Source organism: Plastoroseomonas arctica (assembly GCF_018128965.1).
Lineage (GTDB): Bacteria > Pseudomonadota > Alphaproteobacteria > Acetobacterales > Acetobacteraceae > Plastoroseomonas > Plastoroseomonas arctica.
In genome coordinates, this window is the sequence record NZ_JAAEDH010000008.1 from 1 (window position 1) to 54,106 (window position 54,106).

The following is a 54,106-nucleotide window of genomic DNA, read 5'->3' on the forward strand; positions in this document are numbered from 1 at the left end:
GGCGGGCGGCCGCGCGGCAGGCGCTGGCGTCGGTGGCGTCGGTGGCGTCGGTGCGGCCGGGGCCGGGGTAGCGCTTCCGGGGCGCTGCGGCGGCGGCAGGGCGTTGGGGGTGCCAAGGCTCGACTGCGCTAGCGCGGGCGCCGCCACGGCGAGACAGAGAATCATGAGCAGGGCTGCGCGCATGGCTATCGTCTCGCCCGCGCGGCCCGCCCCGGTCAAGCGGCGCGCCGTGACGAAACCCGCGAGGGCGCCGAAAACCGCCCGGCGTGGCAGACCCGCGCCGCCGGCCCTCCCGCAAACCCCGCCCGTGGGTGAAGATGGCCCATGAACACCGCTCTCGCCGGCGTCGCGCTGCAACTCGCGGCGTTGGCCGTCTTCGTCCTGATGGACACGCTGATCAAGTTGCTGACGGCCGGCTTCGCGGTGCCCCAGCTCATGTTCGCGCGATTCGCCTTCAGCTTCGCCACCGTGGCGGTGTTCTTCTGGGCGACCACGGGCGGGCTGCCGTGGCGGTCGCGTGCGCCGTGGCTGCAGACGCTGCGGAGCCTGCTGTTGTGTTCCTGCTCGCTGCTGTTCTCGACCGCGCTCGCGCATATCCCGCTGGCCGACGCCACCGCGGTGGGATTCGCCTCGCCACTGTTCACCGTCGCACTCGCCGCGCTGCTGCTGCGCGAACGGGTCGGCTGGCGGCGCTGGCTGGGCGTGGCGATCGGGCTGTGCGGCGTCATCATCGTGCTGCGGCCGCCCTTCCTGATGGGCGGTGCTACGCCGCACTGGGCGACGATGCTGCCGCTCGGCACCGCGATCCTGTTCGCCTTCTACCAGATCCTGACCCGGCGTCTGGCCGCCCTCGATGACCCGCGCACGACCATCCTGCACACCGCCTTCGCCGCCTCCATCGTGGTCTCCCTGGTCCAGCCCTTCGTCTGGATCTGGCCCAGCGGTGGGCAATGGGCGGTGCTGGTGCTGCTCGGCGCTCTCGGCGGGGTCGGACACGGGATGCTGGTGCTGGCCTATGCGCGCGCGCCGGCCAGCATGCTGGCGCCGATCTCCTACACGCAGCTGGTCTGGGCGGTCCTGGCCAGCCTGCTGGTGTTCGGCGACCGGCCCGACCTCGCCACGCTGGCCGGCATGGCGGTGATCGCGACCGGCGGCGTGCTCGTTGCCCTGCCCGCGCGGGCGCGCACGGGTTCGTGACACTTGCGTGAAAGCGCGCAAGGGTCTAGCCCCGTCGCGATCAACGGGGTGCACATGGCGCATATCGATCGCGTGGAAGGCGGGGTGGCCGTCAAGGCACACCCCAGGGCGGCGCTCGACGCGGACGGCGTCCGCGACGCCTATCGCCGCTGGGCCAACGTGTATGACGCCGTCTTCGGCGGCGTTTCGGCCTACGGCCGCCGCCGCGCCGTCGCCGCGGTCAATCGGCTGGATGGTCCGCGCGTGCTGGAAGTGGGCGTCGGCACCGGCCTGGCGCTGCCGCATTACCGCCGCGGCCTGACCGTCACCGGCATCGATCTCTGCCACGAGATGCTGGAGAAGGCGCGCGAGCGCGTCGCCGCCGACCAGCTCGTCCAGGTCGACGGCCTGCACGAGATGGATGCCGAGGCGATGGAATTCGAGGATGGCCGCTTCGACGTGGCCGTCGCGATGTTCACCGCGAGCGTGGTGCCGGATGCGAAAAAGCTGTTTGCCGAGATGAACCGCGTCGTCCGCCCCGGTGGGCACCTGCTGTTCGTGAACCACTTCGCGGCCGAATCCGGGCCGCGCTGGTGGATCGAGAAGGCCATGGCGCCGCTGTCGCGCGTGCTCGGCTGGCACCCGGATTTTTCGCTCACCGACCTTCTGGATCCGGATCAGGCGCCCGCCCTCAGCCGGGAGAGCTGCCCGCCCTTCGGGTTATTCACGCTTGTGCAGGTGCGCAAGCTGGGCTGAATTGCGCGCCATGCGCACCCTGACCCTGCTTGGCTTCCTTTTCCTCGCCGCACCCGCCCTGGCGCAGCCGGCGCCGGAGCGCACGCTTGCCGCCTTCGGCGACTGGGTGGTGCGCTGCGAGCGCGTGGCCAGCGGCCGCAGCTGCGAGATGGCGCAGACCATGGCAGACCAGCGGCAGCAACCGGTGGCCGTCGTCGCCTTCGCGCGCGGCACCCCGCTGCGCATCGTCGTGCAGGTGCCGGTGAACATCGCCGTGGCCGAGCCGGCGCGACTGACCGTGGAGCCGGCGCTGGTGCTGCCGTTCCGCAGCTGCGTGCCGCAGGGTTGCTTCGCCGAACTGGCGCTGTCCGACGCCGCCGTGGTCACCCGGATGCGGGCGCGCGCGGCCGATGCCTCGGCGCGGCTGGAATGGCGCGATCCGGCCGGGACGCAGCAGATGGTGCCGGTGTCGTTCCGCGGGTTTTCAGACGCCCTCGACGCGCTCAACCGCGAAGCGCCCTGAGGCGGCTTCGCGGCCATCCTCGATGGCCGCTCGCCTCAGAACAGCAGGCCCTTCTTCAGCTTGCCGTGCACGCCCTTCTCGCCGTTCACCGTCTGCGTCACCGCGAAATCCACCGCCAGTGAGCAGAACTGGTAGGCATCCGCATCCGACAGGTTCGAACGCGAGCAGATGAAGGCGATCATCTCGCGCAGCGCCTGCTTCATCGCGAGGTCGAGGTCCTCGTTCAGCCCCATCGTGATGTAGTGCGTCGGCGTCTCGGCGCGCGGGAAACGCAGGATCGGGTCATGCGCGCCGCCGCCCTTCACCACGGACAGCGTGAAGGTGCCGGTGAGGTTGATCTCCAGCGCGTTGATGCAGACCTCGCCATCGCCCTGCACGCCATGTCCGTCGCCAGCCGAGAACATCGCGCCCTCGGTGAAGACCGGCAGATACAGCGTGGTGCCCGCGACCAGTTCCTTGTTGTCGAGGTTGCCGCCATGGGCGCGCGGCTCCTTGGTGTTGATCATCCCCCACTCGCGCGGCGGGGCCACGCCCATCACGCCGAAGAAGGGTGCCAACGGCAGTTCCATCCCGCCCTCGGCGGGGCCGAAGGGCAGGCGGCAGACCATGCGCTCGCGGTCGGCAGGGATGTGCAGGGTGCGGCGATAGGGGAAATCCTCGGGCAGCGTGCCGAACAGCGGGCGGAAGCCGCAGAAGCCCCAGTCGGAGCCCAGTTCGATCTTGTCGATGTCCACGCGCAGCATGTCGCCCGGTTCGGCGCCGTTGACCGCGACCGGGCCGGTGATGACGTGCGCACCCAGGCGCGGCGTCTTGGCGTGCACCTCACGCAGCACCGGGTGGACGGCCATCATGCTCTCGCGTGGCGGCATCACCTCGGGGCCGCCGGAGAGGCATTCCAGGACCACCGTATCGCCGCTGTCGATCTCGGCCACGGTCGGGAAGCTGGCGTCGAAGGCGCCCCAGCGGATGACGTCGACGCTGGCATCGACACGGGTGGTCTTCGGCATGGCGAGGTCCCCTCTTGCTCGGCCGACCTCAACCGCCGCGCGGCCGCGCGTCAAGACGCTACGGGCAGGGTTTCAGCGCACCGGCGGCAGGCGGCGCTGATCGCCTGGGCAGATGCGCGCAAGGCGGTCATATTCGGCGACCGTGTCGATGCGGGCATGGCCCTCGACGCGGGCCCGCCGCATCGTCGCGAGGTGCGGCTCCACCGCCTGGCGCAGGCTGGCCTGCAGCACGCCGGTGGCGGCTTCCGCATCCGCCGCGCGCGCGCTCGCGCGGCGCGCCCATTCGGTGACCGCCCCACGCAGCGCCTGTTCCGCCTGGGCGAGCGTCGCGCGGTTCACCGCGACATGGCGCTGCTCATGCACAAGCACCTCGCGCCAGAGGCACCCTTGCGGCGGGATCTCCTCGGCGATGCGGATCGCGTGCTCGACATGCGCGAGCACGATGGAGACCCGGTCGGCCACCGCGCAGACCCGACCGTCGGGCTCGCGGAGGTAGCGCGCGGCGAGTTCCATGCGCCATTCGACGCGGGAGGCGGTGACGCCCAGATGGTCCCCATGGGTGCGCTGGGCGGCGGCCTGCATCTGGTTGCGCAGCGCCGTCATCGGCGCGGTGCCGATCGCGGGCTCGGGGTCGTCGCGGGCGACGCTGACCGCGGCGCCGGTATCGGGGCAGGCGGCGCGCGCCGCGCCGCTCGCCAGCAACACGCCCAGGATGAGGGCGAGCCGCAGCACCTGCGTCACAGCCAGCCTTTGCGCCGGAAATACAGCACTGGAAGGATCGCGGCTGCAAGCATCAGCCCGATCGCCATGGGGTAACCGTACTCCCACTGCAGCTCCGGCATTTCCTTGAAGTTCATGCCGTAGATGCTGGCGATCAGCGTCGGCGGCATCAAGGCCACGGCGGCCACCGTGAAGGTCTTGATGATGGAGTTCTGCTCGACGTTGATGATGCCGAGCACGGCATCGAGCAGGAATTGCGCCTTGTTGTTGAGGAAGTTCGCGTGCTCGACGAGGGAGCGCACGTCGCGCACCAGCGTCTTGATCAGCACTTGGTTTTCCTTGCGCACCGCGGTGCCCTTCTCCGCGCCCACGAAGGTGAGGATGCGCGACAGGCCGAGCAGGGTTTCCGAGGCGCGGGTGGTGACCTCGCCGACCTGGCCGAGGGTCAGCAGCGTCTCGCGCAAATCGGCATCGCGGCGGTTCGCCTTGACCTTGCCGCCGGCGCGCGCGCTGGCGAAGGCGCTGTGGCTGGCGCGGTCCATGTCGGTGCTGACGCGCTCAAGGATATCCGCGAGGCGGTCCACCACCTGCTCGAACAGGTGCAGCATCACCGCGTCGGCGGAGGCGAGCAGCGTGCTCGGCACCCGCTGGGCGCGGGCGTTGAAGACGGTGAAGGCCTTGGGCGTGGCGTAGCGCACCGTGATCAGGTGTTCGGGCGTGAGGACGAAGGTGATGGCGGTGGAGCCGTATTCACCGCCATCGACGCCGTAGAGGAAGTTCGCGGTGAGGAACAACGCCTCGCCTTCGCGATACAGGCGCGAGGAGCTCTCGATCTCCTGCATCTCCTCGCGCGTCGGGATCTCGAGGCGCAGGGCGGTCTGCACCGCAGCCTCTTCCTCGGGCGAGGGGTTGAGCAGGTCGATCCAGACGGCGCCGCGCAGGCTGTCGGGATCGACGACTGCCGCCGCGGCCCGGCTCTGCGCCTCCGGCAGCGCGACCGTGATCTGCGAAACGGCGCCCTCGCGAACCAGACAATGCCCGTCCTTGACGCTCCAGCTGGTCAGCATCGTCAGAGGGCCTCCGCCTGCATGGATGGGCTTCTAGACGCGGCCAGCGTGGCTGACCAGCGACAGAACCGCGTCGCATGACGGGACTGTAAGATGTGGAACCCGGCGCACGCGCCGCGCGCGAAACCGCCGCGGCCGATGCTGATAGCGGGCCTGGTCGTCGCTTCGGCGCTGCGCTCAGGCCGCCGGGCGCGAGGAGGTCGACGCGGTATGCGGCGCGGCGGTCGCAGTGCTGCTCGCGCCCGCGGGACCGGGGATGGTGCCCGTGGCGGCCGTAGGCGGCGTCGCCGGCGGGGTCATGGAGGCGTCGGGCTCTTCCTCCTTCATGTTGTTCTTGAAGGACTTGATGCCCTTGGCCAGATCGCCCATGAGCCCGCTGATCTTGCCGCTGCCGAACAGCAGCAGGACCACGAGCAGCACGACAAGCCAGTGCCAGATGCTGAAGGAACCCATCGTGACGCCTCGATAATGTGTGACGGACCGCCCCGGCGGCGGTCGCGCTTCAATGTCGCAATTCGGCGCACCCTAATCGTGGAGCGCGCGTGGCGCAAACGGCAGGTGGGGGGCCGCGCCGCCGGCTGCAACCGGGGTGCGCCGGTTCTGCGATCTTTCGATGGAAAACCGGCCTCAGCCTTCCGCCCGGATACCCAGCCGGCGGATCAGCCCGCCCCAGCGCGCCGCCTCGGCGGCGAGGAAGCGTGCGGCGGCGTCGGGATCGCTTCCGACCACCTCGAAGCCGGCGCGCTCCAGCCGCAGCCGCGCCTCAGGTTCGCCGAGGGCCGCGACCGCGGCCGCGTGCAGGCGGGCGATGCGGTCGGGCGGCGTCGCGGCCGGTGCGACCATCACCTGCCAGCCGTAGGAGTCCGCCTCGGCCAGCCCGAACTCGCCGAGCGTCGGCGTCTGCGGCAGCCCGGGGAAGCGCGCCGCGCCTGTGGTGGCCAGCGCGCGGAGCTGCCCGGCCTGCAGCGGCGCCAGCACCGCCGCGGCCGTCACCATCATCGCCTGGATTCGCCCGGCGACGAGGTCGAGCGTCGCCTCGGGGAAGCCGCGATAGGGCACGTGCAGAAGCTCGAGCCCGCCGAGCCGGTCGGCGAGGTCGAGCATCGCCAGGTGCCCGCCGGAGCCGGCCCCGACCGAGCCGAAGGCAATGCCGCCCGGCCCCGCGCGCGCCGCCTGCGCGAAGCCCTCAAGGTCGCGCGCCGGCACGTCCGGATGCACCACCAGCGCCTGTGCCCCGCGCACCAGCAGCGACACGGGCGCCAGGTCGCGCGCCGGATCATACGGAAGGGTCGGGTAGAGCGCCGGGGCGGTGGAGAGCGGGCCGTTGATCGACAGGCCGAAGCCGTGCCCGTCGCTGGCCCTGGCGATCGCATCGGTGCCGATGTTGCCGCCGGCGCCGGTGCGGTTCTCCACCACGCATGGCTGACCCAGCGCCGAGGCGAGCCCGGCGGCCACGATGCGCCCGGTCAGGTCCGGGGTGGAGCCGGCCGGAAACGGCACGATGAAGCGCAGCGTGCGATCGGGCCAGGCCGGCTGCGCCCGGGCAAGACCCGGCGCCGCGAGGGCGGCGCCCAGCAGCGCGCGCCGGGGCAGGCTCACGCCCGCGCCGGGTGGATGAAACCCCAGGCGGGGAAGGGGGTGACGCCGTACTGCCCCACGGGCGGGTACCAGACACGCAGCACCGACCAGTCGCCGGCGTCGGAGATGTCCTGCACCGGCTGGTCGCGCGCGATCATGCCGCGCGCGCTGGTGCCGGCCGGCGCCCAGTTCGCGTGGTCCACCAGGATTTCGCGCCCCGACACCACGCGCGAGACGACCGAGAGATGCCCCGTGCGCAGCCGCGCGGTGCGCGCGAAGACCAGCACGCTGCCATGGCGCGGGGCGTTGCCGCGCGCATAGCGCCCCTCCGCCTCGCTCCACCATTGCCAGGCGTCGCCGCGCAGCGTGATGCCGGAGCGCTGCCGCGCGAAGGGTACGCAGGATTGCCCGCCGCCGCCCTCATAGCCCGGCACCGCGCGGCCCACACCGCGCGTGCTCGAGCATCCCGCCGCGACCAGCGGCAAGCCAATAACGAACAGGCTGCGTCGCAGCATCCCCCGATGCCCCCCGCGTGAATCCCCTGCGATTCTTATGCGCCGCGCCCGATGAATTTTTCAAGCACCGCACATGGAGAGATCAAAGGTGCTGGTTTTCGGATACACCCCAGTCCATGGCCCTCGTCCCATCCTGCGCGTCGTCGGCGGCTCGCATGGCCTGCCTGCTGTCGCTGCTGGCGCTGGGCGGATGCATCGCTGGCACCATCCACGTCATCGGCCGGGCCACCGGGCTCAAGCCGCCGGCCTGGGACGGCTATGTGCAGGTGGCGACGGAGCCGCCGGGGCAGCGCTGCACGGCCGAGCGCGACGGCCAGGTGCTGGCCGTCCTCGCCGCGACTCCGGGGCGCCTGGAGATCCCGCGCTCCGCCTTCCCTTATGAAATGCGCTGCGTCGGCCCTGGCACGCTCGAGACAGTCCACGTCTTCCGCCCGGAACCCGACCCGGGCGCTTTCGTGCCGCTGCCGACCGGCGTGGTCGGCATCGCGATGCTGACCGCGGCGGTGGCCAGCGGCTCCATCAACCGTTTCCCGCCCGAGGTCGCGATCGTCTCGCCCCCCGCCGAGTTCGATGACGCGGCGGCGCGCGATGCCTGGTTCGCGCCACGCGCGGCAGCGATCGCCGCCCGCTTCGGCGAACAGGAGCGCGAGGCGCGGCAGCCCTGCCTCGGCCAGCCGGAGAGCACCGTGTGCGAGCCGCGCCTGGCGCAGATCGCGCTGCGCCGCGCCGACGTGGAGGCAAGCCTCGCCGCGCAACGCGCCGCCGTGCGCCTCGCCTCGGGGCCGGAACTGGCGCGCGCCGACTAAGGCGCCGGCGCCGCGGCGGTGCTGGTGGGTGCGGGCAGGTCGTTGTCGCGCGGGATCTCGAGGCCGCGCACCGGCGTCGCGGCCGCCCTGCCGTCCCGCCGCTCGGGCATGCCGCCGGCATTGCTCACCACGCGCTGCACGCCGCCCGCCGCCTCCTGTGCGGCAGCGAAGGCCACATCGCCCCAGAACCGGTCCAGGCTGCCCGACGGGATCTCATTCAGCTGCAGCACGCGGCCCAGCTCCTCGCCGTCGCGGCGGGAGACAACCCACAGGATCTCCACGCGCTGGACGCCCTGCGTGCCGCTCGGTGCCACGCTCACCAGCCCCTGGACGGCGAAGCTTGCCGCGGTGGCGCTGTCGGAGATCAGGAAGCCGGCCTGGGTGAGGAAATCGCTCATCCGCGCGGTCAGCGCCGAATTGCCGTCCCCCGGCGCGCCGCCCACCGGCACCAGTCGGATGCGCGGCGGCCCGCCGGCCGCGAGGGCCGCAGGATCGGTCGCCTTCCGCGCCGCCTCGGCGCGCAGGATCATGGTGGCGAGGTTGCGCGCGGCGACCCGCGTCGCATCGCGGCGCATCTCGTCGGATTGCTCGGCCCAGGTGGCGCGCGTCATCGGCGGCACCTCGGCGCTGCCGAGCTCGCCGCCATCCGCGTCGCGCAGGGTGTAGCGGAGCACCACGTCGCTGCCGCGCCGCGTCACGGCCAGGCCCACGCGCCAGTCGAGCGGCAATGGCTCGGCCGCCACCGCCGGCACTTCCGCCACGCGCAAGGCATCGGCCATGGTCTCGGCGAAGCGGTCGGCGCCGATGGTGTCGAGCATCAGCGCATCGGAGCGCGGCACCGCGACGCGCACGCCCGGCGGTGCGGCGAGCTGCGCCGCGTTGCCCCCCGCGCGGCCGCGAAAGGGCTGCGGCAGGTCGCCGCAGGCGCCGAGCAGCACCAGCATCGCCACGAGCAGAACTCTCATCACGCGAAGCAGCTCGCGAGCATCGTCAGCAGAATCAGCACTATGAACATCACCATGTATGGCATCGGTCATCCCAACCCCGCGATCGCGGAGATCTGGTGCCCGATCGCGCCGCCGCCAGCCAGCGTCCGCCGGCGATGGGAGAAGAACAGCGCCTCCTCGGCCAGGGTATCATGCGCCACGATCCGCACGTTGACGCCGCATGCCGCAAGCCGCGCCGCGCAATAGCCCGCGAGGTCGAATTGCCACCGCCCCGCCCGAACGCCATCGGCGAAGAACCGCGCATCGTCGGCATCGCGCGCCAGCACCGCGTCACGCAGATCGGCCGCGACCTCATAGGAAGGCTGGCGGATGCAGGGGCCGACCACGGCCATGATGCGCCCCGGTTCAGCACCAAGCCCGACCATCGCCGCCACCGTCGCCTCCAGCACGCCATCCACCGCGCCGCGCCAGCCGGCATGTGCGGCCGCAACCACGCCCGCCGCGGAATCGGCGAACAGCACAGGCCCGCAATCCGCGGTCACCACGCCCAGCGCCACCGCCGGCAGCCGGGTCGCCAATGCATCCGCCTCCGGCGGCGTGTCCCAGGGCGCCTCCAGCACCGCGCAGCGCACCCCATGCACCTGGCGCACGCCGAACAGCGCCCCCGGCGCCACGCCCAGCGAGGCCGCCACGCGGGCGCGATTTTCGGCTACACGCGACGGATCATCCGCACCGCTCGTCGAGCAATTCAGGCTCGCATAGCCACCCTCGGACACCCCGCCCTGCCGGGTGAAGAACCCATGCGGCGCGCCCAAATCCTCATCAGCGATGCGTGGCAGCGTCATGCGTCAAACCCCGGCGGTGTCGGCAGCGCGGCATCGCACAGCGCCAGGGCCTTGAACAGCCGCCCCATTGCCTCCGGCGCCAGCAGCCTCTGCGCCGCCGCCAGCTGCCGCCCCGCCCCCGCCGGGTCCGCCCGCGCCAGCATCGCCGCCCGGCTCGCCAGCCCCAACCGCTGCAAGAACACGCCCTGCGGCAAGGGCCCATGCGCCGCGGCACCCACGCCGCGCGCCGCCTCCGCCAAGGCCGCGAAATCCACGTGCGCCGTCACATCCGCATCCCCCGGCGCCACCAGAGGGTCCACCGCCTCCCCTCCCCGCATCGCCTGCAAACTCTCCCCCACCCCGCTCTCCGCCGGCCCGTAATCCAGCATCAGGGCCACGCACCCGCCCCGCCGCATCAACGCCCGCACCACGTCAGCACCCGCTTCCCCCACCTCCCGCACAGCACCCTCCGGGGCGTCCCCCAACGCCACCTCAGAGCCACGCTCCACAAACACCCCGTCCGCCACAAACCGCTCCACCCACCCCGCCCCGCGCCGCACGAACTGCCGCACCGGCAATGCATCGAAAAACTCGTTTGCCAATACCACCGCCGGCCCCGCCGGCAGCCCCGCCACCCCATCACGCCAGGTCACATCACCCCCCAGCCGCGCCGCCTGCTCCGCCCGCAACCTCGCGGACGCCTCCACCAGATGCACCCGCGCCGCCCGAGCGAAATCCGGCGCCACCTGCGCCACCGCTCGCCGCGCGTCACTCATGAGCGTCCCCCGCCCCGGCCCCAACTCCGCCCACACCAGCGGATCCGGACGACCCATCCCCTCCCAAACCACCGCACTCCAGACTCCCAGGCATTCGCCAAACGCCTGGCTGATCTCCGGCGCCGTCACGAAATCCCCATACGGATCCTGCCGCGCATAGTAGGCAGCCACCGCCCGAGCCATGAACGCGTCCAACCGCTCCATGGTCAGGAGAAAGCAAGGCCAGGGGCGCTGCCCCTGGACCCCGCGAGGATCGTGTCGATCCTCGACCTCCCCTTGTTGGTTCTTGAATTTCGGAGGGGTGCGCTTGTCGAAGGGGCCGGGTTGGGGAGGGGGCGCGTCGTGGCCCCCCCCGAGAAGCACGCATTCCGTGCGCCCCCTCCCCAACCCGGCACGCCTCCAGCGAGGCTCAAACCCCTCCAAAACCCAGGACCACGAAGGGGGGTCCAGGGGCCACAGGCTCCTGGCGGGGGTCGAGGGGGCGGAGCCCCCCGCCTTGCTTCCTCCCTGATCATGCCACCGGTCGGGCGCGTGCCATGAGCCAGGCGCCGGCCGCGAGCATCGGCAGGGAGAGCAGTTGGCCCATCGTGGCGCCGGCGAAGAGGAAGCCGAGGTGGGCGTCGGGCTGGCGGAAGAATTCGCCGATGATGCGAGCGCAGCCGTAGCCGAAGAGGAAGGCGCCGGCGATGAAGCCGGGGCGGGCTCGGATGGATGGGCGGGACATGAGGAGCATCAGGAGCGCGAAGAGTGCAAGGCCTTCCATGCCCGTCTGGTAGAGCTGGGAGGGGTGTCGCGGGTCGGGCCCTGCGCCGGGGAAGACCATGGCCCAGGGCACGTCGGGCGCGACGCGGCCCCAGAGCTCGCCGTTGATGAAGTTGGCGATGCGGCCGAAGAAGATGCCGATCGGCACGACGGCGACGACGCGGTCGCCAAAGGCGAGGAGCGGCAGCTTGTTGATGCGGCAGAAGATCCAGGTGGCGATGATGACGCCGAGCATGCCGCCGTGGAAGGCCATGCCGCCCTGCCAGACGGCGAAGGCTTCGAGCGGGTTCTCCAGGTAGTAGCCGGGCCGGTAGAACAATACGTAGCCCAGGCGCCCGCCGAGGATGATGCCGAGCGTGACCCAGGTGACGAAGTCGTCGATCTGTTCGGTTGTGGAGACGACGGGAGTGAGGCGCACTAGGTATCGTGCCAGGCGCCAGCCGAGCACGATGCCGGCGATGTAGGCGAGCGCGTACCAGCGGATGGCGAGCGGCCCGATTTCGACCAGCACCGGGTCGATGACCGGGAAGGGGATGACGAACATCGGCGTATGGGCCTCTCAGCGATGCGGGTCGCCGCTCGCGAGATGGTCCCGCACGTAGTGTGCGACGCCGTCTTCCAGCGGGATGGTGGCGGCGTCGTAGCCGACGGCGCGCAGGCGATCGAGCTTCGCCTCCGTGAAGTATTGGTATTTGCCCTGGAGGTCTTCGGGCATCGGGATGTAGCGGATATCGGGTGCCTGGCCGAGCGCGGCGTAGATGGCCGTGGCGAGGTCGGCGAAGCTGCGCGCGATGCCGGAGCCCACGTTGAACAGGCCCGAGACGCGCGGGTGGTCGGCGAGCCAGAGGCAGACATTCACGACGTCGTCGACATGGACGAAGTCGCGCTGCTGCCCGCCATCGGCGATGCCGGGGCGGTCGGAGGCGAACAGTGTCGCAGCCTCGCCCTTGGCGATCTGCGCGTATTTGTGTGCGACGACGCTCTGCATGCGGCCCTTGTGGTACTCGTTCGGGCCGTAGACGTTGAAGAAGCGCAGCCCGGCCCATTGCGGCGGCGCAGGCATGCCGCGGCCGAGCATCTGCGCCACGCGCCGGTCGAAGGCGAGCTTGGACCAGCCATAGAGGTTGAGCGGCCGCAGCACGGACAGCGCTGCGGGGGTGGCGTCATCGTCGAACCCCAGAGCGCCGTCGCCGTAGACGGCTGCGGAGGAGGCGTAGATGAACGGCACGCCCTTCTTCGCGCACCAGGCCCAGAGCATCAGCGGAAGGGTCAAATTCGAGGCGGCCACCCAATCGCCATCGGTCACCGTGGTGTCGCTCACCGCGCCCATGTGGAACACCGCCTCGATCGGGCGGCCGCGGTCGAGGAATTGTTCGAGATCATCGGGCGGGAGGATGCCGGCGATGGTGTGTTTGGCGAGGTTGCGCCACTTCTCGGCGCCGGGCGTCCCCTTGCGCAGGCGGTCCACCACCATCACCTCGCCGCCACCCGCGGCCAGTGCCGCCGTGAGGTTGGAGCCGATGAAACCGGCGCCGCCCGTGACCAGATACATCGCATGACCTCTCGCTCATCGCGGGATATACGGCGCGGCGTGCGCCTTGGGAAATGGAGAGCGACATGACCGAGACCGGCACCGGCCCCAGCGGTGGCAAGCGTTCCTTCCTCGACGATATCGCCGGCATGGCAGGCGGCGCCTTCTCCGCGTTGAACGGCATGAAGGCCGAGGCGGAGGCGATGATGCGCGCCCAGATGGAGGCGATGACCCAGCGCCTGGACCTGGTGAAGCGCGAAGATCTGGACGCCGCCATGGAGGTCGCCCGCCGCGCCAGCGAGGCGGCCGAGACCCTCGCCGCACGGGTGACCGCCCTGGAGGCCAGGATCGCAAGCATGGATATGGCGGCATCTCCTGCGGTTTCCGGGGCTTATCTCGAAGACCCTAAATTATGAATTGAAGAAACCGGCCCAAAGGGTCGTTTTGACGAAGGCATGTCTTGCGCCCGGCTTTGGCGCTTGAGTAGTCTACCTCTAGTGTTCCGATACCGTGGCGGCCTACCAGACTCGGTATCGAAGCATGGGGAGCGGAGGTGCTTGGCCGGGGGGGCCGGGTGCCATGCCGCCCCTCAACCCCAGGCGGGGCAGCACGCCCCGCGGGAAGGAGGTCCGCATGTCCGCCTCACTCAGCGTCCGCAGCACCCGGGCGCAAAATCCCCTCGACGTGGTCGAGCAGATCGTCATCGCCAATGATTGGGCGTTCGACCGCCGCTCGGATGGCGAGATCGCCGCCGAGGCGCCCGGCAAATGGTGCGACTATGGGCTGCATTTCGCCTGGTCCTCCGAGATCAGCGCCATGTCCTTCACCTGCGCCTTCGACCTCAAGGTGCCGGCCGAGCGCCGCGAGAAGCTGTTCGAGCTTCTGAGCCTCGCCAACGACAAGCTCTGGATCGGGCATTTCGGTATCGACGTGGATGAGGGCATGCCGGTGTTCCGCCACGCGGTGTTGCTGCGCGGCACGCCCGGCGCCTCGGCCGAATCGCTCGAGGACATGGTCGACATCGCCATCACCGAATGTGAGCGCTTCTACCCGGCCTTCCAGTTCGTGCTCTGGGGCGGCAAGTCGCCGGCCGAGGCGCTGCAATGCGCCATGCTGGAATGCGTCGGAGAAGCCTGACTTGCCGCTGACTGGCACAAGACTGGCATAGCCCCGCGGCCAGAACCCGCCGGGAGGCCCCCATGTCCCTCACCCTATCCCGCCGCGCCCTCCTCGGCGCCGGCGTCCTGACACTTGCCGCCCCACGCATCGCCCGCGCCCAGGCCGTGACCCTCGCCGCGCTGCGCGCCTCGGGTAAACTCCGCATCGGCATCGAGGCCACCTACCCCCCCTTCACCATGCGCGAATCCGGCGTCATCACCGGCCACGACATCGAACTCGGCACCATCATGTGCCGCAGCCTCGGCATCACCCCCGAATACGTCGACGTCGTCTGGTCCGGCGTCATCCCCGCACTCTACGCCGGCCGCTTCGACATGATCATGTCCGGCATGAGCTACACCCGCGCCCGCATGGAGCGCGTCAGCTTCTCCATCCCCTACGCCGAAGCCGGCCAATCCCTCCTCATCCGCAACCGCGACACCAACACCATCCGCGCCATCGAGGACATGTCCGGCAAGGTGCTCGGGATAAAACTCGGCAGCCCCGGCGAAACCCTCCACCCCCGCCTGGCCGAGCGCATCACCGCCGCCCGCGGCCGCGGCTTCGCAGACGTAAAGATCTACGACGACCACCCCGCCGCCTACCTGGCCCTCAACCAAGGCACCGTCGACGGCGTGCTCAACACGCTCCCCACGCTGGCCTACGTCATCCGATCCCAACCGACACGCTTCGCCGTCATCCGCGGCATCGGCGCCGACAACTACGCGGGCTTCGCCTGCCGCAAGGACGACACGGAGATCCACGCCTGGATGGACGAACAGCTGCGCACGCTGCGCGCCAACGGAACGCTGCGCGAACTGCAACTCAAATACTTCGGCCTCGAGTTCAACCTGCCGGAGACCATCCCAGAGCCGGTGGCGTGATGGGAGCAAGCATGGGGGGCTTTGCCCCCCAAACCCCCTACCAGGATCGTGTCGATCCTGGACCTCCATCTGTTGGTTCTTGGGTTCGGGAGGGCAGTCTCGCCGGAGGCGAGCCGGGTTGGGGAGAGGGCGCGTCAAGGGAGCAACCGTGCCGCAGCGGCGACCCCGCGCCCTCTCCCCAACCCGGCGCTTCCAGCAAACTCACCCTTCCCCAATCCCAGGACCAGCACACGCAGGGGCCCGGGGATCGGAGCGATCCCCGGCGGGGGTTTGGGGGCAGCGCCCCCATGCTTTCTTCCTTCTCCGCCCCCCGGCACTAGGCGATGGAATTCGACTGGTCGGTCGTGCGTTATGCGGCGCCGTTGTTGGCGGCGGGCATTGTGATGACCTTGAAGGTCAGTGTGGTGGCGTGTGTGTTGGGGTTGGTTTTGGGGCTGGCGGCGGGGTTGGCGTCGTTGTCGTCCAGCCGGGTGCTGCGGTTCCTGGTGCGGGCCTATGTGGATTTCATTCGCGGCACGCCGCTGTTGATCCAGATTTTTCTGGTGTTCTTTGCATTGCCTGTTGTGGGGGTTCGCCTGCCCGAGTTTTGGGCAGGCGTGGCGGCTTTGGCGATCAACTCGGGGGCCTACATCGCGGAGATCACGCGCGGGGCCGTGGGCGGGGTGGAGCGCGGGCAGACCGAGGCGGCGCTATCGATCGGGATGACGCAGCGTGGGGTGCTGTGGTGGGTGTTGTTGCCGCAGGCGTGGCGCCCGATGATCCCGGCGCTGACGAATGACTTGATCACGCTGACGAAGAACTCGTCCCTGCTCTCGGCGATCTCGGTTTATGAGCTGACGCGGGCGGGGCAGGCGGTGATCTCGACGCATTTTGCGCCGTTCGAGATCTATCTGCTGCTGGCGCTCTACTATTATCTGCTGATCACGGCGCTGTCCTTCGCGTCGCGGCGGATCGAGCGGGCGCTGCCGACATGGTGAGCGACGAGCTGCTGGTCGCCACGCACATCAGCAAGTCCTTTGGCGAGAAGCTGGTGCTGGACCGTGTCTCGCTGACGGTGCGGCAGGGCGAAACGGTGACGATCATCGGCGCCTCGGGGTCGGGCAAGACGACATTCCTGCGCTGCCTCAACCGGCTGGAGACGCCCGATGCCGGCAGCATACGGCTGGGCGAGGAGGTGATCGGCGGACCGCCCGCGACGGAGGCGAATCTCGCGCGCCAGCGGAGGCTGTTCGGTTTCGTGTTCCAGCGTTTCAACCTGTTCCCGCATTTGACGGCGCTGCAGAACGTCGCGCTCGGCCCGCGCCGGGTGCTCGGCCTGCCGCGCGCAGCGGCGGAGGCGCGAGCGGCGCGCGACCTCGACCGCGTGCAGCTCTCCGAACATGCGCACAAGCGGCCGAGCCAGTTGTCCGGGGGGCAGCAGCAGCGCGTCGCCATCGCCCGCGCGCTGAGCATGGAGCCGCGCATCATCTTGTTCGACGAGCCGACCAGCGCGCTCGATCCCGAGCTAGTGCAGGAGGTGCTCGACACCATGCGCGCGCTGGCGGCGGATGGCATGACGATGGTGGTGGTGACGCACGAGATGCGCTTTGCGCGCCATGTCGCGGACCGCGTGGTGTTCATGGCCGACGGCCGCATCGCGGAGGAGGGCACGCCGGCCGCGCTGTTCGACACCCCGCGCGACCCGCGCCTGCAGCGTTTCCTCCGCCACCTCGAACCCGCCGTCTGACCGGAGAGCGCCGATGACGCCACCCATCGTTTACGACCTGCTGGTCGAGGGCTGCATCCTCATCGCCTCCGCGCACGAGGCGCCGGTACTGGACGCGGCGATCGGCATCACCGGCGGCCGCTTCGCCTTCGTGGGCCGCGCGGTGGATTTGCCGCCGGGTGCGACGGCCGCGGAGCGGCTGACGCTGCCCGGGCATCTCTGCCTGCCCGGGCTCATCAACGTGCACACCCACACCATCCTCTCCATGGTGCGCGGTAGCGCGGAGGATATGGGCTTCGCGCCCGCCTATACCCCCGGCGTGCCGCAGGGTCACATGGTCACCGAGGACGAGGCCATCGCGCTGGCCCGGCTCGGTGCGTGCGAGGCGATGCTGTTCGGCTCGACGCTGATCAACGACACCTATGTGCACACGGATCTGACCCTGCCGGCGATGGCCGATCTCGGGCTGCGCGTCTTCTCCTGCAATCGCATCCACGACGTCGATTTCTCCGGCATCGCGCATGGGCGGTGGGAGTACGACGCGGCCGCCGGCGACAGGCTGCTCGAACAGGCGGAGGCGCTCGCCCAGCGCTTCCACCACAAGCCCGGGGCGCGCACCGGCGTACAGCTCGCCGCCCACGCGCCGGACACCTGCTCGCCCGCGTTCCTGCGCCGCATCGCCGCGCTGTCGCGCCGCCTCGACATCCCGGTGCAGACGCATCTCGCGCAGAGCAAGGTGGAGGTCGCGCATATCCGCGAGCGCGACGGCATGACGCCGGCGGAACTGCTCGACGATGTGGGGCTGCTCGATGACGGCCTGGTTGCCGCGCACTGCATCCACGTGACGGAAGGCGACATCGCTCGCATCGGGCGTGCGCGCGTCAATGTCGCGCACATCCCCAAGGGCAACGCCACCGGCGGCACAATCGCGCCCACCCGCGCGCTGACCGAGGCTGGCGCGCGCCTCTGCCTCGCCACCGACAACATGCATGCCGACATGGTGGAGGTGATGCGCTGGGCGCTGTGCATGGGCCGCATCCAGCGTGGCGCCGTCGAGGACAGCTGGGCGCCGGAGCACATGCTGGAAGCGGCCACGCTCAACGGCGCCGCGGCGATGGGCATGGCGGGTGAGCTCGGCGCGATCCGCACCGGCTGGCGCGCGGACCTGGTGTTGGCCGATCTGCGCCGGCCGCACCTTACGCCGCATCAGGATCCGTTCGGCAGCTTCCTCCACACCGGCCATGGTCGCGACATCACCCATGTCGTGGTGGAGGGCGAGGTGATCGTGCGCGATGGCCGGCCGGTGCGCGCCGATCTCGAGACCATCTGCCGCGAGGGTGCCGCCGCCGCCGCGGCCCTCTGGGCACGCGCGGGCACCGGTCGGTAGTCTGGGCGTCCTGATGCGGTTTCGCTCACCGGCTCCCGACGATCGGCAGGTGCCTCGCATACGCCCCGGTCAGTCCCGGCGCGGATGCTCCAGGAAGAAGCGCAGCATCTCGCGCGACGCATCCGGTCCGCGCGGATCCGTGTAGGTCCCGGCCGGGCTGCCGCCGGACCAGGCGTGGCCGCCGCCATGCACCAGCCATTGCTCCAGCACCGCCTGCCCCGACGCATCGGCGTGGATGGTGCGGCGATACGGGTGGCCGCCCGCCACCTGGCCTTCCACGACCTCGACCCGCAGCGCGCCGGCTGTCGCCGATTGCGCGATCACCTGGTCGCCGTTGCGCGGATGCACGGTGGTGTCCTTGTCCGCGTGGAAGACGATGGTCGGCACGATGCGACGCCCTTCCTCGGGCTGCACCAGCACCGTCGCGCCGCGGCGCATCGCCGCGAAGGCGGAGGGCACGTCGCGGGCCGCGCCGCAGGCGAGGCCCGAATGCACGCCGACCGCCGCGTAAAGGTCCGGGTAGGCCTGCGCCATGATCGCCGCGGCCGCACCGCCCGCCGAGAGCCCGGCGACGTAGACGCGGCGCGGGTCGACGCGGTGCTCGGCCATGATGGCGCGGGTGATGCCGGCGATCAGCGCCGGCTCGCCCATCTCGCGATGCTGGTCAGCCGGGCTGAACCAGTTCCAACATTTCTGCGCATTTGCCGACTTCTCCTGGGCCGGGTAGGCGACGAGGCAACCATGCTCCTCGGCCAGCGCGTTCATGCGGGTGCCGGCGGCGAAGTCATCGGGTGACTGCGTGCAGCCATGCAGCATGACGAGGAGCGGCGCCGGCGCGTCGCGCAGGGTGCTCGGGATATAAAGCTTGTAGCCGAGCCGTCCGGCCGCGCCGGCATAGCTCCGGGCCAGGAACTGCCCGCCGATCGGCGGCTGAGCGGCATCGGGCGCGCCTGCCCGGGCGCGCACGGGCCGGCGCCAGCCAAGGGGTGGGGCGGCCGGCGTGGTCGGTGACGCGGTGTCCGGCATCGACGTGGCTTCGCCGTCGATCACGTTCGGTGGCGTGTCGCGCGCGGCCTTGCCGGCCAATCCGCCGAGCACGCAGCGCAGCAGTGCCGTGGCTTCGCCGAGGCGGCCGCCGCGGGTCAGGCGCGTTGCCTCGCGCATCGCGTCTTGGGAGAGAGGGGTCATGGTACGAACTTTCAGGGCAAGGAGAGACAGACCCGCCGGGGGGATGGCCGGTCGCGGATGTTGGTTTGTGGGGGCTGGGTCAGCGCATGCGATCGGCGAGCGCGGATTTCACCGCGGCGCTCGCCTGGAACGCGCCGAGCACCGAGACCGTTGCGATGGTCGCCGCCGCCAGTTCGGGTGTGACGTCGGCGGCGATCGAAGCAAGGCCAAGCACGCGGATATCGAGGCGGTGTCCCGCGTCGCGCACCGCCTCGAGGTCGGCGCGGGTGAAGTGGCGCAGGCCGAGATCGAGGTTCTGGCGCGCGACCGAGCGCTTCGCAGCCTCGGCGTGGCGCTCGATCTGGTTGCGGATGGCGGTGCGGATGAAGTCGGTGCGGTGCGTGTAGAACCCGTCCTGGACGAGCAGGTCGATATGGCCGAGGTCGACATAGCCGAGGTTGATGGTGATCTTCTCGCTGTCGGCGCCGGACTTGGGCCGTAGCTCATGAACGTTCCCTACCATCTGATTACCATCTCCTGACCATCTGCGTGGATGGTAAATGGGGTGGCAGATTGAGGATTCAAGTCGCTCCGTGCGTGATCCTCAGCGCGATCCGGCGTTGTGCTGCCTGAGCTTCGTTAAGCCCGCCGCCGACGGTAAAGAAGCAGGAGCCCCCTTGCTTCCGCACAATTTTAGAAACGAATAGAGGGACTTGGCATCCAGGGCCCGATAAGGTGCCCTTGTTCGCTTACTCCGAGGCTGCCAGCAGCCTCAGCGCCTCGTCGAGCAGCGCCGCGTCGCCCACGGCCAACACATGGCCCGCGGCGCCCAGGCACAGCGGGGCGCCCGTCCAATCCGTCACGCGCCCGCCGGCACCCTCGATCACCGGCACCAGCGCCGCCCAGTCCCAGGGCTTCAGGCCGCTCTCCGCGACGACATCCACGAGCCCGAGCGCGACCAAGCCATAGCCATAGCAATCGCCACCCCAGGTCACCCGCCGCGCGGCCCGCCGCAATCGGTCGAAGCGGGCATCATCGCCCGGCGCGAAGAGGTCCGGCGCAGTGCAGGACAGCTCGGCCTCGGCCAGGCGCGCGCACGGCCGGCAGCACGGCGTCCCGCCCATGGGGGAGGTGAAGCGCGTCGGCTCGCCCACCACACCGGTCCAGCGTTCGCCGGTCACCGGCTGGTCGATGATTCCCAGCACCGGGACGCCGCGATGCAGCAGCGCGATCAGCGTACCGAACAGCGGCCGGCCGGTGAGGAAGGCGCGCGTCCCATCGATCGGGTCGAGCACCCAGAGCCATTCGGCATCGGCGCGCTCGGGCCCGTATTCCTCGCCCCAGATGCCGTGGTCGGGAAACGCGGCCGAGATCAGGTCGCGCATGGCGCGCTCGGCGGCGCGGTCAGCCTCGGTGACGGGGCTCGCATCGCCCTTCGCCTCGACCAGCAGGGCGGAGCGGAACAGCGGCCGGATGACGGCGCCCGCCACCGCCGCCGCCTGTTCGGCGATGGCGAGGAAGGCCGCCGGCACCGCCCCCATCAGGGCGCGGGCGCGTTCGGGCTGATCGAGCGCAGGTAGGCGATCACGTCGGCACGCTGCTGCGGGCTGTTGATGCCCGCGAACGCCATGCGGGTGCCGGCAATGGCGCGAGCCGGGGCCGCGATGAAGGTATTGATGTCCTCATAGCCCCAGGGCTCGGCGGACTTCGCACGCAGACCGGCCGAGTAGTTGAAGCCCTCGATCGACGCGTGATTGCGACCCACGACGCCGTGAAGGTTCGGACCGACGCCGGCGCGCCCACCCTCGTTGAAGCTGTGGCAGGAGGAGCAGAGACGGCCGGCCAGGGCCTGGCCCGTCTGCGCGTTGGCGGCGGCGAGCAGCGGACCGACCGGTTCGATCGCCGGGGCGGCGGGCGCGGCGGCGGCGGCCGGCGCGGCGGCACCGGCGATGTTCAGCACCGGGTGGTGCAGGCGTTCGGGCGAGACGAGCAGCTTGCCCGCCAGCCCGGTGAGCCCGAAGACGACCCCTGCCGCCAGGATCGAGGCGTAAATCTTGGTGGGACCGAGACTATCCATCCGACAAGCCCTTCGCGAACCGAAGCCACCGCAACGCCGCCTGGGCGCCTGGGTCTTCATCCAAGCCAAAGCATCGCGCCGGCGCACGGGAACCCCGCCGGGGTTCCAGCCTTGCGTCGGCTGCTCTAGAACGGCGCGGACCATACTGGCCATGGTGCATTGCGGCAACCGATTTGCCGCGCCTTTCGCGTTCGGATCCCTGCCCGTGAACCCCATCATTCTGATCCCGGCCCGCATGGCCTCCACCCGCCTGCCGGGCAAGCCGCTGGCCGTTATTGGCGGGCGCCAGATGATCCTGCACGTGCTGGACCGCGCGCGGGAAGCTGCGATCGGCCCCGCGGCGGTGGCCGCCGGCGAGCCCGAGATCGTGGCCGCGATCGAAGCCGATGGCGGCACGGCCGTGCTGGTCGCCGACGACGTGCCGAGCGGCACCGACCGCATTCACCTGGCATTGCGCGCGCTGGACCCCGAAGCGCGCCACGACGCGGTCATCAATCTCCAGGGCGACCTGCCGACCCTGCCGGCGGCGCTGCTGCGCACGCTGCTCGGGGCGCTGGAGGATTCCAACGCCGACATCGCGACCCTGGTCGCACCGATCACCACGGATGCGGAGGCCGCCGCGTCGCAGGTGGTGAAGTGCGCCTGCGCCTTCCCGCCCGGCGTCGCGGTCGCACCCGCACTGTACTTCTCCCGCCTGCCGATCCCCTGGGGGGATGGGCCGCGCTACCACCATATCGGCGTCTACGCCTATCGCCGCGCCGCGCTCGAGCGCTTCGTGACACTTCCCGCTTCCCCGCTGGAGTTGCGCGAGAAGCTCGAGCAGTTGCGCGCGCTTGAGGCCGGCATGCGCATCGTCGCCGCGCTGGTGGACCATGCTCCCTTCGGCGTCGATACGCCCGAAGACCTCGAACGCGCCCGAACAGCGCTGGGACAGCATCCGTGAGCATCATCGCCTTCCAGGGCCTGCCTGGCGCCTATTCCGACCTCGCCTGCCGCGCCGCCTATCCCGGTTGGACCACCCTGCCCTGCCCGAGCTTCGAGGCCGCGATGGCAGCGCTGCGCGACCACCGCGCCGACCTCGCCATGCTGCCCTGCGAGAACTCGCTCGCCGGCCGCGTGCCCGATATCCACCGGCTGCTGCCAGAATCGGGTCTCTCGGTGATCGGCGAGCATTATGAACGTGTGGAGCACTGCCTGATGGCGCCGGCGGGTGCCACGCTGGACACGATCAAGCGGGCCCACAGTCATCCCGTGGCCCTGGGCCAGGTGTTGAATATCCTGCGCGAGCGGAAGCTCACCCCGGTGATCGAGGCCGACACGGCGGGTGCCGCGGCGCTCATCGCTGAGCGCGGCGGTGTGGAGGACGCGGCCATCGCCAGCGCGCTCGCTGCCGAGATCTACGGCTTGGAAATCCTCGCCCACAACGTCGAGGATGCCGATCACAACACCACCCGCTTCTACGTCATGGCCCGCGACCGCCAGGACCCGCCGCCCACTGCACCTGACACCGTCACCACCTTCGTCTTCCGCGTGCGCAACATCCCCGCCGCCCTGTACAAAGCGCTCGGCGGCTTCGCGACCAACGGCGTGAACATGACCAAGCTCGAGAGCTACATGGTCAATGGCGCGTTCACCGCGACGCAGTTCCTCTGCGACGTGGATGGTCATCCGGATCATCCGGGCCTGGCGCGCGCGCTCGAGGAGCTCACCTTCTTCTCGGCCGAACTGCGCATCCTCGGCGCCTATCCGGCGCACCCGTTCCGCACCGCGTCGCGCTAGTCTCAGGCCGCCGGCGCCGGGCGTTTCTCCTGGCGATGGGTGCTGTTCGGCGTGGCGTGGCCGCTCATCTCGAACAGCTCTGCCGTGCGGGTCTCGATCACGTTCTCCATCATCGTCATCATCGCCTCGCGCCGAAGGCCCGCGGGCAGCGGCGGCAGGATGGAGACGGTGATCGTCCCAGGCGTCTTCCAGAATGCGCGCCGCCCCCAGAGCCGGCCGCTGTCGGTCGCGGCCGGCACCACGATGGCCCCGGTCGCCGTCGCCAGCGCCGCGACGCCGGGCTGATAGGCCACGCGCTCGCCGGGCAGGGTACGGGTGCCTTCGGGGAAGATCACCACCGCGCGTCCCTCAGCGAGCACCTCGCGCCCCTGCTTGACCAGGCCGCGCAGGGCCGAGGCCCCGGCGCCGCGGTCCACGGCGATGATTCCCGAATGCCGCGCCAGCCCGCCCCAGAGCGGCAGGTCGAGCAGCTCCTGCTTCAGCACGTAGCAAGGCTGGCGCAGCACCATCAGCCAGATCATCGTGTCGAAGGCCGATTGATGCTTCGCGGCCAGGATGAAGCCGCCATCGGGCAGGTTCTCGCGTCCCTCGATGCGGATGCGGATGCCGCATACGATGCGCACGATCGCCATCGCCCCCATCGCCCAGTAGCGGACATACAGGCGCGTCCAGTGCGGCCGGCCCAGCCGCAGCGGCTGCCCGAACAGGCAGATCAGCGCCGTGAAGGGGAAGAAAAACAGATTGAACACAACCGAACGCAGATACGTCATCGACCAAATCGTCCCACCAGCCACGCGTCGCCACGCAACCTATCGTTCGCGCGCGTCGCCACGCATACTATCGATCGCGCGCGTCGCCACGCGCGGGCACCAGCGCGGAAATCCCCGCCTGCGCCGCGAGCCATTTGCCATATTCCGAGGCCAGCAGCGACATCCGCGGCCACGCGCCATCCCGCGCCTGCACCGGGTGCGGCACCACGCGCACGCCCTCCGGCAGGGCACGCCAGACTTCGAGCCTGGCGCGTGGCATGTGATAGCCCGAGGTCACCAGCCGCACCGAGCCGAGCCGTTCGGCGACAACCCAGGCGGCGATCTCGGTGGCATTGCCGCGCGTGGTCGCCGCCGCGCGCCCGAGCGTGACGCGCGCGGCGAGCGGCGTGGCATCGAAGCCGGCCGCTCCCAGCACCTCGGCCAGGCTCGCGCCGCGATGGGCGCCGGTGACCAGCAGCACCCGCGCCTGCCCCGCCGCGAGCAGGCGCAGCCCGGTCTCCACGCGCTCGGCACCGCCGGTCAGCACCGCGATTCCATCGGTCATGGCGAGTGGCTGCTCTGGCACCAGGCGCGCCTCGCCCAGGAACCACGCGAAGCCGGCGCCGGCGGCCAGCAGCGCCGCCAGCGGCACGCTCAGGAGGATGCGCCGTCTCACGGCAGGCGCGCGAGCCAGACCCGCACGACCGCCTGCGCGGTGAGCCAGCCGATGGCGCCGGCCGCGACCGGCACCATTGCGATGTCGCGCCAGGGCAGGCTCGCCCAGGGCAGGCCTGATAGCGCTTCGGCCATCACCTCGCCGCCGAAGGGCTGCGCCAGCCGGGCGAGCAGGAAGAAGGCCGGCACCGCCACCAGCACCCCGGCGACGCCGCCGCCCAGCGCGAGGATCATCGCACGGCCGGAAAAGCGCCCGGCGATCTCGCGATCCGTCGCACCCAGCTGGTGCAGCACGGCCACGGAATCCTGCCGGGCAATCAGCGCCGCGCGCGTGGCCACCGCCACCACCGCCACCGCGATCAGCCCCACCAGCACGAGCGCCGCGTAGGCGACGCCCTGCACGGCGGTGGCGAGTGCTGCAAGACGTCCGACCCACAGCCCATGCGCCTCAGTCACCGCGCCCGGCACCGCCTCGGCGACGCGATCGCCGATCAGGGCCACGTCGGCGTCGAGGTTGCGCAGCCGCACCTCGATCACGCCGGGCAGGGCCAGGTTCGGCTGCTCGCCGAGCCAGGGGCGCAGCAGCTCCGCCAGGCGATCGGGGTCGACGGGGTTGGCATCCGCCACCTCGGGCAGCGTCGCCAGCACGCCGAGCGCGAGGGCGATGCGGGTGCGCGTCGGGTCGGGCACTTGGATCGTGACCGCGGCTTCCGCGCCCTGCCGCCAGCGCTCGCCCAGCGCCTCGACCCCGCGCGCGGCGGCGAAGCCCAGGCAGGCGAGCAGCGCCATCGCCGCGATCAGCGCCTGCAGCAGCCGGTCCGACATGGCCCGGCGCAGGCCCAAAGGGTCGCGGCGCGTGCTACCCGCCATGCGCGCTACTCGTCATGGTCGAGGATCCGCCCGCGTTCGAGCCGCATCATCGGCGCCGGAAACCGCCCGACCAGATCCTCGCTGTGCGTCGCGATGACGATGGTGGTGCCGAGCCGGTTCATCTCGGCGAACAAAGCCAGCAGCCGCCGCGCCTGCGCCGCATCGACATTGCCGGTGGGCTCGTCGGCCAGCAGCAGGGCCGGGCGCGAGACCACGGCGCGGGCGATGGCGGCGCGCTGTTGCTCGCCGCCCGAGAGCTCCTCCGGCCGCGCCTGTGCGCGGTGTTCGAGGCCGATCCAGGTCAGCATCTCCGTCACCTCCTGGGCGACGCGCGCCTCGGGGCGGCGGGCGAGGCGTAGTGGCAGGGCCACATTGTCGAAGGTGGACAAATGCGGCAGCAGGCGGAGGTCCTGGTGCACCACGCCGATCTTGCGGCGAAGCACGGGCAGCGCGCCGCGTGCGGCCGGGCCCGTCGCCACACCGAGCACTTCGACCGCACCTCGCGTGGGCCGCAGCGCGGCGTGCATCAGCCGAAGCGCGGAGGTCTTGCCCGCGCCCGAGGGTCCCAACAGCCAGGTAAAAGAACCGTCATCCAGCGCGAGCGACATGCCGCGCAGAACTTCGGGGCCCCGCCCGCCGCCGGGGGCCGGATAGGCAAAACCGACCTCATCGAATCGGACAACCGTGCCGGATGGCTCCATGCGCATTGGCATGGCATGGGGCAGGGCATCCGCTCAACCTCTGACAACGCTTGTTCGAGCCATGAGGCGGGGCCATGTCCCGGCCATGCACCTCTCCTGCCCCGCCTGTGCTGCCGTATACGAGGTGCCGGAGGCTGTCCTTTCGGGGCTGCACCGTCCCATGCGCTGCGCCCGCTGCCAGCATGTCTGGACGCCCGATCAACCCGCCCCTGCCGCGCCCGTGCGGGAGGAGCCAGTCGCCTCCACCTGGACCGAGCGCGCGGAGCCGGAAACCCGGCTCGCATACGCCGCCCCGCCGATGCGCGCCGGACTCGGGGTCGCGTGGTTTGCCACCATCGTGGTGGTGCTGGGGACGTTGATTGCCGCTCTCACGCAGCGCGAGGCCGTGATGGCGGCCTGGCCGCCGGCGGCGCGCGCCTATGCGGCGCTGGGCCTGCACTGAGCATTCGGCGCCGGAGCATCGTCGCGCGATGCGCCGGCGCCGGGATCCATCCTAGCTGCGCAGATCGTCCGGTACGTTGCCGCCATTCTCCGCAAGCTTCGCCATGACCTGCTCGTGCAGCCAGATGTTCATGCGCGCCGAGTCGGAGACGTCGCCGGCATAGTGCAGCTCGCGGGCCAGCGCCTGGCGCGCCTGCAGGCTGCTGTCGATGCCGACCAGCTTCATCAGGTCCACGATGGAGGTCTGCCACTGCAACTCCTGACCATGCGCTGCGGCGAGGCTGGTGAGCAGCGCGTTCACGTCGAAGGGGTTCATCGCGGGCGCCTGGCCGGCGGCGATCTCGGGCTCGGCGGGGGCGGAGAGAACGGCGGAATCGGGGTGCGGGGTCGGCGCGGTGACCGGGCCGCGGCCGAACACGCGCGACAGGATGGAACCGAAGATGCTCATGACGTTGCCTCCAAAGGTGAGCCCCTGGAACGGCTCGCACGCCGGTTCGTTGCCCGCGCCGTGCGTGTTTCGAGCAAGTCGGCAGGTACGGGGCAGGCCCCGTACCCTGCCAACGCGGTTGCTCAGCCGTGCAGCTCGGCCGGCACGCGGCCGCCATTCTCGGCGAGCTTCTGCATGACCGCCTTGTGCAGCCAGACGTTCATGCTCGCGGAATCTTCGAGGTCGCCGGCGAAGTGCAGCTCCTTGGCGAGCTCCTGGCGCGCGTGGAGGCTGCTGTCGATGTCGAGCAGCTTCAGTAGGTCGACGATCGAGGTCTCCCAGCGCAGCGTCTCGCCATGGTTCGCGGCCAACCCGGCGAGCATGGCGTGGACGTCGACGGCCTCCATGGTGGAAGCCGGCGCGGCCAGGTCGGCGGCGGGCGTGCCGGGGGTGGCGGCGGCCGGGTGGGTGCCGAAGATGCGCGAGACGATGGAACCGAAAATGCTCATGGGCAAGCGATCCTCACAGGGGTGAAGCCGCTTCCTAGCCCGCCGCCGGCCCTGCACGGTGTGACGTCTTGACGCAGGCCGCGCGTCAGAAGCGGCGCAGCAGCCGCTCGATGTAGTCGAGCTCGGCCGGGGCGCGCTCGCGCTCGCCGCCGCGGCGGCGCAGCTCATCCTGCAGGCGACGGGTGCGCAGCAGCTCCGCCTCCTCCGGCACCCGGGTATCGGAGCCATTGTCCTGGGCGCCGGTGTTCTCGCGCTGGCGGCGGCCGAGAGGGTCGCGACCCTCGCCCTGCTCCTGGCCCGGGGCCTCGCCCTCGCCGCCTGGCTGGCCCTGGCCGGCGCTGTCCTGCGGTTCGCCTTCGCCCTCGCCTTCCTGGCTCATGCCCTGGCGCTGCATCTGCTGGGCCATCTGGCGGCCGCCCTCCATCAGCGCGCGCATCGCGCGGCCCTGCGCATCCCGGGCATCACGGCCCTCGCCGAGCGCCTCGCCGGCCTCGCGCATCGCCTGGTCGGCGCGGCCGAGGCCCTCGGGCACTTCGCCAGTGAGGTCACCGAATTGCTGCATCATCTCGCCCAGGGCGCGGCGCAGAGCACGCTGGCGCCGCGCATCGGCGGCGGGGTCGGCACTCGCCTGCGGCTGCGCCTGGGGCTGCGGCTGGGGCTGGGTCTGGCGCTGGTTCGAGCGGCGTTCCTCACCGCGCCGGCGGTCGGTATCCTCCTGGCGCTGGTGGCCGCGGTCGAGCATCTCGCCCTGGCGCTGAACCATGTCCTGCACGGCGCCCATCTGCTGGCGGCCGCGCTGCTGACGCTCCTGGCGCTGGCGCTGCTCGGGGCTGGCGGTGCGGCCCTGCTCGAGGTTGCGCAGCATCTCCTCCAGCTCGGCCAGTTCGCGCGCGGCATCCTCGGTACGGCCCTCACGCGCGGCGTCGCGCATGCGGTCGGAACGGCGGTCGACTTCGCGCTGGTCCATCAGCCGGTTGCGCGGGTCGAACGGCATCGCCTCGGCGTTTTCCTGCTGCAGCCGCTCGGCCATGGCCTCCAGGTGGCGGCGGATCGCTTCGCGCAGCGCCTGCACGCGGCGCTCCATCTCGGCGCGCTGCTCCGGCGTGGCGCCGGGGTCTTCGCGCTGCGCCTGCTCGATCGCCTCGCGCAGCGCGTCGCGCGCCGCGGCAAGTGCCCGGGCGGTGCGGTCGGCACGGCCTTCCTCGAGCGCTATGGCGATCTCCCACAGGATAGCCTGGGTCTCGTCGACGGCCACCGGGCGGCGGTCGCGGATCAACCGGTGGCGCGCCGAACGCAGCGCCAGGTAGGTGCCGGTATCTTCCTCGAAGGCTTCCGGCGCGGCGGCGATGACGTCGAGCGCGCGCAATGCCGGCTCGCGCGCCGAAGGGTCGAGCGAGAGCGCGCGGCGCACCGCGATCACCTGGCGCGCAACGGGGTGGTTGAAGCTGCGCTCCGGCAGCGTGAGTGTGACGCGTTCGGAGCGGCCTTCCTGCTCGGCGCCGTCGCGCGCGGTCAGCTGCAGCTCGACCTCGAGGCCGGCCCAGGGGTGGGCGGAGAGGTCCGGCTGGGCGGTGCCCTGTGCCTGGCGCGGATGGGTGCCGGGCAGCGGGATGTCGAGCCGGTGCGGCTCCGCACCCGGCCGCGCCCGCAGATAGAAGGCGCCATCGAGCGAGACGACGCCCCAGTCATCCTCGACCCGCCAGGGAATGCGGATCGCGAGGCCGCGCGCGGCGCGTGCCGGGGGTTCGGAAAAACTCACCCGCGGCGCGGTGTCGGCCTGCACCGTCAGCGTCCAGGCGGCGATGTCGCGACCTTCGCGGCGCAGCCGCAGGCGCCCGCCGCTGTCGAGCACCGCCTCGCCCGCATAGCTTGCGCGGTCGAGCGCGCGCATCGGGATGTCGGTGGCATCCAGGCTTAGCACCGGGGCCTCGCCGACGCCGCCGGAGACCGAGACCTGCAGCCGGCTGCCGGCCGGCAGGGTCACGGCACCACCACCGGCGGCGAGGAAGACCGGCGCCGCGCCGGTATAGGCGGGCGGCGTCGCCCAGGCTTCAAGCCGCAGCGCCGGCGGCAGGGCGGCGGCCGCGAAGCCGGGGGTGAAGGCCCGGCGAAGCCGCTCGCCGGCACTGTCGCCGGCGATGATGAAGCCGGCCAGCACCGCAACGCCCAGCCCGGCACGCAAGGCCCGGGGATCGCGCGCCGCGAGGCCCGGGCGAGGACGCGTCGTGCGGGTGGCGGCCAGTTGCGCCGCGGCGCGGATGCGATGCGCGGCCCAGACCGCGTTGTGCTCCGGATCATTGCCGGCCGGCTGGTCGGCCAGCGTCGCGAGCGGCAGGTGGCGCAGCCGGCTGTCGCGCTCGATCCGGCGATCCGCGTCGGCGGCGTCCGGCCAGCGCAGGCGGCGGGCGCTGCGGAGGATGGCGAAGGCAAGCGCCCCGGCAAAGCCCGCGAGAAGGGCCAGGTGCAGCGCCGGGTGCAGCAGGTTCGGGACGCCAGCCAGCGCCACGAGCAGGAACACCCCCAGCACCGCCAGCGGCGGCCAGAGCGCGGGCCAAACCGCTTCCCACAGCAGCGCCGCCCGCGCCGCGCGGCGCAGCCAGGCGATGCGGGGCGGCAGCGGCTCCGGGCTCATGCACCGATCCAGTCGGGTATCCGCTGGCCATGGGCGAGCGCGGCGTAGGATTGCCGGTCCCGCACCACCGCGAACCGGGTGCCATCCACCAGCACCTCGGGTGCAAGGGGCCGCGCGTTGTAGGTGCTGCTCATCGTCGCGCCATAGGCGCCGGCGTCGAGGAAGGCGATCAGCTCGCCCGCCGGGAGGGCCGGCAGGGCGCGGCCGCGGGCGAAGGTGTCGCCGGTTTCGCAGACCGGCCCCACCACATCGGCGGGCGAGAGCGGCGCATGGTGCGCGATGGGCGAGATCGGCAGGATGCCGTGCCAGGCGTCGTACATGGAGGGGCGGAGGAGATCGTTCATCGCGGCATCGGCGATGACGAAGCGCCGCGCGCCCTGCTTCTCGATCACGACGGAGGCCAGCAACAGCCCGGCCGGCCCCGCGATCCAGCGGCCCGGCTCCAGCATCACCGGAAGCCCCAGGCCGCCGAGCGTCACCTTGATCGCGCCGGCCAGGGCCTCGGGCATCGGCGCCGGCTCGTCGCGATAGGTGATGCCGAGGCCACCGCCGCAATCGACGCGCAGGATGGGCAGGCCCACGGCGCGGATCGCGTGCACCATCTCTGCGAGGCGCGCATAGGCGGTCCGGTAGGCGGCCATCCCTGCCGTGATCTGGCTGCCGATGTGGGTCGCGATGCCGACCGCCTCGATCCCCGGCGACGCGGCCATGCGGGCATAGAGGACGAGCGCGTCATCGATGGCGACGCCGAACTTGTTCTCGGCCCGGCCGGTGGTGATCTTGGCGTGGGTCCTGGCGTCCACATCCGGGTTCACCCGCAGCGCCACGCGCGCGGTGCGGCCGAGCGCGGTGGCCAGCGCCGAGATCATACCGATCTCCTCGGCGCTCTCGGCGTTGATCTGGAAGATGTCCTCGGCGAGTGCGAGGCGCAGCTCGCGCTCGGTCTTGCCCACGCCGGAGAAGACGATGCGCGAGGCCGGGATGCCGGCCGCGCGGGCCAGGCGCAGCTCACCCTCGCTCACCACGTCGACGCCGAGACCCTCGCGGTGCAGCAGCGCGAGCACCGCGAGGTTGTCATTGGCCTTCATCGCGAAATGGACGGAGGCGTCGAGCCCGGCGGCGCCGAGCGCACCGGTGAGCGCGCGCGTGCGCCGGCGCAGGCTGCCGGCCGAATAGACCCAGGCCGGCGTGCCCACCACCGCCGCGATGCGAGCGAGCGGCACGCCCTCCACCATCAGCCCGTCGCGGGCGTCCATGCGAATGTGCGGGCGCCCAGCGATCAGCTCGGCGAAGGTCGGATCGGGATCGTTCGTGACGGGGAGTGGCGCGGCCATCGCCCTATATTCAGGGCGGGGGCGGCGTTGCACAAGCGCGGCGTGCAGCGGTTATTTGGTGCGGGGGCCCAGCCGGTTTGTGGCGGTCAGGTCGCGGCACCGTGAGCGCGGGATCAGTCGGCGCCTTCGACGTCGGATAGTGAGATGGCGAAGCGCGGCCAGCGACCGGGAATGCCGGATCGATGGCCGCGCCTCTTGCGCTGCGGCTGTGGTTCAGCGCGCCTCGATGCCGGCCTGCGTCGCGGTGATCTCGCTCGTTGTGCAGATGTCGACGCGCATCAGCTCGGCCGTCTCGCCATTGGACCAGACGATGCGGAAGTCATGCGCACCCGGGCGGCCCGTTTCGAAGCGCGCGGTACGGCCGGCGGGCAGCACGTTCTCGCCAAGGCGGTCACGACCCCAGTTGGAGTTCGCCGAGGGACCGAAATAGAACTCGTTCACCTGGACAGAGGAGCGGTTGACGAAGTTGAAGCGGGTGTCGCACTGCGCCATGGCGGGCGCAGCGGCGGCGGCCAGGAAGGCAGAGGCGATGATCAGGCGACGCAACATGGGATGTTCCTTGTTCGACCAGGCCAGATGCCAAGCCGAAGCGGGTGCTAACGCGGAACGGTACGCCTTGGCAACCGCTGGCCGGAGCCGGTTTCAGCGGCTCGGATAAACGCGTGGGAAGGTGATCTCCTCGGGCGGACCAGGGGCGCGGACGGGACCCACCTTGCCGCAGGCCGTCGCGAGCAGGATCGTCGCCAGAAGCGCGCCGATGAGCCTCGTCATGCCAGCTTCTCCTGCCATTCGGCGGCCATGCGGGCGACATTCTCCGGCGCCGTGCCGCCGTAGGAGACGCGGCTCCGCACCGAGGACGCCACGCTCAGCACGTTGAACACATCCTCGGTGATGCGCGGCTCGACCGCGCGCATGTCGGCGATGGTCAGGCCGGCGAGGTCCACGCCCATCGATTCGGCCTTGGCGACCAAGGCGCCGGTCGCGTGGTGCGCGTCGCGGAAGGGCATCTTCAGCGTGCGCACCAACCAGTCGGCGAGGTCTGTGGCGGTGGAGAAGCCGGCACCGGCGGCCTCGGCCAGGCGGTCCACCTGGGGCTGCATGTCGCGCACCATGCCGCCCATGGCGGCCAAGCAAAGGGTGAGGTTCTCGGCGGCGTCGAAGACGCCCTCCTTGTCCTCCTGCATGTCCTTGAAATAGGTCAGGGCCAGGCCCTTCATGACGGTGAGCAGGCCGATGAGCGACCCGTTCAAGCGGCCGGTCTTGCCGCGCACCAGCTCCGCCGCATCAGGGTTGCGCTTCTGCGGCATGATGGAGGAGCCGGTGGTGAAGCCGTCGGACAGCTTCACGAAGCCGAAATAAGGGTTGGTCCAGATGACGATCTCTTCCGCGAGCCGCGAGAGATGCGTGCCGCACATCGCGCAGGCGAAGAGGAATTCGGCGGCGAAGTCGCGGCTGGCGACCGCGTCGAGAGAATTGCGCATCGGCGCGTCGAAACCCAGTGCCGTCGCGGTCATGTGCCGGTCGATCGGGAAGCCGGTGCCGGCCAGGGCCGCCGCGCCGAGGGGGCATTCATTCATGCGCGTGCGGGCATCGGCGAAGCGCGAGAGGTCGCGGGACAGCATCTCGACATAGGCGAGCATGTGGTGGCCGAAGGTGACCGGCTGGGCCGGCTGGAGATGGGTGAAGCCGGGCATTACAGTGCCGGCGTGCTCGGCCGCGCGATCGGCGAGCGCGCGCATCACGTCGCGGATCTGGCCCGAAAGGCCGTCGATGGCGTCGCGCACCCACAGGCGCACGTCGAGTGCGACCTGGTCATTGCGGCTGCGCCCGGTGTGCAGGCGCTTGCCGGCCTCGCCGATGCGCTCGGTCAGGCGGGCCTCGATGTTCATGTGGATGTCTTCAAGGGATTCGACGAAGCCGAAGCGTCCGGCCTCGATGGACTCCGCGATGTCGTCGAGGCCTTGTCGGATCGCCCTCTCGTCCTCGGCCGAGATCACCCCCACATGCGCCAGCATGGCGGCGTGGGCCAGGCTGCCGCGGATATCCTGTCGCCACATCTTCTGGTCGAAGCCGATCGAGGCGTTGATCGCGCCCATGATGGCGCTGGGGCCTTCGGCAAAACGCCCGCCCCATTGCAGATTGGCGGTTTTGGGAGTGGTTTCATGGCTGGACAAGGGTGAAGGACTTCCTCGAATGCGGGCCACGCGACGTGGTTTTTCTGCCCTGGCGATGGGCGCGACCCTAGCGGCGAGCCTCTTGCCCAAGCAAGGGCGCGCCGCCGGCGGAGCGTTGCGGCGCGGCGTGCAGGCGCTGCCCGAATTCGGCTTCACCGATGGCGACGGCGTCGCCCGGCGCGTCGCGGATTTCGGCGGCCAGGGGCTGCTGCTGAATTTCTGGGCCACCTGGTGCCCGCCCTGCGTCGCCGAGATGCCTGCGCTCGATCGCCTCCAGGCCGCACTCAAGCCAGAGGGATTTTCGGTGCTGGCGCTATCGTCGGATCGCGGCGGGCGGGCGCAGGTGGCACCCTTCTATGCCCGGGTCGAGCTCAGCCATCTGGGCATCTGGCTCGATCCGCGCGGCGCCGCCGGGCGCGCGCTCAGCGTACGCGGCCTGCCGACGTCGGTCATCGTGGACCGGGAGGGGCGGGAGGTCGCGCGGCTGGAAGGCGCAGCCAGTTGGGACGCGCCGGATATGGTCGCCGCCATCCGCGACCTGATCGGGCCGGCCGCGGCGCGGCCAGCGACCGACCGAGCCTGATCAGCCGCCCAGGCTCAGCATCCGCTGGAAGACCGGCAAGGCGCGCTCCAGCTCCGCCAAGGATACGCATTCGCGTGGCGTATGCGCGGTTTCGATGGTGCCCGGGCCCAGCACGACGCAGGGGGCGAGCTCCTGCAGCTCGGATGCATCGGTGCCGTAGGGGGCGGTGCGGGCGGGCGTGTTGGTCATCGCAACGGCGCGTGCGATCAGCGGGTGGTCCGATGGCAATTCCGGCGGCCTGCCCTCGGCACGCTCATGCAGCGCGATGCCATGGCGCTTTGCCGCCGCTCGCACGGCCTCGACGACCGGCTGCCAATCCACGTTCCGGCTGCGACGGAATTTGATGCGCGCAGTGGCCTTGGCGACGGTGACGTTCACCGCCGTGCCGTGGTTGTCGAGCACCAGGTTGAAATCGGAAAACGGCGGGTCGTAGGCGGGGTCCTGCAGGTTCGTGTCGCTGCGCAGCCGGGCATGGATCTGTTCGAGTTCGACCAGGAACGGGATCAGCGCCCAATTGGCGTTCTTGCCTTGCCCAGTCGAGGAATGCGCCTGCACGCCGCTCGCCACCGCGGTGAACTCGATCTGGCTGCGATGTCCGCGGACGGGGATGAGCCCGGTGGGCTCGGCGACGATGATGCCCTGGAGGCCGAGGGCCTTGGCGGCATCGGAATTGGCCAGGGCGATGGCGCCGAGCTTCGTCGTCTCCTCATCGGTAGTCAGCAGCAGGGTCACCGGGCAATCGGCCGGCATGCCGCGCGCGGCGAGGATGCAGGCGGCCACCTGGCCCTTCATGTCCACGCTGCCCAGGCCGTGCAGCACGCCATCCGCGATGCGGCCGGACCAGGGGTCCTCCGTCCAGCCGGTATCGGGCACCGTGTCCATGTGGCCGGACAGCGCATAGCCGCCGGGCGGGCCGCGATGCGCGACCAGGGCGCGCTTGGCGACACCGGCCGCATCGGCATAGTCGATGCGGGTGATGGCGAAGCCGGCGAGCTCCGCCTCGATCCGGTCGGCGACGGCGAGGTTGGAGACAAAACTGCGGCTGTCGATGGCCACGAGGTCGGCGGCGAGGCGGGCGAGGGCGTCGGTCATGCCCCATCCCTTGCAGGGGCGCGCACGGCGGGCAAGTGTTCGCGCCATGACCGAGTATCTCGACCCGCGCTCCGGCGCCACCTATCCGCTCGACGCACCGCGCTGGTGCGGGGATGACGGCGCGCCGCTGATGCTCACGCCGATGCCTGGGATCGGGCGAGACGCCATCGCGCGCGACCGGCGCTCCATCTGGCGCTACGCCGCCGCGCTCCCTTTCGCGCCCGAATCGCCGATCACGCTGGGCGAGGGCTGCACGCCGCTGGTGCCCGCGCGCATCGGTGGCGGGTCGGCCCTGCTCAAATGCGAATGGTTCATGCCCAGCGGGTCCTTCAAGGATCGCGGCGCCTCGGTCATGCTCTCCCTGCTGCGCGCCCAGGGCATCGACCACGTGCTGGAGGACAGCTCCGGCAATGGCGGCGCGGCGATCGCCACCTATGCGGCGGCCGGCGGCATGCGCGCCAAGATCCTGGTCCCCGACAGCACGAGTGCGGCCAAGACCGTGCAGTCCTGTGCCGCGGGAGCGGGCATCCAGCTCACGCCTGGTTCGCGCCAGGCCTGCGCGGACGAGGCGCTGCGCCAGGGCCGCGCGCGCGAGGACGGCATCTTCTACGCCAGCCACAACTGGCACCCCTTCTTCCTCCAGGGCACCAAGACGCTGGCCTATGAGCTGTGGGAGGACCTGGGCTTCCGCGCGCCGGACAACGTCATCGTGCCCTGTGGGGCAGGGTCCAACGTGCTCGGCTGCGGCATCGGCTTCCTCGAGCTGTTGCGCGCCGGCGAGATCACCCGCCTGCCGCGCATTTTTGCCGCGCAACCCGCGCATTGCGCCCCGATCGCGCGGGCCTTTCTGGGGCTGGACCCGGTTCCGGCTCGACCCACCATCGCCGAGGGTACCGCCATCGCGGAGCCGCTGCGCACCGCCGAATGCCTGGGCGTCTTCGCCGAAAGCGAAGGCGGCGCGGTGATGCTCGAGGAAGCCGAGATCGCCGCCGCCGCGCTCTCGCTCGCCCGTTCGGGCTTCTACGTGGAGCCGACCTGCGCCCAGGCGGCGGCGGCCTTCGAAAAACTGCTCGCCGCCGGCACCATCCGTGAGGGCGAGACCACCGTGATCGTGCTCACCGGCACGGGGCTCAAGGCGACGCCGCGCTTCGCGGAGATGCTGGGGGTGGCGCTGTGACGCTCGACGATCTGCCCACACCCTGCCTGGTGCTCGACATCGGCATCCTCAAGCGCAACCTCGCCCGCATGCAGGCGGTGGTCGCGCGCCATCCCGGCCTGGTGCTGCGCCCGCACATGAAGACCGCGAAGAGCGTGGATGTGGCGGCCCTCGCCGCGCCGGGATTCGGGCCGATCACCGTCTCCACCATCGCCGAGGCACGCTACTTCGCCGAGGCGGGCTGGCGCGACCAGATCTATGCCGTGGGCGTCACGCCGCAGAAGCTGGACCAGCTCGCCGCCATCGGCGGCGATATCAAGCTCATCACCGATGATGTGGAGGCCGCGCGCGCCATCGCGGATCATCCGGGCGGGCTGCGTGCCCTTGTCGAGATCGATGTGGGCGAAGGCCGCGGCGGCGTGACGCCGGAGAGCGACGAATTGTTCACCATCGCCACCGCCCTCGGCCAGCGCCTCGCCGGCGTGCTGGCGCATGCGGGGCATTCCTATCGCGGCCGCGACAACCCCACCATGGCCGCGACGGCGGAGGCTGAACGCGCCGGCGTGGTGCGCGCCGCCGACCGCCTGCGCGAAGCCGGACACGCGGTGCCGATCGTGTCCATGGGCAGCTCGCCCACCGCGCTGCACGCCGCGCACCTCGACGGCGTCACCGAGCTCCGCGCCGGCGTCTACATGTTCGGCGACCTGTTCCAGGCACAAATCGGCACCCACACGCTGGAGGATATCGCGCTGACGGTGCTGACCTGCGTCACCGGGCGCAAGCCGGCGCGTAACGCCGTGCTGGTGGATGCCGGTGCGCTGGCGCTGTCGAAAGATCGCAGCACCGAGGCCGCACCGCACGACTACGGTTTCGGCCTCACGCTCGACCGGCAGGGGCGGGATACGCTGGGCGGCGCGATCGTCGCCCGCACGCACCAGGAGCATGGCGAAGTGACCGGGCCGTCGCCGCTGCCTGATCTCGCGATCGGCGCGCGCCTGCGGATCGCGCCCAACCACACCTGCCTGACCGCCGCAGCCCACCCGCATTACTGGGTCGTCGACGGCAGCGATGCGATCATCGGGCAATGGGCCCGAGTGAATTTCTGGTAGCGGCAGTCCGCAACCAAAACGCGCGTATCAAAAATGGAATTCCTCCCTTGAGCGTATTTTAACCGCGCTCCGGCAGGATGGCGCCAGGCCGATCGAGGCCGATCGCCATGAGGAAAAGCCCCATGTTCCTGCACATCAGCAAAGCCCTGTTCTTTTCCGGCCTGCTCGCCTGGTCGGTCCATCACCTGACCGGCAGCGATGCCGTCGCCGGCATCGCTGCCCTCGGCCTCCTCGCGCTGCGCCTAGCCAACATGATCCCCTTCGCGACATCGGCGCTGCCGGTCCTGCTCGGTGGCCTGGTGCTTGCTAAGGTCGTGATCGGCGAGGCGCCGGTGCACGAGGCGATGCGTATGGTGCAGTCGCGCATCCAGGGCGTCAGCGTCGCCCTTGCGGCGCCGCTCGATCGCTGATCACGCGTGCGCGGAGGCATCGCGCGGAGCCGCCATCCGGTCTATCTCCCTCAGCCAAACTGAGGGAGTGCTGCGATGATCCAACGCCGATCGATGCTGGGTGCCCTGGCCGGAATGCCGCTCGCCGGGCGCGCGCTGGCGCAATCCGGCGATGCCTGGCCGAGCCGGCCGATACGGATCGTCGTGGGCTTCGCGGCGGGTGGTGCGACGGACATCACCACCCGCACCATCGCACCCAAGCTGCAATCGCTGCTCGGCCAGCCGATCATCGTGGAGAATCGCCCCGGGGGCGGCGGCAACCTCGCGACCGAGCTCGTGGTGCGCGCCGCACCCGACGGCTACACCCTGCTGATGGGCACCATAGGAGCGCTCGCCATCAACCCGACGCTGTTCGGCAACCTCACCTTCGACCCGCGCGCGGACCTCACGCCCATCGGCATGGCCGGCGACATCCTCAACATCCTGGTCGTGCCTGCGGACCGGCCCTGGCGCAGCGTCTCGGACCTCATCGCCGCGGCGCGCGCGCAGCCGGACACGCTCACCTACGGCTCCTCCGGGATCGGCGGTGCGGGGCATCTCGCCGGCGCGCTGCTCGATCGTGAGGCGGGCATCCGCACCATCCATGTGCCCTATCGCGGCGGTGGCCCGATGATGACGGACCTGATCTCCGGCAAGGTGGATTTCGCTTTCTCCACGGCGCCGACCGCGCTGCCGCAGATCGAGGGCGGCCGCCTGCGCGCCATCGCGGTACCGACGGCGCAACGCTCGCCGATCACCGGCACGCTGCCGGCGATTTCGGAAACCCTGCCGGCCTTCGAGGTGGCGAACTGGTACGCGCTTCTGGGCCCCAAGAACCTGCCCGTCACGATCGTCGCGCGCATGGGATCGGCCTTGCAGTCTGCCCTGCGCGATCCCGAGATCGTCGCGCAGATGGCGCGCCAGGGCACCGAGCCGCGGCCCGGCGCGCCGGAGGAACTCGCCCGCTTCATCCGCGAGGAAACGGAGAAATGGGCGCCGATCGTCCGCGCGACCGGGGCGACGCCCAACTAGACGATGAACGCCTTGGCGGCCGCGTCATACTCGCCATAACCAAGCGTGGTGCGCAGCTCCGCCGATGGCAGCGCGCTCGTGGCCTCGGCCTGGCCGGAAAGCAGGGCAGCAAGCCCTGCCTTCATCCCGGCGGCGGCCGGCGACAGCATGCCCGTCGGATAGGTGCCGATCTTGAAGCCGAGCGCCTCGGCCTGGTCGCGCGACGGTGTGGCGCGTGCCCCGCCAGGCGAGAGCACGGCGAAGGACGGTCGACCGGCAGCCGCCTCCACCGCGCGGCCGATCTCCGCATCATCGGCGGGGCTGTCGAGGAACAGGATGTCGGCGCCCTCCTCCACATACATCGCGATGCGGGCGACGGCCTCGTCGATCCCCTGGGTCGGGCGGCAATCGGTGCGCGCGAGGATCAGGATGCCGCTTTCCTTCGCGGCCTGCACGGCGGCACGGATCTTCATCCGCGCCTCGTCGCGCGGCAGGCACGGCTTGCCGGCCGCCGTCAGCGCGCGCGGCGTGATCTTGTCCTCGATAAGGATGGCAGCCGCGCCCGCACGGCCATAGGCGGCGACCGTCCGCATCACGTTCATGGCATTGCCATAGCCATGGTCGCCATCGGCGAGGATCAGCGTCGCCGGCGCGGCGTTGTGCACCATGGTGAAGCTGTCGAACATCTCGCCGAACGAAATCAGGTCGAGGTCCGGGCCGCCGAGACGGCTCGCCGCGACGCAGGAGCCGGAGAGGAACGCGGTCTGGAAGCCGGCGCCCGCGGCGAGCTTCGCGGACAACCCGTCCCAGACGGCGGGCATGGTGACGAAGCCAGGCTTGGCGAGCAGCGCACGCAGGCGTTCGGGTGCGGTCATGGCAGGTTCCCTCCTGGTCTTCAGGCCGGAGCCTAGAAGCGAATGCCCAGCGCGCCTAGGCGGCGGGCAAGCGGATCACGAAGCGCGCGCCGATGATCCGCCCCATGGCATCGCGCCGATTTTCGGCGCTGATCCGCCCGCGCAAACCCTCCACGATCTGCCGGCTGATCGACAGGCCCAACCCCGAATGCTGCCCGAACCGCTCGCCGGTCGGGCGCTCCGAATAGAAGCGCTCGAAGATGCTTTCCAGCTTGTGGTCGGGGATGCCGGGGCCCTCATCCTCCACGGTGATCTCCACCACCGCGCCAGTCGCGCGTGCGCCCACCCGCACCCGGCCATTCTCCGGGCTGAAGGACAGAGCGTTGCCGAGCAGATTTCTGAACACCTGCACCAGCCGCCCCTCCACGCCGCGCACGATCAACCCCTCCGGTGGCGCGTCCAGCAGCACCTGCGGGTCGGAATCATCATTGCGCGTCGCGTTGTGCAGTTCGGCCAGCGTGGCCAGGATCGGTGCCACGTCCACCGGCGAGGTCACCGTGCGCGACAGCTCCGCATCGACGCGGCTCGAATCCGAGATGTCGCCGATCAGCCGGTCCATCCGCACCGCATCATCCGAGATGATCGCCAGCAGCCGCTTCTGCTGCTCCGGATTCTCGATCCGCCGCAGCGTCTCGATCGCGCTCCGCACGCTGGTCAGCGGGTTGCGCAGCTCATGCGCCACATCCGCGGCGAAACGCTCATTCGCATCGATCCGCCCCCACAGCGCGCTTGCGGAATTCTGCAGGTCACGCGCGAGCACGCCAATCTCGTCATCGCGCGCCATCAGCGGCTCCGGCACAGTGTTCGCGCGCCCCTCGCCCTCGCGCATGCGGACCGCCGCGCGCGCCAGCTCCAGCATCGGCGTCGCGATCGTGCGTGCGAGAAAGAACGACAACGCCACCGTCAAGATCAGCGCCGTCCCGAACAGCGTCAGCACCGAGGCGCGGATTTCTTGCAACCGCTGGTCCACCTCCCGCGCCTCGCGCGTCAGCAGCACGATCGCCACACTCTGCCCCGCCCGCCGCGCCGGCTCCGCCACCGACACCAGCAACCGTCCATCGCCGGTCCGCCGGATATACGGCGTCACCCCGCCCTCCAGCGCGATGCGCAACTCCTCCCGCCGCTCCGGCCCCAGATCCGGCTGCCAATCGAACGAAGGCGGGTCCGGATTGGGATCAACCACACTCGGCTGCCCGCGAAACCCGCGCGGCAAAAACTGCAACAGCTGGTCGTAGATCCCCGTGACCGTCGCATTCACCACGCCCCGGGGCTCCGGCGGTGGCAAAGGCTCCGTCACGATCGCGCCGCCCGCATTCTCCCGAACTCGGCTATCGGCCACCACCAGCCCAGTGATGTCGAATATCTTCGCCTGCGTGTTCGGCGACGGCTCCACCAACCGCCGCAACAACGGCCGCGCCATCTCCGGCACCAGCACCGCGCGGTCATTCTCGATCCGCACCGCCGCCTCTCCAATGCCCGCGGCATAAATGCGCGCCTGAGTCCGCAACCCCTCGATCTCGGCCGCCATCAGCCCATCCTGATATTGATCAAGATAAAGCAACGACGCCGCCAACAACGCCGGCGGCAACGCATTGAGCAAAAGGATCCGCCGCAACAACCGCGAAAACCGCGGCGGCCGCCGTGCCGCAGCGGGGGTCCGGACGAGGAGCGGCGCTTCAGGCATGGGAAGACAGGCGGGGGGCTCCGCCCCCTCGACCCCCGCCGGGGATCGCGCCAATCCCCGGGCCCCTGCATGTGCTGGTCTTGGGTTTGGGAAGGAGTTGATCCTCGCCGGAAGCGAGCCGGATTGGGGAGGGGGCGCATGGAGCATCCTCGATCAAGGTTGCGTCCTCGACGCGCCCCCTCCCCAATCCGGCTCTCTCAGCAAGAACACCCCTCCCAATCCAAGAACCAACAGATGGACGTCCAGGATCGACACGATCCTGGCGGGGTCCAGGGGCAGAGCCCCTGGCCTTCCTTCCCACCCCGAGGCTCATGCTTCCTTGTACCGGTACCCGATGCCGTAAAGCGTTTCGATCTGCGAGAAGTCGTCGTCCACGACTCGGAATTTCTTGCGGATGCGTTTGACGTGGCTGTCGATGGTGCGGTCGTCCACGTAGATGTTTTCACCGTAGGCGCCGTCGATCAGTTGGTCGCGGTTTTTCACCATGCCTGGGCGAACGGCGAGGGCTTTGACCAGCAGGAACTCGGTGACGGTGAGTTGGACCTGCTGGCCTTTCCAGAGGCAGGTGTGCTTGGTCTCGTCCAGCACCAGATCGCCGCGGGAGATGATTCCGCCAGGCGGCGCGCCGCTGCCTTCGGCCCGCGCCCCTTCGTTGCGGCGGAGCAGGGCGCGGATGCGTTCGAGGAGCAGGCGCTGGGAGAAGGGTTTGGTGATGTAGTCGTCGGCGCCGAGGCGAAGGCCCATGAGTTCGTCCACTTCCTCGTCTTTCGAGGTGAGGAAGATGACCGGCATGTTGGAGCGTTGGCGCAGGCGCTGGAGCAGTTCCATCCCGTCCATGCGCGGCATCTTGATGTCGAGCACGGCGAGGTCGACGGGCTTGGCCATGAGGCCCTGGAGGGCGCTTTCGCCGTCGGTGTAGGTGCGGATGGTGTAGCCTTCCTGTTCCAGCGTCATGGAGACGCTGGTGAGGATGTTGCGGTCGTCATCCACGAGGGCGATGGTCTGGGGCATGGTCTGCAGTGCTCCGGTCAGGGGCCGATTGTGACGCAACGGGAGTGTCAGCGATATGGCAATGGACGTCGGTCGGGAGGAGGCGCTGGCCGGCGCCATTCGTGAATCACGCCATTTGATCCGCGGCGCCACGGCGGCGAGTCTTGCGACCAGCGCGGAGGGGCAGCCATTCGTGAGCCTGGTGACGCCGGCGACGGCGCCGGATCTGTCGCCGCTGCTGTGGATCTCGACGCTGTCGGAGCATACGCGCCACCTGGCCGCGGAGCCGCGGTGCTCGTTGATGGTGACGGGCGTCGCGGATGGTCCCAACCCACAGACCGCGCCGCGCATCACCCTGACCGGGTTGGCGGAGCCGGTGCCGGCGGCCGAGGTGGTCGCGCTGAAGGCGCGGTGGCTCGCGCGGCATCCCTACGCGGCGCTCTATGCCGAGTTCGCGGATTTTTCGCTCTGGCGCATTCGGCCGCAGGCGGCGCTCTATGTCGGCGGCTTCGCGCGCGCCTTGCGGCTGCGGCTGACGGAGTTCGCGCCGGACCCGGTGGCGGTGGCCGCGATCGCGGAAGCCGAGCCCGGCATCCTGGCGCATATGAACGAGGACCACCCGGCGGCCTGCGCGAACATCGCCCGCGTGTTCTGCGGCGGGGAGGCGGGCGCGTGGCGGATGGTCGCCCTGGACGTGGATGGCTGCGATCTTACGGATGGTAACCGGACTGTGCGTTTTGCCTTTTCGGAAGCGGTTTCGGATGTCGACGACGTCCATACCGTGCTGGTGCTTGCCGCTCGTGAGGCGCGTCTTGCTCTCTAATCCGTTGAATCCAAATTGGAATTCAGCTTGGGTACGCCTTTTGCCGCAGCGCACTGTCACGCTCTGGACATGCCCTAATTTCGCCGTCAGTTAAGCTGAAACAAAACCATCGCTAAGACGGCGACTTTTTTCGCGCGGAGACCACCCATGACCCATCCCGCCCTTGCCGGCACCGGCATCACTGCCACCGGTGCGCTGCGTGCCAACCTCGAAGCGGCAGCGCTGGTGGGCGAGGCGCTGCGTCGGGGCGAAGGTCGGCTGTCCGAGGATGGCGCGTTCATGGCCGTGACTGGCCAGCACACCGGCCGTTCGGTGCAGGACAAGTTCGTCGTCGACGAGCCCGCCACCACCGGCGAGATCTGGTGGGGCAAGATCAACAAGAAGATGCCGCAGGCGAGCTTCGCCGCGCTGATCGGCGATGTGCGAGGCTATCTTGGCAGCCGCGCCGAACTGTTCACCCAGGACCTCTATGCCGGCGCCGATCCCGCACACCGTATTCGCGTGCGCCTGGTCACCACCAACGCCTGGCACGCGCTTTTCGCGCGCAACATGTTCATCCGCCCGCCGGCCGATGAACTCGAGGGCTTCACCCCCGACTTCACCATCCTCCACGCGCCGGAGATGGAGGCGGACCCGGCCCGCCACGGCTGCCGCACGACCACCGCGATCGCACTCTCTTTTGCCGAGCGCATCATCTGCATCGCCGGCACCAGCTATGCCGGCGAGATCAAGAAATCCATCTTCACCGTGATGAACTGGCTGCTGCCGGCGCGCGGCGTGCTGCCGATGCATTGCTCCGCCAATGTCGGTGCGGCTGGCGACGTCGCGCTGTTTTTCGGCCTGTCCGGCACCGGAAAGACCACGCTTTCGTCCGACCCGGACCGCCGCCTGATCGGCGATGACGAGCATGGCTGGTCGCCCAACGGCGTTTTCAACTTCGAGGGCGGCTGCTACGCCAAGGTTATCGACCTCTCCGCCGAGGCCGAGCCGCAGATCTTCTCCGCCACCCACCGCTTCGGCACCGTGCTGGAGAATGTCGTGGGCGATGCCGCGGGCAAGCTCGATCTCGCGGATCGCACGCTGACCGAGAACACCCGCAGCTGCTACCCGATCCACTACATCCCCAACATCGTGCCCGAGGGCCGCGCCGGCCTGCCGAAGAACGTCGTGATGCTCACGGCCGATGCCTTCGGCGTCCTGCCGCCCATCGCCAAGCTCTCTTCGGCGCAGGCGATGTATCACTTCCTGTCCGGCTACACCGCGCGCGTGGCCGGCACAGAGAAGGGCATGGGCAAGGAGCCCCAGGCGACCTTCTCCACCTGCTTCGGCGCCCCCTTCCTGCCCCGCCATCCCGAGGTCTATGGCCGCATGCTGGCCGAGCGCATCGGCGAGGACGGCGCGGATTGCTGGCTGGTGAACACCGGCTGGACCGGCGGCGGCTATGGCACAGGCAAGCGCATGGGCATCCGCCACACCCGCGCCCTGCTGCGCGCCGCGCTCGACGGGTCGCTCGCCAAGGCGGAGTTCGTCCGCGATCCCTTTTTCGGGCTGATGGTCCCCAAGGCCGTCCCCGGCGTGCCGAGCGAGGTGCTGAATCCGCGCGAGACCTGGGCCGACAAGGCCGCTTATGACCGCACCGCACGCGATCTGGTCACTCGTTTCGAGAAGAACTTCGAGACGTTTGCCGGTGCCGTCGACGCCAGCGTGCGCGACGTGGCGATCCGCGCCGCGGCCTGAGGTCCCGCCAAAGACGATCGGACGGCGTGAGGCTTTCGGGCCCCGCCTGCGCTGGTCTAGGATGCCATGATGACCGAACCGATCGACTGGCTGCGCGGCAGCGGTGCCACCAACGTCCTGGGCGGCCCGTTGCTGCCATGTTCGGTTGCGCCACTCACCGGCTTCCTGCGCGACGGCTGTTGCAACACCGGGCCCGAGGATCTCGGGCTTCACGTCGTTTGCGCCGAGATGACGGCGGAATTCCTCGCCTTCAGCATCTCCTCCGGCAATGACCTCAGCACGCCCCGACCCGAGTACGGCTTCGCCGGACTAAAGCCAGGCGACCGCTGGTGCCTCTGCGCCGGTCGCTGGGAGGAGGCACGCCGCCATGGCGTCGCACCGCCGGTTCTCCTCGAATCGACCCATGCGGCGGCAATTTCGGTCTGCGCTCTCTCCGATCTGCGTGCCCACGCGCCGCCGGAAGCCTGAGGGCCGGCGCTGCAACTTTTTGCGCGCTCGTGCATTGCACCTGCACCGCCGGACCGCGCCTCGCGCGAGAACCCCGGTCGTGAGGAACACCCCATGCGCAAGCTCCTGTTCGCCGCCGCGGCTCTCCTCGTCACAACGCAAGTCTTCGCGCAGACCATCCCCAGCGGACCGAAGGGCGACACGCCGGCGCCGAGCCGGCCATCGGTCTCGCCTGGCGCGCCAATCGACCTGGGCCCCACTTCGGGCTCCGACCGCGCCTTCCGCGGCGGCGGCACGATCCTCGAAGGTGCGCCCGGCGCCCCGGCGCCCACACCGCGCGCCTTGCTGCCGGATCGCAAGCCAAACTGACACGATCGGGCCCAAACTGGCGTCGGTTGGACGCGGGGTGGCCTAGTCTGCGAAACTGCCCGTGACCCGCCCACAGAGGTGGACCAATTCGGGAGGATCATCGCGCCATGGATCGTCGTCGTCTTCTGCGCAGCGCCACCGCAGCACCATTGCTGCTCGCAGCGCCCTCGCTGCGGGCCCAGGTCTTCAACCAGCCCTTCCGGCTCATCGTTCCGAACGCCCCTGGCGGCACCAGTGACATTCTGGCGCGGTTGATCGCGGCGCCGCTCGCCGCGCGCATCGGCCAGAATGTCGTGGTGGAGAACCGCGCAGGCGCCGGTGGCAACCTCGGGGCCGATCTGGTCGCGAAAAGCCGCCCCGACGGGCAAACGATGCTGCTGCTCGACGTGTCGGTGCTCGCAACCAACCCCTTCCTGATGCCGAGCATGCCCTTCGACGCCGCGCGCGACCTCGCACCGGTGCAGATGCTCATCTATGCCCCCTACGTGCTGGCCGTGAACAACACGCTGCCCGTGCAGGACGCCGCCGGGCTTGTGGCCTATGCCCGCGCCAATCCGGGGCGTCTCAACGCCGCGAATTCGGGCACCGGCACCCTCAGCCATATCGTGGCGCTGTCGCTCGCCGCCGCCTGGAACAGCGAGATGGTGTCCGTCCCCTATCGCGGCGGCGCGCCGGCGCTACTCTCGCTCGTCTCCAACGAAGCCAACCTCACCGTGGTTGGGGCGACGCAATCCATGGCGTTCGTGACGAACGGCCAGATGCGCGGGATCGCGGTGACCGGGCAACATCGCCTCGCGACCTTGCCCAACCTGCCGACCTTCCACGAGCTCAGTTGGCCAGAGCCGGATTCCGGCACCTGGCAGGGGCTGCTCGTGCAGGGCCAGACGCCGCCAGCCACCATCGCGCGGCTGGAGGCCGAGATTGCGGCCATCCTGAACGAGCCGGCGATCAAGACGCGCATCGCGGAGCTCGGCGGCGAGGTTCGCGCCGATGGCGCCGGCCCATTCCGCGCGCGCCTGGCGGAGCAGACGGAGAGCTACGGCCGTATCATCCGAGCGAATAACCTGCGGGTGGAGTGAACTGCCTCACGGGTCGCCCGCCGCCTTGCGGGCCGCGAGCGCATCGAGGAAGCAGCCCAGCATCCGCCGCGGCTCGTCGCCGGCGAAGCTCGCCGCGAAGGCAGTGATGCCGGCCTGGATCGCGGCATCCATCGGCAATCCTTCCCATTCGCGGATCAGCGCCTTCTGGGCGCGGATGGCGGCGGGGCCAGCCTCCAGGATCATCGCGACCGCGGCCTCGACGGCGTAATTCAGCGCATTCTGCTGCGTCACCTGTTCCAGGAAGCCCCAGGCTTCCATGGTTCGGGCGTCCAAGGTCTCGCCGAGCAGCAGCAGGCGGCGGGTGCGGCCCCAGCCGATCAGCCCCGGCAGCAGCGCCGCCTCCACGACGGAGGGGATGCCGACCCGCACCTCGGGCATGCCGAAGCGCGCGCTATCGCTCGCGATGCGCAGGTCGCAGCTCGCCGCGACTTCCAGGCCGGCTCCGAGGCAGAAGCCTTCGATGCGCGCGATCACCGGCACGGGCAGCGCGCGCATCGCATCGCACACGCCATGGACCTTGCGGATGAAGGCCGCCGCCTCCGCCGGCGAACCGATCGCAGCCATCTCGCGGATGTCGGCGCCGCCGATAAAGGCACGCTCGCCGGCACCCGTCAGCACCGCGCAACGCAGCTCCCCGCGCCCGGCCAGTTCGGCCATGGCGGTAATCACCTCGCCCATGAGCGCGGCGTTCAGGGTGTTGAGCTTCGCGCGGTGATCGAGCGTCGCATACGCCACGCCGCGCTGATCCACACGCACGTCGAAACTACCAGCCACGGAAACCCTCCTGTTGACCAACGCCAGCTTACAGCGGGGCTTGTCGCCGCCCAGCCCCGGTCCGCATCATGGGCGCATGGCCCTCACGCCGATCCAGCCGCCGCTCTGGCCCGAACCGCGCGGCTACGTTCACGCGCTCGCCGGTCGTGGCCGCTTGCTGCTGCTCAGCGGGCAGGTCGGCGCCGACCCGCATGGCCGTTTCGCACAGGGCTTCGTGCCGCAGTTCCTGCAGACGCTGCGCAACATCGACACGCTGCTGCGCGAGGCGAGCGCCACCCCTGCGCATCTCGCGCGGCTCACCTGGTACCTGCCCGACCTCGAGCTGTACCGCGAGAGCCTGGGCGAGCTGGGGCCGGCCTGGCGCAGCATCATGGGCCGCCCTTATCCGGCGATCACCATTCTCGGCGTCTCCGCGCTGCTGGAACCGGCGGCGCTGCTGGAGATCGAGGCGACCGCGATCATTTCAGATTGAGTGGCGCGCCGTCTCGGCAACCATGACGCGCATTCGTCATCTCGTCGATCTGGCTCCGACCGAAGGGCGGGTGCTAGCCTCCGGGGAATAAGAAACCCGGAGGAGGATCGCCATGGCCACCACCACGCGTCGTGCGCTTCTGGCCGCGGGCGCCGCTGCGCTCGCTGTCCCGCACATCACCGCCGAGGCATTTGCCGCCGCGCCGCCGCGCGGCGAGGCCGCGCCCGCCTGGTACCGTTTTCGCCATGGCGGGCTGGAGATGACGGTGGTGTCGGACGGACCGCTACCCATCCGCCCGGCCTCGTCCGGCTTTATCGGCGTGGACCAGGCCGAGATGGAGGGCCTGCTGCGGGCCAACTTCCTCGCCACCGACCACCTCCCGCTCGAGCAGAACGTGCTGATCGTCAACACCGGGCGGCAGCTCATCCTGTTCGACACGGGGATGGGCAATTCGATGGGCGCGGCCAGCCAGATGTTCGGCCCGACCACCGGCCGCCTGCTCGCCAACATGCGCGCGGCCGGCATCGAGCCGGCGCAGATCGACCTGATCGCGCTGACGCACGCGCACTGCGACCATTGCTGGGGTCTGGTCGACGCCAATGGCGCGAAGGTCTTCCCCAATGCGCAGGTCGCCATCAGCGAGGCCGACCTGAACTTCTGGACCGACGACGCGAACAAGCGCGGCCCGGAATTCATGACCGCCTTCATCGACGGGGCGAAGAAGAACCTCAACGCCTATCGCGACCGCATGGTGATGGCGCGCGACGGTGCCGATATCGCGCCCGGCATCCGCGCCATGGCGATCCCGGGCCACAGCATCGGCCATACCGCCTATGCGATCACCGATGGTGGCCAGACGATCATCAATTCGGGCGACATCAGCCACCACCACGTGCTGCTGCTGCAGCGCCCGAACTGGAAGTTCGCCTTCGATGCGGACCCCGACCAGGCGGCGCGCACGCGCGTGCGCTTCCTCGACATGGTCAGCAACGACCGACTGGAAATGCTGTCCTACCATTTCCCCTGGCCGGGGAACGGGCATGTGCTCAAGGCCGGGGAGGGCTATGCCTGGGTGCCCTCGCCTGTGCGCACCTTGCTCTGACGCCTACCCGCACCAGTCCGCGATAAAGCCCGCGATGGTGAGCGTGCAACGGCGCAGATCCTCGAGCGAGGTGCGCTCGTCGAAGCCGTGATTGCCCTCGCCCTTGGGGCCGTAGCACAGGGCGGGGATGCCGAAGTCGCGGCCATAGAAGCGGGTGTCGTTGACCGCCGTGCTGCGCCGTTCGGCCATCGCCTCGCCATGGACGCTGGCATGCGCAGCGGCCAGCACCGCCTCGGCCTCCGTGCCGGGTTCCTGCACGAAGCCCTCGGCGCGGAAGCCGTGGAAGTTCAGCGTAGGCGGGTGGTTCGCGAGGAAATTGTCGCCGCGCGCGGCCTCGGCCACCACGCGCTCCACCGCCGCCATCGCCTCGGCCACGTCATCGCCGGGCAGCAGGCCGATGCGGCAATCGACTTCGCACCAGGCCGGTGTGCTGCTCGCCCAGTCGCCGCCGCGGATGATGCCGGGATTGAACTTGATCGGGTCGCGCACGGCGCCGAACCATTCATGGGAGCGCGCGGCTTCGTTCAACCGGGCGGTGTGGGCGGCGAGGGCCTCGACCAGCTTCATTGCGGAGAGGATCGCGTTCGACCCATCCTGCGCCACCGCGACATGGACGGGCACACCGGCCACGCGCAGGCGGAACCACAGCGTCCCGGTGTGGCAGCGCGTGATGGCGTGTCCGGTGGGCTCGGGGATCAGCACCGCGTCGGCGCGATAGCCACGTAGCAACGTCGCGAGCGCGCCATTGCCGGTGCTCTCCTCCTCGGTCACCGTCTCCACATGCACATCGCCGCGCAGCGCGACGCCGGCAGAAGCGACCGCGTCCATCGCGAAGACCATCGCCGAGACTCCCGCCTTCATGTCGTTCGCACCGCGCCCGTACAGCCAACCATCCCGCACCACCGCGGCATAGGGCGGGTGCGTCCACATCTCGGCCGGGCCTTCGGGAACCACGTCGATATGACCCTGCAGGATCAGGCTGCGCCCGGCGGGGTCGCTGCCGCGCCGCGTGGCCACAACCTGGCGGCTCGCGGCGGGGTCGGCATCGACCATGGGGCTCGCCTTGGCATGCGCGGGAAGCGGGACGTCGGCGAGCGAGAAGCGATCCACAGCCCAGCCGCGCCCGGCGAATTCGCGCGCGACCCAATCCTGAAGCGGCGCTTCGTTCCCGCGCAGCGAGGGGAAGCGCACCAGGGACTGCAGGAATTCCGTCTGGCGGCCGAAACCCTCATCCACGGCGATGCGCAGGCGGTCGAGCAGGGCGGCATCGGGCATGGAAGACTCCTCGGCGGGGTGCCGCCCAGCCTCGGGCACGCGTGACGCGACCGTCAAGCCGCCCCGCCGCCTTGCGCGGTGGGCGAAATTCCGTCTCGATGACCGTCCAGAACGCACGAGGCGGCACGCCCATGACCCAACCCACCCACCGCAAGGCCGCCGCAGACCTCCGCTCCGCCCGCTGGTTCGGCGATCACGGCCTGCGCAGTTTTGGGCACCGCTCCCGCGCCTTCCAGATGGGCCATTCACCGGAGGATTGGGCGAGCAAGCCGGTCATCGCCATCCTCAACACCTGGTCCGAGATCAGCCCGTGCCACGTCCACCTGCGCGACCGTGCGGCGGATGTGAAGCGCGGCATCCTCATGGCCGGCGGCTTCCCCATCGAGCTGCCCGCGCTGTCGCTGGCCGAGATCTTCGTCAAGCCCACCACCATGCTCTACCGCAACATGCTCGCGATGGAGGTGGAGGAGCTGATCCGCTCCCACCCCGTCGACGGCGTCGTGCTCATGGGCGGGTGCGACAAGACCACGCCGGGCCTGATGCTGGGCGCGACCAGCATGGATGTGCCGGCGATCTACGTCCCCGCCGGCCCGATGCTGCGCGGCAACTGGGCAGGCAAGACGCTCGGCTCCGGCTCGGACAGTTTCAAGTATTGGGAGGAGCTGCGCGCCGGCACGATCACGGAAGAAGACTGGCAGGGCGTGGAGGCCGGCATCGCTCGCAGCCACGGCACCTGCATGACCATGGGCACGGCCAGCACGATGACCGCCATCGCGGAAGCCGTGGGCATGAGCCTGCCAGGCGCTTCATCGATCCCGGCGGCCGATAGCGGCCACATGCGCATGTGCGCGGCGAGCGGGCGGCGCATCGTGGAGATGGTGTGGGAGGACCTCAAGCCGTCCCGCATCCAGACCCGCGCGGCCTTCCTCAACGCGATCGTGGTGGCGATGGCGATGGGGTGTTCGACCAATGCCATCATCCACCTGATCGCGATGGCGCGGCGTGCCGGGCAGGATATCGGCCTCGAGGATTTTGAGCGCGCCAGCCGCACCGTGCCGGTAATCGGCAATGTGCGCCCCTCCGGCACCCAATACCTGATGGAGGATTTTTTCTACGCCGGCGGCATCCGCGCCCTGATGGTCGAGATCGCGGCCTTCCTCGACCTCTCCTGCATCACCTGCACTGGAAAGACGCTGGGCGAGAACATCGCCGGCGCCAAGGTCTACAACGCCGACGTCATCCGGCCCGTGAGCAACCCCATCTATGCGGAGGGCTCACTTGCCGTGCTGAAGGGCAACCTCGCGCCCGACGGCTGCGTCATCAAGCCCGCGGCGATGGATGCGCGCTTCCTCAAGCATTCGGGCCCCGCGCTGGTCTTCGACGACTACGCAAGCCTGAAGAAGGCGGTCGATGACGAGACCCTCGACATCACGCCGGACCACGTGCTGGTGCTGCGCAATGCCGGGCCGCAGGGCGGCCCAGGCATGCCGGAGTGGGGCATGCTGCCGATGCCGAAGAAGCTTTTGAAGCAGGGCCACCGCGACATGCTGCGCCTTTCCGATGCGCGCATGTCAGGCACCAGTTACGGCGCATGCGTGTTGCACGTCGCGCCCGAAAGCTTCGTCGGCGGCCCGCTTGCGCTGCTGCGCACCGGGGATATCGTGGCGATTGACGTCGATGCGCGCTCCATCCGCATGGAGGTGTCCGACGAAGAGATCGCGCGCCGCCGCGCCGCCTGGGTGCCGCCGTCGCCGCGCTACGAGCGGGGCTATGGTTTTGCCTTCTCCAAGCACATCGAGCAGGCCGACCAGGGCTGCGATTTCGACTTCCTGCGCACCGATTTCGGGGCGCCGGTGGAGGAGCCGGCGATCTATTGACGGTCAGCGTGGAACGCGGCCCGCGATGCACTCGGCCATCGCGGCACCCGCCGCGCTGAGGCCGGTGGCGGAAAGCCGAAGCGCCTCGGCCCTGCCGGTGTCCAGGAACACCTCCCGCGAGCGCGCCCAATCCATGGAGAAATCGGTGGTGCTGACGGCGCGGAAGCCGCCGGGAAATGCGCTGGTGACCTGGAAGCCGAAGCTCCGCCCCTCCGCCACCAGTGCCAGCGGCGTTCCCACCGGCGCGCTGACGTGCACACCGCCGATATTCTCGGCGAGCTCCAGCTCCGGCCGCGCCGCCGCGGCGGGGGCGGCTTGCGGCCGCGCGCCCGGCCTGGGCGCCGGCGCTGCAGCCGAAGGCCGGACCATCAGCCGAACCTGATGCGCGGGCGCCTGGGTCGTCCCGGCCATCAGGCAGCGCCGGTCGGTGCCGGTCAGCGCCACCGACCAGTCACCCGAACGCCGCTCCCACACCGGAACCACGCTCCCCTGCGCCAATGCCGCGCCGGATGCGAGCAGCGCCAGCATCACCCCGATCCGAACCATGCGAGCCCCCAAAAAAGCAGCGGGCGCGGAGGTTTCCCCCCGCGCCCGCGGACCCTCGCCGGAAAGGCGCGATCAGGCAACCCGCTCACCATGCAGCGACACGTCGAGGCCCTCGCGCTCCTCTTCCTCGGCCACCCGCAGGCCGATGATCGCGTCTACGATCTTGAGCAGCACGAAGCTGCCCACGGCCGAGAACAGGATCGTCGCACCCACCGCGTAGCCCTGGATGATCAGCGTCTCCATGCCGCCCGATGTGCCGGCCGGCGATGCCGTGGTCGCCGAGAGCGGACCGTAGGCGAAGACACCGGTGAGCAGCGCGCCCACGATGCCGCAGATGCCGTGCACGCCGAAGGCGTCCAGGCTGTCGTCGTAGCCGAGCATGTGCTTGAGGCCCGTGGCACCCCAGAAGCCCGCGAGACCCGCGACAAGGCCGATGATCAGCGCCGGACCAGGCAGGACGAAGCCCGCCGCCGGGGTGATCGCGACCAGGCCCGCAACCGCGCCCGAGATGGCGCCGAGGACGGAGGGTTTCCCCTTGGTCGCCCACTCGCCGATCATCCACGCCATGGCGGCCGCACCGGCGGCCAGCTGGGTGACCAGCATCGCCATGCCCGCGCGCCCGCTCGCACCCACCGCGGAGCCCGCGTTGAAGCCGAACCAGCCCACCCACAGCAGGCTCGCACCGATGACCGCGAGGCCCAGATTGTAGGGCGCCATGTTCTCCGACCCGTACCCGACGCGCTTGCCGAGCACGAGAGCGCACATCAGCCCGGCAATGCCGGCATTGATGTGCACCACCGTGCCGCCGGCGAAGTCGAGCGCGCCGAGGGCAAAGATCCAGCCATTCGGATGCCAGACCCAATGCGCGACCGGCGCGTAGATCAGCACCGACCAGAGGGCAGTGAAGACCAGCAGCGCGGAAAACTTCATCCGGTCCGCGAAGGCACCGGCGATCAGCGCCGGGGTGATGATCGCGAAGGT

Annotated in this window: 60 protein-coding genes (1 of these 60 cut by a window edge); 26 read left to right on the forward strand and 34 right to left on the reverse strand. The window is 70.2% G+C overall.

Annotated elements, in window-relative coordinates:
• Window positions 1–324 precede the first annotated feature (324 nt).
• Genes GXW79_RS08470 through GXW79_RS08480 form a run of 3 tightly spaced genes read left to right on the forward strand, consistent with a single transcriptional unit; the run spans window position 325 to window position 2,434 of the window.
• On the forward strand, window positions 325–1,197 hold the full coding sequence (locus tag GXW79_RS08470) for a DMT family transporter (protein ID WP_211873946.1): 873 nt from the start codon (window positions 325–327) through the stop codon (window positions 1,195–1,197).
• A 54-nt stretch (window positions 1,198–1,251) separates the two neighbouring features.
• Complete coding sequence (locus tag GXW79_RS08475) at window positions 1,252–1,932, forward strand: class I SAM-dependent methyltransferase (RefSeq protein WP_211873947.1); 681 nt, start codon at window positions 1,252–1,254, stop codon at window positions 1,930–1,932.
• 10 nt (window positions 1,933–1,942) lie between these two features.
• The gene (locus tag GXW79_RS08480) at window positions 1,943–2,434 is read left to right on the forward strand and encodes an invasion associated locus B family protein (RefSeq protein WP_211873948.1); all 492 of its coding nucleotides are present in this window, start codon (window positions 1,943–1,945) and stop codon (window positions 2,432–2,434) included.
• Between the two features lie 35 nt (window positions 2,435–2,469).
• Here GXW79_RS08480 and GXW79_RS08485 read toward each other — a convergent pair whose 3' ends face one another.
• The 6 genes from GXW79_RS08485 to GXW79_RS08510 form a co-directional block, all read right to left on the reverse strand.
• A complete protein-coding gene (locus tag GXW79_RS08485; protein ID WP_211873949.1) occupies window positions 2,470–3,441 on the reverse strand; it encodes an acetamidase/formamidase family protein in 972 nt (323 codons plus the stop codon).
• A 72-nt stretch (window positions 3,442–3,513) separates the two neighbouring features.
• Window positions 3,514–4,182, reverse strand: a complete 669-nt coding sequence (locus tag GXW79_RS08490) for a hypothetical protein (protein WP_211873950.1) — start codon at window positions 4,180–4,182, stop codon at window positions 3,514–3,516.
• Window positions 4,179–5,228, reverse strand: coding sequence for a magnesium/cobalt transporter CorA (gene corA / locus GXW79_RS08495; protein ID WP_211873951.1), 1,050 nt, complete (start codon window positions 5,226–5,228; stop codon window positions 4,179–4,181). The genes GXW79_RS08490 and corA overlap by 4 nt, the downstream gene beginning before the upstream one ends.
• 177 nt (window positions 5,229–5,405) lie before the next feature.
• Entirely contained in the window at window positions 5,406–5,681 is a 276-nt protein-coding gene (locus GXW79_RS08500) for a twin-arginine translocase TatA/TatE family subunit (RefSeq protein ID WP_211873952.1), read from the reverse strand.
• 174 nt (window positions 5,682–5,855) lie between these two features.
• On the reverse strand, window positions 5,856–6,827 hold the full coding sequence (locus GXW79_RS08505; RefSeq protein ID WP_367614847.1) for a Bug family tripartite tricarboxylate transporter substrate binding protein: 972 nt from the start codon (window positions 6,825–6,827) through the stop codon (window positions 5,856–5,858).
• Window positions 6,824–7,321: a CHAP domain-containing protein gene (locus tag GXW79_RS08510; protein ID WP_211873953.1), complete on the reverse strand. Its 498-nt coding sequence runs from the start codon at window positions 7,319–7,321 to the stop codon at window positions 6,824–6,826. Before GXW79_RS08510 ends, GXW79_RS08505 begins: the two co-directional genes overlap by 4 nt.
• A gap of 155 nt (window positions 7,322–7,476) precedes the next feature.
• On the opposite strand from GXW79_RS08510, the gene GXW79_RS08515 reads away from it, so the two are divergent.
• The gene (locus GXW79_RS08515) at window positions 7,477–8,127 is read left to right on the forward strand and encodes a hypothetical protein (protein ID WP_211873954.1); all 651 of its coding nucleotides are present in this window, start codon (window positions 7,477–7,479) and stop codon (window positions 8,125–8,127) included.
• On the opposite strand, the gene GXW79_RS08520 is transcribed toward GXW79_RS08515, so the two are convergent.
• From GXW79_RS08520 to rfaD, 5 genes are all read right to left on the reverse strand, one after another.
• Window positions 8,124–9,092, reverse strand: a complete 969-nt coding sequence (locus tag GXW79_RS08520) for a hypothetical protein (protein WP_211873955.1) — start codon at window positions 9,090–9,092, stop codon at window positions 8,124–8,126. The two genes, GXW79_RS08515 and GXW79_RS08520, sit on opposite strands and share 4 nt — an antisense overlap.
• A 68-nt stretch (window positions 9,093–9,160) precedes the next feature.
• The gene (gene pgeF / locus GXW79_RS08525) at window positions 9,161–9,919 is read right to left on the reverse strand and encodes a peptidoglycan editing factor PgeF (RefSeq protein WP_211873956.1); all 759 of its coding nucleotides are present in this window, start codon (window positions 9,917–9,919) and stop codon (window positions 9,161–9,163) included.
• Window positions 9,916–10,845 carry a class I SAM-dependent methyltransferase gene (locus tag GXW79_RS08530; RefSeq protein ID WP_367614849.1) on the reverse strand — a complete coding sequence of 310 codons (930 nt, stop codon included), beginning with the start codon at window positions 10,843–10,845 and terminating at the stop codon, window positions 9,916–9,918. Before GXW79_RS08530 ends, pgeF begins: the two co-directional genes overlap by 4 nt.
• 340 nt (window positions 10,846–11,185) lie before the next feature.
• Complete coding sequence (gene lgt / locus GXW79_RS08535; protein WP_211873958.1) at window positions 11,186–11,980, reverse strand: prolipoprotein diacylglyceryl transferase; 795 nt, start codon at window positions 11,978–11,980, stop codon at window positions 11,186–11,188.
• Between the two features lie 15 nt (window positions 11,981–11,995).
• Window positions 11,996–12,988 carry an ADP-glyceromanno-heptose 6-epimerase gene (rfaD, locus tag GXW79_RS08540; RefSeq protein ID WP_211873959.1) on the reverse strand — a complete coding sequence of 331 codons (993 nt, stop codon included), beginning with the start codon at window positions 12,986–12,988 and terminating at the stop codon, window positions 11,996–11,998.
• A gap of 65 nt (window positions 12,989–13,053) precedes the next feature.
• Here rfaD and GXW79_RS08545 point away from each other — a divergent pair, with 65 nt between their 5' ends.
• From GXW79_RS08545 to GXW79_RS08570, 6 genes are all read left to right on the forward strand, one after another.
• Window positions 13,054–13,383 (forward strand): accessory factor UbiK family protein, encoded by a 330-nt coding sequence (locus GXW79_RS08545; protein ID WP_211873960.1) that lies wholly within the window; start codon window positions 13,054–13,056, stop codon window positions 13,381–13,383.
• A 217-nt stretch (window positions 13,384–13,600) separates the two neighbouring features.
• The gene (locus GXW79_RS08550; protein WP_211873961.1) at window positions 13,601–14,104 is read left to right on the forward strand and encodes a type III secretion system chaperone family protein; all 504 of its coding nucleotides are present in this window, start codon (window positions 13,601–13,603) and stop codon (window positions 14,102–14,104) included.
• Between the two features lie 62 nt (window positions 14,105–14,166).
• Complete coding sequence (locus GXW79_RS08555) at window positions 14,167–15,009, forward strand: transporter substrate-binding domain-containing protein (RefSeq protein ID WP_211873962.1); 843 nt, start codon at window positions 14,167–14,169, stop codon at window positions 15,007–15,009.
• A gap of 323 nt (window positions 15,010–15,332) precedes the next feature.
• A complete protein-coding gene (locus tag GXW79_RS08560; protein WP_211873963.1) occupies window positions 15,333–15,986 on the forward strand; it encodes an amino acid ABC transporter permease in 654 nt (217 codons plus the stop codon).
• A complete protein-coding gene (locus GXW79_RS08565; RefSeq protein ID WP_211873964.1) occupies window positions 15,980–16,735 on the forward strand; it encodes an amino acid ABC transporter ATP-binding protein in 756 nt (251 codons plus the stop codon). The genes GXW79_RS08560 and GXW79_RS08565 overlap by 7 nt, the downstream gene beginning before the upstream one ends.
• Before the next feature lie 13 nt (window positions 16,736–16,748).
• Window positions 16,749–18,101 (forward strand): amidohydrolase family protein, encoded by a 1,353-nt coding sequence (locus GXW79_RS08570; RefSeq protein WP_211873965.1) that lies wholly within the window; start codon window positions 16,749–16,751, stop codon window positions 18,099–18,101.
• A gap of 69 nt (window positions 18,102–18,170) precedes the next feature.
• Here GXW79_RS08570 and GXW79_RS08575 read toward each other — a convergent pair whose 3' ends face one another.
• From GXW79_RS08575 to GXW79_RS08590, 4 genes are all read right to left on the reverse strand, one after another.
• Window positions 18,171–19,289, reverse strand: coding sequence for an extracellular catalytic domain type 1 short-chain-length polyhydroxyalkanoate depolymerase (locus GXW79_RS08575; RefSeq protein WP_211873966.1), 1,119 nt, complete (start codon window positions 19,287–19,289; stop codon window positions 18,171–18,173).
• Window positions 19,290–19,368: 79 nt separating this feature from the next.
• Complete coding sequence (locus tag GXW79_RS08580; RefSeq protein WP_211873967.1) at window positions 19,369–19,791, reverse strand: CopG family transcriptional regulator; 423 nt, start codon at window positions 19,789–19,791, stop codon at window positions 19,369–19,371.
• 226 nt (window positions 19,792–20,017) lie between these two features.
• Window positions 20,018–20,809: a histidinol-phosphatase gene (gene hisN, locus GXW79_RS08585; RefSeq protein ID WP_211873968.1), complete on the reverse strand. Its 792-nt coding sequence runs from the start codon at window positions 20,807–20,809 to the stop codon at window positions 20,018–20,020.
• Window positions 20,809–21,345 (reverse strand): c-type cytochrome, encoded by a 537-nt coding sequence (locus tag GXW79_RS08590; RefSeq protein WP_211873969.1) that lies wholly within the window; start codon window positions 21,343–21,345, stop codon window positions 20,809–20,811. The genes hisN and GXW79_RS08590 overlap by 1 nt, the downstream gene beginning before the upstream one ends.
• 205 nt (window positions 21,346–21,550) lie before the next feature.
• Here GXW79_RS08590 and GXW79_RS08595 point away from each other — a divergent pair, with 205 nt between their 5' ends.
• Together GXW79_RS08595 and GXW79_RS08600 are read left to right on the forward strand one after the other, a co-directional pair.
• On the forward strand, window positions 21,551–22,288 hold the full coding sequence (locus GXW79_RS08595) for a 3-deoxy-manno-octulosonate cytidylyltransferase (RefSeq protein ID WP_367614850.1): 738 nt from the start codon (window positions 21,551–21,553) through the stop codon (window positions 22,286–22,288).
• Complete coding sequence (locus tag GXW79_RS08600; protein WP_211873971.1) at window positions 22,285–23,124, forward strand: prephenate dehydratase; 840 nt, start codon at window positions 22,285–22,287, stop codon at window positions 23,122–23,124. The genes GXW79_RS08595 and GXW79_RS08600 overlap by 4 nt, the downstream gene beginning before the upstream one ends.
• A gap of 2 nt (window positions 23,125–23,126) precedes the next feature.
• Here GXW79_RS08600 and GXW79_RS08605 read toward each other — a convergent pair whose 3' ends face one another.
• The 4 genes from GXW79_RS08605 to GXW79_RS08620 form a co-directional block, all read right to left on the reverse strand.
• On the reverse strand, window positions 23,127–23,894 hold the full coding sequence (locus GXW79_RS08605) for a lysophospholipid acyltransferase family protein (protein WP_211873972.1): 768 nt from the start codon (window positions 23,892–23,894) through the stop codon (window positions 23,127–23,129).
• A gap of 67 nt (window positions 23,895–23,961) precedes the next feature.
• Window positions 23,962–24,549 (reverse strand): YdcF family protein, encoded by a 588-nt coding sequence (locus GXW79_RS08610; RefSeq protein WP_211873973.1) that lies wholly within the window; start codon window positions 24,547–24,549, stop codon window positions 23,962–23,964.
• Complete coding sequence (locus GXW79_RS08615; RefSeq protein ID WP_211873974.1) at window positions 24,546–25,418, reverse strand: cell division protein FtsX; 873 nt, start codon at window positions 25,416–25,418, stop codon at window positions 24,546–24,548. Before GXW79_RS08615 ends, GXW79_RS08610 begins: the two co-directional genes overlap by 4 nt.
• Window positions 25,419–25,423: 5 nt before the next feature.
• A complete protein-coding gene (locus tag GXW79_RS08620) occupies window positions 25,424–26,026 on the reverse strand; it encodes a cell division ATP-binding protein FtsE (RefSeq protein ID WP_246503831.1) in 603 nt (200 codons plus the stop codon).
• A gap of 154 nt (window positions 26,027–26,180) precedes the next feature.
• On the opposite strand from GXW79_RS08620, the gene GXW79_RS08625 reads away from it, so the two are divergent.
• Complete coding sequence (locus GXW79_RS08625) at window positions 26,181–26,561, forward strand: zinc-ribbon domain-containing protein (RefSeq protein ID WP_211873975.1); 381 nt, start codon at window positions 26,181–26,183, stop codon at window positions 26,559–26,561.
• Between the two features lie 51 nt (window positions 26,562–26,612).
• Here GXW79_RS08625 and GXW79_RS08630 read toward each other — a convergent pair whose 3' ends face one another.
• From GXW79_RS08630 to argH, 7 genes are all read right to left on the reverse strand, one after another.
• On the reverse strand, window positions 26,613–27,008 hold the full coding sequence (locus GXW79_RS08630; protein WP_211873976.1) for a DUF3597 domain-containing protein: 396 nt from the start codon (window positions 27,006–27,008) through the stop codon (window positions 26,613–26,615).
• 122 nt (window positions 27,009–27,130) lie between these two features.
• The gene (locus tag GXW79_RS08635; protein WP_211873977.1) at window positions 27,131–27,496 is read right to left on the reverse strand and encodes a DUF3597 domain-containing protein; all 366 of its coding nucleotides are present in this window, start codon (window positions 27,494–27,496) and stop codon (window positions 27,131–27,133) included.
• An 85-nt stretch (window positions 27,497–27,581) separates the two neighbouring features.
• On the reverse strand, window positions 27,582–30,128 hold the full coding sequence (locus GXW79_RS08640) for a TIGR02302 family protein (RefSeq protein ID WP_211873978.1): 2,547 nt from the start codon (window positions 30,126–30,128) through the stop codon (window positions 27,582–27,584).
• A complete protein-coding gene (gene lysA / locus GXW79_RS08645) occupies window positions 30,125–31,462 on the reverse strand; it encodes a diaminopimelate decarboxylase (protein WP_211873979.1) in 1,338 nt (445 codons plus the stop codon). Before lysA ends, GXW79_RS08640 begins: the two co-directional genes overlap by 4 nt.
• Before the next feature lie 213 nt (window positions 31,463–31,675).
• Window positions 31,676–32,011 (reverse strand): hypothetical protein, encoded by a 336-nt coding sequence (locus tag GXW79_RS08650; RefSeq protein ID WP_211873980.1) that lies wholly within the window; start codon window positions 32,009–32,011, stop codon window positions 31,676–31,678.
• A gap of 93 nt (window positions 32,012–32,104) precedes the next feature.
• The gene (locus GXW79_RS21605) at window positions 32,105–32,233 is read right to left on the reverse strand and encodes a hypothetical protein (RefSeq protein WP_281414695.1); all 129 of its coding nucleotides are present in this window, start codon (window positions 32,231–32,233) and stop codon (window positions 32,105–32,107) included.
• Complete coding sequence (gene argH / locus GXW79_RS08655) at window positions 32,230–33,636, reverse strand: argininosuccinate lyase (protein ID WP_211873981.1); 1,407 nt, start codon at window positions 33,634–33,636, stop codon at window positions 32,230–32,232. The genes GXW79_RS21605 and argH overlap by 4 nt, the downstream gene beginning before the upstream one ends.
• Window positions 33,637–33,718: 82 nt before the next feature.
• Here argH and GXW79_RS08660 point away from each other — a divergent pair, with 82 nt between their 5' ends.
• Window positions 33,719–34,219 (forward strand): TlpA family protein disulfide reductase, encoded by a 501-nt coding sequence (locus tag GXW79_RS08660; protein ID WP_246503832.1) that lies wholly within the window; start codon window positions 33,719–33,721, stop codon window positions 34,217–34,219.
• Here GXW79_RS08660 and GXW79_RS08665 read toward each other — a convergent pair whose 3' ends face one another.
• Window positions 34,220–35,311: a M20/M25/M40 family metallo-hydrolase gene (locus GXW79_RS08665; RefSeq protein ID WP_211873983.1), complete on the reverse strand. Its 1,092-nt coding sequence runs from the start codon at window positions 35,309–35,311 to the stop codon at window positions 34,220–34,222.
• A 46-nt stretch (window positions 35,312–35,357) separates the two neighbouring features.
• On the opposite strand from GXW79_RS08665, the gene GXW79_RS08670 reads away from it, so the two are divergent.
• The 4 genes from GXW79_RS08670 to GXW79_RS08685 all read left to right on the forward strand — a co-directional run bounded on the left by GXW79_RS08670 (window position 35,358) and on the right by GXW79_RS08685 (window position 39,036).
• Window positions 35,358–36,488 (forward strand): threonine synthase, encoded by a 1,131-nt coding sequence (locus GXW79_RS08670; RefSeq protein ID WP_211873984.1) that lies wholly within the window; start codon window positions 35,358–35,360, stop codon window positions 36,486–36,488.
• Window positions 36,485–37,576, forward strand: coding sequence for an alanine racemase (locus GXW79_RS08675; RefSeq protein ID WP_211873985.1), 1,092 nt, complete (start codon window positions 36,485–36,487; stop codon window positions 37,574–37,576). The genes GXW79_RS08670 and GXW79_RS08675 overlap by 4 nt, the downstream gene beginning before the upstream one ends.
• 122 nt (window positions 37,577–37,698) lie before the next feature.
• Window positions 37,699–37,986 (forward strand): hypothetical protein, encoded by a 288-nt coding sequence (locus GXW79_RS08680; RefSeq protein ID WP_211873986.1) that lies wholly within the window; start codon window positions 37,699–37,701, stop codon window positions 37,984–37,986.
• Window positions 37,987–38,061: 75 nt separating this feature from the next.
• Entirely contained in the window at window positions 38,062–39,036 is a 975-nt protein-coding gene (locus GXW79_RS08685) for a Bug family tripartite tricarboxylate transporter substrate binding protein (protein ID WP_211873987.1), read from the forward strand.
• Here GXW79_RS08685 and GXW79_RS08690 read toward each other — a convergent pair.
• The 3 genes from GXW79_RS08690 to GXW79_RS08700 form a co-directional block, all read right to left on the reverse strand.
• Window positions 39,033–39,890, reverse strand: coding sequence for an isocitrate lyase/PEP mutase family protein (locus GXW79_RS08690; protein ID WP_211873988.1), 858 nt, complete (start codon window positions 39,888–39,890; stop codon window positions 39,033–39,035). The genes GXW79_RS08685 and GXW79_RS08690 overlap by 4 nt on opposite strands.
• A gap of 55 nt (window positions 39,891–39,945) precedes the next feature.
• Window positions 39,946–41,613: a stimulus-sensing domain-containing protein gene (locus GXW79_RS08695; RefSeq protein WP_211873989.1), complete on the reverse strand. Its 1,668-nt coding sequence runs from the start codon at window positions 41,611–41,613 to the stop codon at window positions 39,946–39,948.
• A gap of 309 nt (window positions 41,614–41,922) precedes the next feature.
• Window positions 41,923–42,624 (reverse strand): response regulator transcription factor, encoded by a 702-nt coding sequence (locus tag GXW79_RS08700; protein ID WP_211873990.1) that lies wholly within the window; start codon window positions 42,622–42,624, stop codon window positions 41,923–41,925.
• A gap of 61 nt (window positions 42,625–42,685) precedes the next feature.
• Here GXW79_RS08700 and GXW79_RS08705 point away from each other — a divergent pair, with 61 nt between their 5' ends.
• The 5 genes from GXW79_RS08705 (at window position 42,686) to GXW79_RS08725 (ending at window position 47,058) form a co-directional block, all read left to right on the forward strand.
• On the forward strand, window positions 42,686–43,426 hold the full coding sequence (locus GXW79_RS08705) for a HugZ family pyridoxamine 5'-phosphate oxidase (protein WP_211873991.1): 741 nt from the start codon (window positions 42,686–42,688) through the stop codon (window positions 43,424–43,426).
• 147 nt (window positions 43,427–43,573) lie between these two features.
• Window positions 43,574–45,163, forward strand: a complete 1,590-nt coding sequence (locus GXW79_RS08710; protein WP_211873992.1) for a phosphoenolpyruvate carboxykinase — start codon at window positions 43,574–43,576, stop codon at window positions 45,161–45,163.
• A gap of 69 nt (window positions 45,164–45,232) precedes the next feature.
• A complete protein-coding gene (locus GXW79_RS08715; RefSeq protein WP_246503833.1) occupies window positions 45,233–45,631 on the forward strand; it encodes a DUF2237 family protein in 399 nt (132 codons plus the stop codon).
• 93 nt (window positions 45,632–45,724) lie between these two features.
• Window positions 45,725–45,979 carry a hypothetical protein gene (locus GXW79_RS08720; RefSeq protein WP_211873993.1) on the forward strand — a complete coding sequence of 85 codons (255 nt, stop codon included), beginning with the start codon at window positions 45,725–45,727 and terminating at the stop codon, window positions 45,977–45,979.
• A 107-nt stretch (window positions 45,980–46,086) separates the two neighbouring features.
• Window positions 46,087–47,058: a Bug family tripartite tricarboxylate transporter substrate binding protein gene (locus GXW79_RS08725; protein ID WP_211873994.1), complete on the forward strand. Its 972-nt coding sequence runs from the start codon at window positions 46,087–46,089 to the stop codon at window positions 47,056–47,058.
• Window positions 47,059–47,064: 6 nt separating this feature from the next.
• On the opposite strand, the gene GXW79_RS08730 is transcribed toward GXW79_RS08725, so the two are convergent.
• A complete protein-coding gene (locus tag GXW79_RS08730) occupies window positions 47,065–47,853 on the reverse strand; it encodes an enoyl-CoA hydratase (protein WP_211873995.1) in 789 nt (262 codons plus the stop codon).
• Window positions 47,854–47,929: 76 nt separating this feature from the next.
• Between GXW79_RS08730 and GXW79_RS08735 the strand changes: the two genes are divergently transcribed.
• Together GXW79_RS08735 and GXW79_RS08740 are read left to right on the forward strand one after the other, a co-directional pair.
• Window positions 47,930–48,325, forward strand: coding sequence for a RidA family protein (locus tag GXW79_RS08735; protein ID WP_211873996.1), 396 nt, complete (start codon window positions 47,930–47,932; stop codon window positions 48,323–48,325).
• Between the two features lie 112 nt (window positions 48,326–48,437).
• The gene (locus GXW79_RS08740; RefSeq protein WP_211873997.1) at window positions 48,438–49,427 is read left to right on the forward strand and encodes an MBL fold metallo-hydrolase; all 990 of its coding nucleotides are present in this window, start codon (window positions 48,438–48,440) and stop codon (window positions 49,425–49,427) included.
• 3 nt (window positions 49,428–49,430) lie between these two features.
• Here GXW79_RS08740 and GXW79_RS08745 read toward each other — a convergent pair whose 3' ends face one another.
• Complete coding sequence (locus tag GXW79_RS08745; protein ID WP_211873998.1) at window positions 49,431–50,702, reverse strand: ArgE/DapE family deacylase; 1,272 nt, start codon at window positions 50,700–50,702, stop codon at window positions 49,431–49,433.
• A 131-nt stretch (window positions 50,703–50,833) separates the two neighbouring features.
• Here GXW79_RS08745 and araD point away from each other — a divergent pair, with 131 nt between their 5' ends.
• Window positions 50,834–52,579 (forward strand): L-arabinonate dehydratase, encoded by a 1,746-nt coding sequence (gene araD, locus GXW79_RS08750; RefSeq protein WP_211873999.1) that lies wholly within the window; start codon window positions 50,834–50,836, stop codon window positions 52,577–52,579.
• A gap of 3 nt (window positions 52,580–52,582) precedes the next feature.
• Here the strand turns inward: araD and GXW79_RS08755 are convergent, their stop codons facing one another.
• Together GXW79_RS08755 and GXW79_RS08760 are read right to left on the reverse strand one after the other, a co-directional pair.
• A complete protein-coding gene (locus GXW79_RS08755; protein WP_211874000.1) occupies window positions 52,583–53,107 on the reverse strand; it encodes a hypothetical protein in 525 nt (174 codons plus the stop codon).
• A gap of 90 nt (window positions 53,108–53,197) precedes the next feature.
• On the reverse strand, window positions 53,198–54,106 hold the 3' portion of the coding sequence (locus GXW79_RS08760; protein WP_211874001.1) for an ammonium transporter. It continues 420 nt past the right edge of the window; 909 of the gene's 1,329 nt are visible here — the last part of the coding sequence; its start codon lies beyond the right edge, outside the window; the stop codon is at window positions 53,198–53,200.

Coding starts and splice junctions, on each gene's coding strand:
- GXW79_RS08470 (WP_211873946.1), top strand. CDS start 325: ATGAACACCGCTCTCGCCGGCGTCGCGCTGCAACTCGCGGCGTTGGCC.
- GXW79_RS08475 (WP_211873947.1), top strand. CDS start 1,252: ATGGCGCATATCGATCGCGTGGAAGGCGGGGTGGCCGTCAAGGCACAC.
- GXW79_RS08480 (WP_211873948.1), top strand. CDS start 1,943: ATGCGCACCCTGACCCTGCTTGGCTTCCTTTTCCTCGCCGCACCCGCC.
- GXW79_RS08485 (WP_211873949.1), bottom strand. CDS start 3,441: ATGCCGAAGACCACCCGTGTCGATGCCAGCGTCGACGTCATCCGCTGG.
- corA (WP_211873951.1), bottom strand. CDS start 5,228: ATGCTGACCAGCTGGAGCGTCAAGGACGGGCATTGTCTGGTTCGCGAG.
- GXW79_RS08500 (WP_211873952.1), bottom strand. CDS start 5,681: ATGGGTTCCTTCAGCATCTGGCACTGGCTTGTCGTGCTGCTCGTGGTC.
- GXW79_RS08510 (WP_211873953.1), bottom strand. CDS start 7,321: ATGCTGCGACGCAGCCTGTTCGTTATTGGCTTGCCGCTGGTCGCGGCG.
- GXW79_RS08515 (WP_211873954.1), top strand. CDS start 7,477: ATGGCCTGCCTGCTGTCGCTGCTGGCGCTGGGCGGATGCATCGCTGGC.
- GXW79_RS08520 (WP_211873955.1), bottom strand. CDS start 9,092: ATGAGAGTTCTGCTCGTGGCGATGCTGGTGCTGCTCGGCGCCTGCGGC.
- pgeF (WP_211873956.1), bottom strand. CDS start 9,919: ATGACGCTGCCACGCATCGCTGATGAGGATTTGGGCGCGCCGCATGGG.
- lgt (WP_211873958.1), bottom strand. CDS start 11,980: ATGTTCGTCATCCCCTTCCCGGTCATCGACCCGGTGCTGGTCGAAATC.
- rfaD (WP_211873959.1), bottom strand. CDS start 12,988: ATGTATCTGGTCACGGGCGGCGCCGGTTTCATCGGCTCCAACCTCACG.
- GXW79_RS08545 (WP_211873960.1), top strand. CDS start 13,054: ATGACCGAGACCGGCACCGGCCCCAGCGGTGGCAAGCGTTCCTTCCTC.
- GXW79_RS08550 (WP_211873961.1), top strand. CDS start 13,601: ATGTCCGCCTCACTCAGCGTCCGCAGCACCCGGGCGCAAAATCCCCTC.
- GXW79_RS08555 (WP_211873962.1), top strand. CDS start 14,167: ATGTCCCTCACCCTATCCCGCCGCGCCCTCCTCGGCGCCGGCGTCCTG.
- GXW79_RS08560 (WP_211873963.1), top strand. CDS start 15,333: ATGGAATTCGACTGGTCGGTCGTGCGTTATGCGGCGCCGTTGTTGGCG.
- GXW79_RS08565 (WP_211873964.1), top strand. CDS start 15,980: ATGGTGAGCGACGAGCTGCTGGTCGCCACGCACATCAGCAAGTCCTTT.
- GXW79_RS08570 (WP_211873965.1), top strand. CDS start 16,749: ATGACGCCACCCATCGTTTACGACCTGCTGGTCGAGGGCTGCATCCTC.
- GXW79_RS08575 (WP_211873966.1), bottom strand. CDS start 19,289: ATGACCCCTCTCTCCCAAGACGCGATGCGCGAGGCAACGCGCCTGACC.
- GXW79_RS08580 (WP_211873967.1), bottom strand. CDS start 19,791: ATGGTAGGGAACGTTCATGAGCTACGGCCCAAGTCCGGCGCCGACAGC.
- hisN (WP_211873968.1), bottom strand. CDS start 20,809: ATGGGGGCGGTGCCGGCGGCCTTCCTCGCCATCGCCGAACAGGCGGCG.
- GXW79_RS08590 (WP_211873969.1), bottom strand. CDS start 21,345: ATGGATAGTCTCGGTCCCACCAAGATTTACGCCTCGATCCTGGCGGCA.
- GXW79_RS08605 (WP_211873972.1), bottom strand. CDS start 23,894: ATGACGTATCTGCGTTCGGTTGTGTTCAATCTGTTTTTCTTCCCCTTC.
- GXW79_RS08615 (WP_211873974.1), bottom strand. CDS start 25,418: ATGGCGGGTAGCACGCGCCGCGACCCTTTGGGCCTGCGCCGGGCCATG.
- GXW79_RS08620 (WP_246503831.1), bottom strand. CDS start 26,026: ATGTCGCTCGCGCTGGATGACGGTTCTTTTACCTGGCTGTTGGGACCC.
- GXW79_RS08625 (WP_211873975.1), top strand. CDS start 26,181: ATGAGGCGGGGCCATGTCCCGGCCATGCACCTCTCCTGCCCCGCCTGT.
- GXW79_RS08630 (WP_211873976.1), bottom strand. CDS start 27,008: ATGAGCATCTTCGGTTCCATCCTGTCGCGCGTGTTCGGCCGCGGCCCG.
- GXW79_RS08635 (WP_211873977.1), bottom strand. CDS start 27,496: ATGAGCATTTTCGGTTCCATCGTCTCGCGCATCTTCGGCACCCACCCG.
- GXW79_RS08640 (WP_211873978.1), bottom strand. CDS start 30,128: ATGAGCCCGGAGCCGCTGCCGCCCCGCATCGCCTGGCTGCGCCGCGCG.
- lysA (WP_211873979.1), bottom strand. CDS start 31,462: ATGGCCGCGCCACTCCCCGTCACGAACGATCCCGATCCGACCTTCGCC.
- GXW79_RS08650 (WP_211873980.1), bottom strand. CDS start 32,011: ATGTTGCGTCGCCTGATCATCGCCTCTGCCTTCCTGGCCGCCGCCGCT.
- GXW79_RS21605 (WP_281414695.1), bottom strand. CDS start 32,233: ATGACGAGGCTCATCGGCGCGCTTCTGGCGACGATCCTGCTCGCGACG.
- GXW79_RS08665 (WP_211873983.1), bottom strand. CDS start 35,311: ATGACCGACGCCCTCGCCCGCCTCGCCGCCGACCTCGTGGCCATCGAC.
- GXW79_RS08670 (WP_211873984.1), top strand. CDS start 35,358: ATGACCGAGTATCTCGACCCGCGCTCCGGCGCCACCTATCCGCTCGAC.
- GXW79_RS08680 (WP_211873986.1), top strand. CDS start 37,699: ATGTTCCTGCACATCAGCAAAGCCCTGTTCTTTTCCGGCCTGCTCGCC.
- GXW79_RS08685 (WP_211873987.1), top strand. CDS start 38,062: ATGATCCAACGCCGATCGATGCTGGGTGCCCTGGCCGGAATGCCGCTC.
- GXW79_RS08690 (WP_211873988.1), bottom strand. CDS start 39,890: ATGACCGCACCCGAACGCCTGCGTGCGCTGCTCGCCAAGCCTGGCTTC.
- GXW79_RS08695 (WP_211873989.1), bottom strand. CDS start 41,613: ATGCCTGAAGCGCCGCTCCTCGTCCGGACCCCCGCTGCGGCACGGCGG.
- GXW79_RS08700 (WP_211873990.1), bottom strand. CDS start 42,624: ATGCCCCAGACCATCGCCCTCGTGGATGACGACCGCAACATCCTCACC.
- GXW79_RS08705 (WP_211873991.1), top strand. CDS start 42,686: ATGGACGTCGGTCGGGAGGAGGCGCTGGCCGGCGCCATTCGTGAATCA.
- GXW79_RS08710 (WP_211873992.1), top strand. CDS start 43,574: ATGACCCATCCCGCCCTTGCCGGCACCGGCATCACTGCCACCGGTGCG.
- GXW79_RS08715 (WP_246503833.1), top strand. CDS start 45,233: ATGACCGAACCGATCGACTGGCTGCGCGGCAGCGGTGCCACCAACGTC.
- GXW79_RS08720 (WP_211873993.1), top strand. CDS start 45,725: ATGCGCAAGCTCCTGTTCGCCGCCGCGGCTCTCCTCGTCACAACGCAA.
- GXW79_RS08725 (WP_211873994.1), top strand. CDS start 46,087: ATGGATCGTCGTCGTCTTCTGCGCAGCGCCACCGCAGCACCATTGCTG.
- GXW79_RS08735 (WP_211873996.1), top strand. CDS start 47,930: ATGGCCCTCACGCCGATCCAGCCGCCGCTCTGGCCCGAACCGCGCGGC.
- GXW79_RS08740 (WP_211873997.1), top strand. CDS start 48,438: ATGGCCACCACCACGCGTCGTGCGCTTCTGGCCGCGGGCGCCGCTGCG.
- GXW79_RS08745 (WP_211873998.1), bottom strand. CDS start 50,702: ATGCCCGATGCCGCCCTGCTCGACCGCCTGCGCATCGCCGTGGATGAG.
- araD (WP_211873999.1), top strand. CDS start 50,834: ATGACCCAACCCACCCACCGCAAGGCCGCCGCAGACCTCCGCTCCGCC.
- GXW79_RS08755 (WP_211874000.1), bottom strand. CDS start 53,107: ATGCTGGCGCTGCTCGCATCCGGCGCGGCATTGGCGCAGGGGAGCGTG.